64 protein-coding genes (1 of these 64 only partly in view) are annotated in these 57,671 nt (G+C 31.0%); 26 read left to right on the top strand and 38 right to left on the bottom strand.

Annotated features, from left to right (window positions below; genetic code table 11):
- Positions 1-150 precede the first annotated feature (150 nt).
- Positions 151-1,152, top strand: coding sequence for a hypothetical protein (locus D1816_RS17825; protein WP_118504600.1), 1,002 nt, complete (start codon positions 151-153; stop codon positions 1,150-1,152).
- Between the two features lie 39 nt (positions 1,153-1,191).
- On the opposite strand, the gene D1816_RS17830 is transcribed toward D1816_RS17825, so the two are convergent.
- Genes D1816_RS17830 through D1816_RS17845 form a run of 4 tightly spaced genes read right to left on the bottom strand, consistent with a single transcriptional unit; the run spans position 1,192 to position 4,319 of the window.
- Positions 1,192-1,731, bottom strand: coding sequence for a GNAT family N-acetyltransferase (locus tag D1816_RS17830; RefSeq protein ID WP_118504602.1), 540 nt, complete (start codon positions 1,729-1,731; stop codon positions 1,192-1,194).
- A gap of 8 nt (positions 1,732-1,739) precedes the next feature.
- Positions 1,740-3,536, bottom strand: coding sequence for a M61 family metallopeptidase (locus D1816_RS17835; protein ID WP_118504604.1), 1,797 nt, complete (start codon positions 3,534-3,536; stop codon positions 1,740-1,742).
- Between the two features lie 52 nt (positions 3,537-3,588).
- Positions 3,589-3,792 (bottom strand): helix-turn-helix transcriptional regulator, encoded by a 204-nt coding sequence (locus D1816_RS17840; RefSeq protein ID WP_066315736.1) that lies wholly within the window; start codon positions 3,790-3,792, stop codon positions 3,589-3,591.
- 2 nt (positions 3,793-3,794) lie between these two features.
- A complete protein-coding gene (locus D1816_RS17845; protein WP_066315738.1) occupies positions 3,795-4,319 on the bottom strand; it encodes a DUF2975 domain-containing protein in 525 nt (174 codons plus the stop codon).
- Between the two features lie 147 nt (positions 4,320-4,466).
- Between D1816_RS17845 and D1816_RS17850 the strand changes: the two genes are divergently transcribed.
- The 4 genes from D1816_RS17850 to bioA are packed head-to-tail and all read left to right on the top strand — an operon-like array spanning position 4,467 to position 8,159.
- Positions 4,467-5,621, top strand: a complete 1,155-nt coding sequence (locus D1816_RS17850; RefSeq protein ID WP_118504606.1) for a pyridoxal phosphate-dependent aminotransferase family protein — start codon at positions 4,467-4,469, stop codon at positions 5,619-5,621.
- Between the two features lie 12 nt (positions 5,622-5,633).
- Positions 5,634-6,275, top strand: a complete 642-nt coding sequence (bioD, locus tag D1816_RS17855; protein WP_118504608.1) for a dethiobiotin synthase — start codon at positions 5,634-5,636, stop codon at positions 6,273-6,275.
- Positions 6,276-6,306: 31 nt separating this feature from the next.
- Positions 6,307-6,843, top strand: a complete 537-nt coding sequence (locus D1816_RS17860) for an alpha/beta hydrolase (RefSeq protein WP_118504610.1) — start codon at positions 6,307-6,309, stop codon at positions 6,841-6,843.
- Positions 6,844-6,893: 50 nt separating this feature from the next.
- Positions 6,894-8,159 (top strand): adenosylmethionine--8-amino-7-oxononanoate transaminase, encoded by a 1,266-nt coding sequence (bioA, locus tag D1816_RS17865; protein ID WP_118504612.1) that lies wholly within the window; start codon positions 6,894-6,896, stop codon positions 8,157-8,159.
- On the opposite strand, the gene D1816_RS17870 is transcribed toward bioA, so the two are convergent.
- Together D1816_RS17870 and D1816_RS17875 are read right to left on the bottom strand one after the other, a co-directional pair.
- Positions 8,142-9,191: a hypothetical protein gene (locus tag D1816_RS17870; protein WP_118504614.1), complete on the bottom strand. Its 1,050-nt coding sequence runs from the start codon at positions 9,189-9,191 to the stop codon at positions 8,142-8,144. The genes bioA and D1816_RS17870 overlap by 18 nt on opposite strands.
- The gene (locus D1816_RS17875) at positions 9,160-9,606 is read right to left on the bottom strand and encodes a cytochrome c oxidase assembly factor Coa1 family protein (RefSeq protein ID WP_118504616.1); all 447 of its coding nucleotides are present in this window, start codon (positions 9,604-9,606) and stop codon (positions 9,160-9,162) included. The genes D1816_RS17870 and D1816_RS17875 overlap by 32 nt, the downstream gene beginning before the upstream one ends.
- Before the next feature lie 142 nt (positions 9,607-9,748).
- Between D1816_RS17875 and D1816_RS17880 the strand changes: the two genes are divergently transcribed.
- From D1816_RS17880 to D1816_RS17890, 3 genes are all read left to right on the top strand, one after another.
- Positions 9,749-10,918: a beta-ketoacyl synthase N-terminal-like domain-containing protein gene (locus tag D1816_RS17880; protein WP_118506284.1), complete on the top strand. Its 1,170-nt coding sequence runs from the start codon at positions 9,749-9,751 to the stop codon at positions 10,916-10,918.
- A gap of 103 nt (positions 10,919-11,021) precedes the next feature.
- A complete protein-coding gene (gene bioB, locus D1816_RS17885) occupies positions 11,022-12,125 on the top strand; it encodes a biotin synthase BioB (protein WP_118504618.1) in 1,104 nt (367 codons plus the stop codon).
- A 53-nt stretch (positions 12,126-12,178) separates the two neighbouring features.
- Complete coding sequence (locus D1816_RS17890; protein ID WP_118504620.1) at positions 12,179-13,063, top strand: cupin-like domain-containing protein; 885 nt, start codon at positions 12,179-12,181, stop codon at positions 13,061-13,063.
- A 597-nt stretch (positions 13,064-13,660) separates the two neighbouring features.
- On the opposite strand, the gene D1816_RS17895 is transcribed toward D1816_RS17890, so the two are convergent.
- The 10 genes from D1816_RS17895 to D1816_RS17930 form a co-directional block, all read right to left on the bottom strand.
- A complete protein-coding gene (locus D1816_RS17895; protein WP_233565344.1) occupies positions 13,661-14,131 on the bottom strand; it encodes a regulatory protein RecX in 471 nt (156 codons plus the stop codon).
- A gap of 45 nt (positions 14,132-14,176) precedes the next feature.
- Positions 14,177-14,659: a hypothetical protein gene (locus D1816_RS17900; protein ID WP_118504622.1), complete on the bottom strand. Its 483-nt coding sequence runs from the start codon at positions 14,657-14,659 to the stop codon at positions 14,177-14,179.
- A gap of 12 nt (positions 14,660-14,671) precedes the next feature.
- Positions 14,672-15,979 carry an HlyD family secretion protein gene (locus tag D1816_RS17905; RefSeq protein WP_066315763.1) on the bottom strand — a complete coding sequence of 436 codons (1,308 nt, stop codon included), beginning with the start codon at positions 15,977-15,979 and terminating at the stop codon, positions 14,672-14,674.
- Between the two features lie 16 nt (positions 15,980-15,995).
- Positions 15,996-18,257, bottom strand: coding sequence for a peptidase domain-containing ABC transporter (locus D1816_RS17910; RefSeq protein ID WP_082832491.1), 2,262 nt, complete (start codon positions 18,255-18,257; stop codon positions 15,996-15,998).
- Positions 18,258-18,290: 33 nt separating this feature from the next.
- Entirely contained in the window at positions 18,291-19,880 is a 1,590-nt protein-coding gene (locus D1816_RS17915; RefSeq protein WP_118504624.1) for a vitamin K epoxide reductase family protein, read from the bottom strand.
- 34 nt (positions 19,881-19,914) lie between these two features.
- Positions 19,915-21,117, bottom strand: a complete 1,203-nt coding sequence (locus tag D1816_RS17920) for a lanthionine synthetase LanC family protein (protein ID WP_066315769.1) — start codon at positions 21,115-21,117, stop codon at positions 19,915-19,917.
- Positions 21,118-21,446: 329 nt separating this feature from the next.
- Positions 21,447-21,614 carry a class I lanthipeptide gene (locus D1816_RS25810; protein ID WP_157766144.1) on the bottom strand — a complete coding sequence of 56 codons (168 nt, stop codon included), beginning with the start codon at positions 21,612-21,614 and terminating at the stop codon, positions 21,447-21,449.
- 209 nt (positions 21,615-21,823) lie between these two features.
- Positions 21,824-21,991 carry a class I lanthipeptide gene (locus D1816_RS25815; protein WP_157766144.1) on the bottom strand — a complete coding sequence of 56 codons (168 nt, stop codon included), beginning with the start codon at positions 21,989-21,991 and terminating at the stop codon, positions 21,824-21,826.
- A 45-nt stretch (positions 21,992-22,036) separates the two neighbouring features.
- Positions 22,037-22,933 carry a thiopeptide-type bacteriocin biosynthesis protein gene (locus D1816_RS17925; protein ID WP_118504626.1) on the bottom strand — a complete coding sequence of 299 codons (897 nt, stop codon included), beginning with the start codon at positions 22,931-22,933 and terminating at the stop codon, positions 22,037-22,039.
- A 9-nt stretch (positions 22,934-22,942) separates the two neighbouring features.
- The gene (locus D1816_RS17930; RefSeq protein WP_118504628.1) at positions 22,943-25,105 is read right to left on the bottom strand and encodes a lantibiotic dehydratase family protein; all 2,163 of its coding nucleotides are present in this window, start codon (positions 25,103-25,105) and stop codon (positions 22,943-22,945) included.
- Positions 25,106-25,517: 412 nt separating this feature from the next.
- On the opposite strand from D1816_RS17930, the gene D1816_RS17935 reads away from it, so the two are divergent.
- From D1816_RS17935 to D1816_RS17945, 3 genes are all read left to right on the top strand, one after another.
- Complete coding sequence (locus D1816_RS17935; protein WP_147405143.1) at positions 25,518-27,215, top strand: helix-turn-helix domain-containing protein; 1,698 nt, start codon at positions 25,518-25,520, stop codon at positions 27,213-27,215.
- 141 nt (positions 27,216-27,356) lie between these two features.
- A complete protein-coding gene (locus D1816_RS17940) occupies positions 27,357-27,557 on the top strand; it encodes a hypothetical protein (protein ID WP_066315777.1) in 201 nt (66 codons plus the stop codon).
- Between the two features lie 70 nt (positions 27,558-27,627).
- Positions 27,628-29,283 carry a S8 family peptidase gene (locus tag D1816_RS17945; protein ID WP_118504632.1) on the top strand — a complete coding sequence of 552 codons (1,656 nt, stop codon included), beginning with the start codon at positions 27,628-27,630 and terminating at the stop codon, positions 29,281-29,283.
- Between the two features lie 46 nt (positions 29,284-29,329).
- Here the strand turns inward: D1816_RS17945 and D1816_RS17950 are convergent, their stop codons facing one another.
- The 17 genes from D1816_RS17950 to D1816_RS18005 all read right to left on the bottom strand — a co-directional run bounded on the left by D1816_RS17950 (position 29,330) and on the right by D1816_RS18005 (position 38,057).
- Positions 29,330-29,806 (bottom strand): hypothetical protein, encoded by a 477-nt coding sequence (locus tag D1816_RS17950; protein ID WP_118504634.1) that lies wholly within the window; start codon positions 29,804-29,806, stop codon positions 29,330-29,332.
- A gap of 127 nt (positions 29,807-29,933) precedes the next feature.
- Positions 29,934-30,128, bottom strand: a complete 195-nt coding sequence (locus tag D1816_RS17955; RefSeq protein ID WP_118504636.1) for a hypothetical protein — start codon at positions 30,126-30,128, stop codon at positions 29,934-29,936.
- Positions 30,129-30,177: 49 nt separating this feature from the next.
- Entirely contained in the window at positions 30,178-30,354 is a 177-nt protein-coding gene (locus tag D1816_RS17960; protein WP_118504638.1) for a bacteriocin, read from the bottom strand.
- 93 nt (positions 30,355-30,447) lie between these two features.
- Positions 30,448-30,603, bottom strand: coding sequence for a hypothetical protein (locus D1816_RS25820; protein WP_158597812.1), 156 nt, complete (start codon positions 30,601-30,603; stop codon positions 30,448-30,450).
- 217 nt (positions 30,604-30,820) lie between these two features.
- On the bottom strand, positions 30,821-30,991 hold the full coding sequence (locus D1816_RS25825) for a hypothetical protein (protein ID WP_158597811.1): 171 nt from the start codon (positions 30,989-30,991) through the stop codon (positions 30,821-30,823).
- Between the two features lie 289 nt (positions 30,992-31,280).
- Positions 31,281-31,466, bottom strand: a complete 186-nt coding sequence (locus D1816_RS17965) for a hypothetical protein (RefSeq protein ID WP_118504640.1) — start codon at positions 31,464-31,466, stop codon at positions 31,281-31,283.
- Positions 31,467-31,485: 19 nt separating this feature from the next.
- Complete coding sequence (locus D1816_RS17970; RefSeq protein WP_118504642.1) at positions 31,486-31,671, bottom strand: hypothetical protein; 186 nt, start codon at positions 31,669-31,671, stop codon at positions 31,486-31,488.
- 30 nt (positions 31,672-31,701) lie between these two features.
- Positions 31,702-31,881 (bottom strand): hypothetical protein, encoded by a 180-nt coding sequence (locus D1816_RS17975; RefSeq protein WP_118504644.1) that lies wholly within the window; start codon positions 31,879-31,881, stop codon positions 31,702-31,704.
- A 351-nt stretch (positions 31,882-32,232) separates the two neighbouring features.
- Positions 32,233-32,418: a hypothetical protein gene (locus tag D1816_RS17980; RefSeq protein ID WP_118504646.1), complete on the bottom strand. Its 186-nt coding sequence runs from the start codon at positions 32,416-32,418 to the stop codon at positions 32,233-32,235.
- A gap of 28 nt (positions 32,419-32,446) precedes the next feature.
- On the bottom strand, positions 32,447-32,620 hold the full coding sequence (locus tag D1816_RS25830) for a hypothetical protein (RefSeq protein ID WP_158597810.1): 174 nt from the start codon (positions 32,618-32,620) through the stop codon (positions 32,447-32,449).
- Positions 32,621-33,089: 469 nt separating this feature from the next.
- Positions 33,090-33,239, bottom strand: a complete 150-nt coding sequence (locus D1816_RS25835) for a hypothetical protein (protein ID WP_158597809.1) — start codon at positions 33,237-33,239, stop codon at positions 33,090-33,092.
- 19 nt (positions 33,240-33,258) lie between these two features.
- On the bottom strand, positions 33,259-33,405 hold the full coding sequence (locus D1816_RS25840; protein WP_158597808.1) for a hypothetical protein: 147 nt from the start codon (positions 33,403-33,405) through the stop codon (positions 33,259-33,261).
- Between the two features lie 323 nt (positions 33,406-33,728).
- Positions 33,729-34,043 (bottom strand): hypothetical protein, encoded by a 315-nt coding sequence (locus D1816_RS25990; protein ID WP_199729979.1) that lies wholly within the window; start codon positions 34,041-34,043, stop codon positions 33,729-33,731.
- Between the two features lie 69 nt (positions 34,044-34,112).
- Positions 34,113-34,292, bottom strand: a complete 180-nt coding sequence (locus tag D1816_RS17990; RefSeq protein WP_066315791.1) for a hypothetical protein — start codon at positions 34,290-34,292, stop codon at positions 34,113-34,115.
- A gap of 21 nt (positions 34,293-34,313) precedes the next feature.
- On the bottom strand, positions 34,314-34,646 hold the full coding sequence (locus tag D1816_RS17995; RefSeq protein ID WP_118504648.1) for a hypothetical protein: 333 nt from the start codon (positions 34,644-34,646) through the stop codon (positions 34,314-34,316).
- Positions 34,647-34,675: 29 nt separating this feature from the next.
- Positions 34,676-36,859, bottom strand: a complete 2,184-nt coding sequence (locus tag D1816_RS18000; protein ID WP_118504650.1) for a peptidase domain-containing ABC transporter — start codon at positions 36,857-36,859, stop codon at positions 34,676-34,678.
- A 28-nt stretch (positions 36,860-36,887) separates the two neighbouring features.
- The gene (locus D1816_RS18005) at positions 36,888-38,057 is read right to left on the bottom strand and encodes an HlyD family secretion protein (protein WP_118504652.1); all 1,170 of its coding nucleotides are present in this window, start codon (positions 38,055-38,057) and stop codon (positions 36,888-36,890) included.
- Between the two features lie 569 nt (positions 38,058-38,626).
- Between D1816_RS18005 and D1816_RS18015 the strand changes: the two genes are divergently transcribed.
- From D1816_RS18015 to D1816_RS18035, 5 genes are all read left to right on the top strand, one after another.
- On the top strand, positions 38,627-40,330 hold the full coding sequence (locus D1816_RS18015) for an AraC family transcriptional regulator (protein ID WP_118504656.1): 1,704 nt from the start codon (positions 38,627-38,629) through the stop codon (positions 40,328-40,330).
- 125 nt (positions 40,331-40,455) lie between these two features.
- Complete coding sequence (locus D1816_RS18020) at positions 40,456-40,644, top strand: class I lanthipeptide (RefSeq protein ID WP_118504658.1); 189 nt, start codon at positions 40,456-40,458, stop codon at positions 40,642-40,644.
- 421 nt (positions 40,645-41,065) lie between these two features.
- Positions 41,066-42,796 carry an AraC family transcriptional regulator gene (locus tag D1816_RS18025; RefSeq protein WP_118504660.1) on the top strand — a complete coding sequence of 577 codons (1,731 nt, stop codon included), beginning with the start codon at positions 41,066-41,068 and terminating at the stop codon, positions 42,794-42,796.
- A 159-nt stretch (positions 42,797-42,955) separates the two neighbouring features.
- A complete protein-coding gene (locus tag D1816_RS18030; protein ID WP_118504662.1) occupies positions 42,956-43,138 on the top strand; it encodes a class I lanthipeptide in 183 nt (60 codons plus the stop codon).
- Positions 43,139-43,169: 31 nt separating this feature from the next.
- Complete coding sequence (locus D1816_RS18035) at positions 43,170-45,335, top strand: prolyl oligopeptidase family serine peptidase (RefSeq protein WP_118504663.1); 2,166 nt, start codon at positions 43,170-43,172, stop codon at positions 45,333-45,335.
- 74 nt (positions 45,336-45,409) lie between these two features.
- Here the strand turns inward: D1816_RS18035 and D1816_RS18040 are convergent, their stop codons facing one another.
- Complete coding sequence (locus D1816_RS18040) at positions 45,410-45,682, bottom strand: hypothetical protein (RefSeq protein WP_118504665.1); 273 nt, start codon at positions 45,680-45,682, stop codon at positions 45,410-45,412.
- Positions 45,683-46,033: 351 nt separating this feature from the next.
- On the opposite strand from D1816_RS18040, the gene D1816_RS18045 reads away from it, so the two are divergent.
- The gene (locus D1816_RS18045) at positions 46,034-47,761 is read left to right on the top strand and encodes an AraC family transcriptional regulator (protein WP_158597806.1); all 1,728 of its coding nucleotides are present in this window, start codon (positions 46,034-46,036) and stop codon (positions 47,759-47,761) included.
- Positions 47,762-47,838: 77 nt separating this feature from the next.
- Here the strand turns inward: D1816_RS18045 and D1816_RS18050 are convergent, their stop codons facing one another.
- Positions 47,839-49,377, bottom strand: coding sequence for a ribonuclease E/G (locus D1816_RS18050; RefSeq protein WP_066315807.1), 1,539 nt, complete (start codon positions 49,375-49,377; stop codon positions 47,839-47,841).
- Positions 49,378-49,662: 285 nt separating this feature from the next.
- The gene (locus D1816_RS18055; protein ID WP_024768281.1) at positions 49,663-49,953 is read right to left on the bottom strand and encodes an HU family DNA-binding protein; all 291 of its coding nucleotides are present in this window, start codon (positions 49,951-49,953) and stop codon (positions 49,663-49,665) included.
- A 129-nt stretch (positions 49,954-50,082) separates the two neighbouring features.
- Between D1816_RS18055 and mutY the strand changes: the two genes are divergently transcribed.
- The 8 genes from mutY (at position 50,083) to rpmA (ending at position 56,322) form a co-directional block, all read left to right on the top strand.
- On the top strand, positions 50,083-51,153 hold the full coding sequence (mutY, locus tag D1816_RS18060) for an A/G-specific adenine glycosylase (protein WP_118504669.1): 1,071 nt from the start codon (positions 50,083-50,085) through the stop codon (positions 51,151-51,153).
- Positions 51,154-51,421: 268 nt separating this feature from the next.
- Positions 51,422-51,880 carry a single-stranded DNA-binding protein gene (locus D1816_RS18065; protein WP_066315812.1) on the top strand — a complete coding sequence of 153 codons (459 nt, stop codon included), beginning with the start codon at positions 51,422-51,424 and terminating at the stop codon, positions 51,878-51,880.
- A gap of 24 nt (positions 51,881-51,904) precedes the next feature.
- Positions 51,905-53,236, top strand: coding sequence for a gliding motility-associated protein GldE (locus D1816_RS18070; protein ID WP_066315814.1), 1,332 nt, complete (start codon positions 51,905-51,907; stop codon positions 53,234-53,236).
- Positions 53,217-53,792 carry a gliding motility lipoprotein GldD gene (gene gldD, locus D1816_RS18075; RefSeq protein WP_066315815.1) on the top strand — a complete coding sequence of 192 codons (576 nt, stop codon included), beginning with the start codon at positions 53,217-53,219 and terminating at the stop codon, positions 53,790-53,792. Before D1816_RS18070 ends, gldD begins: the two co-directional genes overlap by 20 nt.
- A 78-nt stretch (positions 53,793-53,870) precedes the next feature.
- Positions 53,871-54,746: a DMT family transporter gene (locus D1816_RS18080; RefSeq protein WP_118504671.1), complete on the top strand. Its 876-nt coding sequence runs from the start codon at positions 53,871-53,873 to the stop codon at positions 54,744-54,746.
- A gap of 99 nt (positions 54,747-54,845) precedes the next feature.
- Positions 54,846-55,319, top strand: coding sequence for a DUF4199 domain-containing protein (locus D1816_RS18085; protein ID WP_118504673.1), 474 nt, complete (start codon positions 54,846-54,848; stop codon positions 55,317-55,319).
- Between the two features lie 157 nt (positions 55,320-55,476).
- Complete coding sequence (gene rplU, locus D1816_RS18090; protein ID WP_066315821.1) at positions 55,477-56,007, top strand: 50S ribosomal protein L21; 531 nt, start codon at positions 55,477-55,479, stop codon at positions 56,005-56,007.
- A gap of 54 nt (positions 56,008-56,061) precedes the next feature.
- A complete protein-coding gene (gene rpmA / locus D1816_RS18095) occupies positions 56,062-56,322 on the top strand; it encodes a 50S ribosomal protein L27 (RefSeq protein WP_066315824.1) in 261 nt (86 codons plus the stop codon).
- Positions 56,323-56,391: 69 nt separating this feature from the next.
- Here rpmA and D1816_RS18100 read toward each other — a convergent pair whose 3' ends face one another.
- Positions 56,392-57,006, bottom strand: coding sequence for a hypothetical protein (locus tag D1816_RS18100; RefSeq protein ID WP_118504675.1), 615 nt, complete (start codon positions 57,004-57,006; stop codon positions 56,392-56,394).
- 66 nt (positions 57,007-57,072) lie between these two features.
- On the opposite strand from D1816_RS18100, the gene D1816_RS18105 reads away from it, so the two are divergent.
- Entirely contained in the window at positions 57,073-57,411 is a 339-nt protein-coding gene (locus D1816_RS18105) for a hypothetical protein (RefSeq protein WP_066315833.1), read from the top strand.
- 68 nt (positions 57,412-57,479) lie between these two features.
- Here the strand turns inward: D1816_RS18105 and D1816_RS18110 are convergent, their stop codons facing one another.
- Positions 57,480-57,671, bottom strand: partial view of a M1 family aminopeptidase gene (locus tag D1816_RS18110; RefSeq protein WP_118504679.1) — the end only. Its footprint extends 3,387 nt past the window's final position; the window shows 192 of its 3,579 coding nt (coding positions 3,388-3,579); the start codon falls outside the window, past its right edge — the gene reads right to left on this strand; its stop codon occupies positions 57,480-57,482.

Below are 57,671 nucleotides of genomic sequence, written 5' to 3' on the forward strand. Positions count from 1 at the left end.
CCTGATGGTTCGTAAATTATAAAAGTGTAAAAAGGTGTTGTTAGTAGTAAAGATAACTTTTGATGAGAATTGCTTAATCTATAGGTAATATGTTGAGAGCTATTATAAAGTAATTTTAGAAACACAAACTAACATAAAACCTATTAAAAAATGAAAAACAAGCTAATCTTTCTTATACTAATCGGAGTGTTTTTTAGTTGTGAAAAAGGTGATGATTTTATTCAAACACAATCCCAACGTAAGACTCAGAAGAACCAAAATTTCTATAATGATCTTGCCTATCATCATGCTCTGATACATTATCAAGATGTAGATCGTACAGGTTCTCATGGATTAAACGGAAAAGCAGATTTTATTACCAGATATGACTTTGATGGAGATCTAAATGCAAAAAATAATTGGAACAATATAGCCAGCAATACCATAAAAGGTAAAGCCGTGGGTTATTATTCTATTGTAGAAACGTCAACACATTATTTTATTATCTACGCATTTTTTCACCCTAGAGATTGGACCGATATATGGTTTTTATATAGAATTGATGAACATGAAAACGACCTTGAAGGTATATTAACAATAGTAGAAAAAGACAATTCTTCTTATGGTAAGGCGTTGGGAATAGTGACTGTTTTTCATTCTGATTTTTACTCTTATAAAGCTCCCAATTCTGGAATTATAAGTGGAAATCAGGATGTAGATGGGACATTAACTTTACAAAATGATAGGGGTGTTATCCGTTTCAAGACTTCGGCAGAAGCTAAAGGACATGGTATAAAGGCTCATTCAAAACAACAACCAGGAGGCAATGATTATGTAGTGTATTATCCAAGTAAAACAATTAGCGAACACCCATCTGATATTTATGATAGAAACGTGAAGTATAAGTTGATTAATATTTTCGAAAATGATGGTATGTGGGATCAGAGGTTTAATACTAGTTTATTTAGTAACGGTAAATCTTTCAAAAAATCTTATGGTAATGGTACTGCTAATGCTCCATGGAATTGGGATGATAGAAACGACGGTGGAAACCAAGGATTACTTGCTGGTGGTTTAGCATACTATCCAGCTCATTTAATTGATGAATATTTTAATGGATTAGGTAATTTTAGTAAAGTGTATACCTATAACCCTTTTCTGGGTATTCAGTAAATAATGAAAACTAGAAAAAAGGGTCTTTTATGGCCCTTTTTATTGCCAATCCCACTGTACAATATGCCAAATTACATCATTAGAAGTATACACTAATAGGTCAGAGAAACCTACTGCATAATGGGCTTGTAAAGAACGAGTATTACTAGCAGCTACTTCAGTAATAAGTAGTTCGTATTTTTTACTTAATTCTTTTTTCATGGTTTGATATAGTCCTCTAAAAAGCCCTTGTTTTCGATAAGCCTTATCGATACAAATCTGACCCATAGTTATATAAGTGGTTGTGGGATTTAGGATTTCGTCTATTTTAGCAAACATCGGTTTTAATATTTCTATCTCATCCTGAAATTCTTTGACCATCGAAAGGGCATATCCTACTACTGTGTCACCACTTTTAGCAATGATATGGGCTTGCGTATCATTCATTTTTTTTAGAACTTCAATATCATGTTGAACAGTTACGAAACCTTCTTTTTGCTTTTCGTTTGTAGATATTGAAGCAGTTAAATTTTTACGTTGTAAAGTTATGATTTGCTGCAATTCTTCTTCACTAGTGGCGATAGTAAAGTTTATATTCATAATAGTTGTTATTTAGCGGTTAGCCATTTTTCACGGTTTTCTATAGCTTTTTTATTAGGCTTTGGTAGTAGGGCTGTTTCAATTTTTGGATCGCTGCTTAAAATAATTTCTGTTTTGATTTCTTTTTCAAATCTTTTGTACAGAATTTCTATTTTGCTACCAGGCTTATATTTTTCGAGTATTTTGGATAATTCACCTTGACTAGTGAACGATTCTTGGTTTAAGGATAAAATGATATCATTTTTATCTAATCCAGCTTTGTATATAGGAGTGCCTTGTTTAGAATAGTTAGAAATAATAGCATTATTATGTTTGTCAAATTTTATAGACGCACCTAGGTGTGATTTTTCTGAATTAGCATTTATAACGATACCAAAATCAGCAAATAGTTTTTTGTAATCAGGAATTTTGCTGTCGTCAATATATTTTTTGAAGAAGTTATTAGCAAAATCATCTCCGGCATATTCTTGTAAACTTGTTAGCAGGTTTTCTTTAGAATAAGGCACTTCTGTTTTTCCATATTTTTGCCAAATCAACTTCATATAACCATCTAGATTACGATCGTTTTTAAGTGTTCTTAATGATAGGTCTAAGGCTAAACCTAAAACGCTACCATAAGAGTAGTAAGAAATAAATGTATTTTCTCTATTCACAGGATCAACAGATGTTGCAGCATCTACAAACGGAGCTTGATAACTCATTTCTGTTGGGTTGAAATATGCTAATGCAGGTGAGTTCCACACATAATTATACGGTCCTTTTAACTCTTTTATATACTGTTCTTGACTTATAATACCAGCTCTACATAAAATTAATCCAGTATAATAACTCGTAAAGCCCTCGGCAAACCATAATTCTCCAGACATGTTTGCTTTTTCGAAATCAAAAGGCTCAAGTGTTTTTGGTCTAATGCGTTCTACGTTCCATGCATGAAAAAATTCATGTGAAACAGTGCCGATATTTTTTTTCATCCCTTCATTGGCTAAGCTATTTTGGCTGGTAAGAATTGTTGAATTTCTGTGTTCCATACCATCACCAGATACTTGGGGCATATAACAAGCAAGAAAAGTATAAGTGCCATTATCAAATTTTGGATATTCTCCAAATACTGCTTTTTCTTGTATTACGATTTTTTTTATTTTTTCAAAATAAGTGCTTACTTCTTCTTCACTTCCTAAATGATGTAAGGCTAACTTTATAGTGTATTCGGACTCATTAGAGCCAACTTTGAACTCACGTGTTGCATGATTACTAAGCTCTACAGGACTATCCATGAAGTATTGCAAATTTGGAGCAGTAAATGTATTGTTTCCGATAGCGTTTAGTTGTGTAGCGATTTTCCAATTTAAATCTTTTCTAGGCTCGAAAACTATATCGATTGGTTGATCTTTACGTTTTGGGGCATATATAAAAGTTGCAGGAATATTAAGGTGTGCATGGGTTTCGTCGATTTGAGAATAGGTGCCATCTCCTCTATCTGCAAATAAAACATATGAAATAGTGACTGTTCCATCATGTCCAGAAATGTCCCATTGGTGTGGATTTGGGCGTGTTATTTTTACAGCCTCACCCTTACTATTTGTAGCAATAACATTATATACATTCTTGGCAAACTCATGCAAAGCATATCTGCCAGGTGATGTTCTACTCATTCGTAAAGAAAAAATGTCTGTTTTTATATCAGAAAAAGTAGCTTTTATATTGGCTTCATGATGAACAGCATTTTCAAAAGAAATATGATACGTGTTTTTGGTTTGAGCAAAAGAGACTAATGAAAATAAAATAAAAGCGGTAAATAACCTCATTCTAAAAATGTTTTAAATAGACAAAATCAAATATAATTATTAAAATTATGGTCTAAGGTTTATATTCTAAAATATCAGAAGGTTGGCATTCTAGAGCTTCGCAAATGGCTTCGAGCGTAGAAAATCGTATGGCTTTGGCTTTACCTGATTTAAGGATAGAAAGATTGGCAGTAGTTATACCAATTTTTTGTGCCAATTCTTTACTTTTCATTTTTCGCTTAATAAGCATTACGTCAAGATTTACGGTTATGGGCATAATTATATGGTTAAGTCATTTTCCTCTTTTAGTGTTTTGGCTCTTTTGAATATTTCTGCAAGTAAATAAAAAGCGAGTCCGCAAGGGATTAAAAAGGTAAATTCGTTTTTAAGTTCTTTAAAAAAGTTAAAAGATGCCCCTTGTATTACAGAAAGTAAAAATTGTAAAACAAGAACATTAATAGTGTATGTAATAAAAACATTTCCAATTTTTTTGAAGTAATTAATGTTTTTTTGACTAAAGTAGTTTTCCTTTTCTATTTCTTTTAAAATAGAAACAAAATGAGTAAAACCATAAATTAGATACCCTCTCCAAAAGAAAAGAGCTGTTATTATGATGTAGTAACTCCACATGATTGCATTTTTTGATGTAAACCAATTTTCATTTTTGTTTACAGATTTTGACCAGCTTGCAAAACTTTTGAATTGCTCAAAATTAAATTCTTGGATATCATTTATTAATATAGATGTTGTAGAAATAAGGACAACATATGTGATGACTCTAAGAAGTGTTGTATTATTCTTCATATTGATAATAATTATTGTTTATCGATAATAAATATACAAAAAATTATTGTTTATCAATATTTTTTTATCGTTAAAGAATATTTTATAAATATTTTAGATAATAGTATATATGTATTTTGTACTACTAATTTATTGTATTTTAGCCCTATGGAAGGGTTGCCAAAAAAACTTCAAAAGAAACTATTTGATAGAGCGCAAAATAATGCGTTGCGCACACTTCCTGGTTCAAAAGGTTGGGTAGATTTTTCATCGAATGATTATTTAGGTTTTGCATCGTCAAAAGATATTTTCAATGAAACTCATAAGTTGTTAGAAGAAAAAAAAACCTTTAGAAACGGAGCTACAGGTTCTAGGTTACTTTCTGGAAATCATAATTTTTACATAGAAACCGAGCAAATGTTGGCAAAGGTTCATCATGCAGATGCAGCTTTGATTTTTAATTCAGGATATGATGCCAATATTGGATTTTTTTCTTCGGTACCACAACGAGGAGATATTATTTTTTATGATGAATTGATTCATGCTTCAATTCGAGATGGACTGCAGATGGGTATTGCTAAGTCTTATAAGTTTAAGCACAATGATATAGATGATTTACAAGAAAAGATAACGACACTTTCTGCCAAGTTAGAAAACGATAATGAAGTATATGTTGTTACAGAATCTGTTTTTTCTATGGATGGCGATTCTCCAGATTTAAAAAAGCTTGTATCTTTTTGTAAAAATAAAAATTATCAATTAGTTGTTGATGAGGCCCATGCCTTGGGAGTTTTTGGAAAAAATGGAATAGGATTAGTACAAGAACTTGGGTTAGAACATCAAGTTTTTGCAAGGATCAATACATTCGGAAAAGCAATGGGTTGCCATGGAGCAGTTATTTTAGGAAGTAAAGATTTAAAGAGTTATTTAATCAATTTCTCTAGAAGCTTTATATACACAACAGGGTTACCACCACATTCATTAGCGACCATACAAACTGCTTATAAAGAATTACAAGATTCTGTAGAGGCACAAAAATTAGTCGAAAACATTTCTTTCTTCAATAAAAAAATCAAAGAAACAGAGCTAGATTCAATATTTATCAAAAGTAATTCTGCTATACATTGTTGTATAATTTCAGGAAATGAGAATGTAGAAAAAGTCGCTAGGCAAATTCAAGAAAAAGGATTTGATGTAAAGCCTATTAAATCTCCTACAGTGGCAAAAGGTAAGGAGCGATTACGTTTTTGTTTGCATAGCTTTAATTCTAAAAAAGAAATAACCAAAGTTATAGAGTTGTTAGCTATTTTTGCAAAGACGTAAACCCATACGAATATGTTGAAAATAGAAAACGAAAACCCTAAAAAAATATTTGTAACTGGAATTGGTACCGATGTTGGCAAAACTATAGTTTCGGCGATTGTCACAGAGGCATTAAGTGCAGATTATTTTAAACCAATACAAGCCGGAGATTTAGACTATGCTGATGCACATAAGGTAAAAGAGTTGGTATCTAATTCAAAATCGCATTTTTTTCCAAATAGTTATGCACTAAATACCCCTATGAGTCCACATGCTGCAGCAGAAATTGATGGAGTCGAAATTAAATTAGATGAGATAGTTTTACCTCAAACAGATAATCATTTGGTAATTGAAGGAGCGGGAGGACTTTTAGTACCTATTAATCAAGAAGACACTATTTTAGATCTAATTGCATCAGAATATAAGGTTATTGTGGTTTCAAGGCATTATTTGGGGAGTATTAATCATACGTTAATGACTATTTGGATCTTAAAAGAACAAGGATTTAATGTGTCGGTTATCTTTAATGGAGATGAGCATAAAACAACCGAGGATGTTATTCGTAACATGACAGATGTGTCAGTAATTGGTAGGATTGATGATGAGCCATATTTTGATCAAAATGTAGTAAGAGAATACGCAACATTATTTAAGGAAAAATTAGAATTACTTTAATTGAATTTTTGAAATCTAAGTTGTGAAAACAATGAAACCGAAATTGTTACTCCTTTCTGATTTGTGGGGTATTGAAAATGCCGTATGGATACAAGACTACCTACAACGTTTAGAGAGCGATTTTGAGATTAAAGTTTACGATTCTTGTCGTTTAGGAGAGATTAATACTTCTAGTACATTAGAAACCAAGAGACATCAACAATTTATTGATAAAGGAATCGATAATGCAGTTCAAAAACTTTTAAAATTAGAAAAAAAGAAAATCAATATTCTGGCATTTAGTATTGGGGGTACCATTGCATGGAAAGCAGGATTACAAGGTTTAGATATTGATCATTTTTATAGTGTTTCTTCGACAAGATTGAGATATGAAGATGAAATCCCTAAGGCTAAGATTAAACTTTATTTTGGAGGAGATGATGTGTATAAGCCCAATGTAGAATGGTTCAAGAAAAATGAAATAGATAATAAAATCTATAAAAATAAAGCACATCATCTGTATTCTGAAATTGATTTTATAACTCATCTGTGTACTGAAATTATAGATGATGAAAAGAGATGTGTTTAGTACATCTTTTTAGAAAATGTATTGACAAATAATATAAGTAGTATAGCAATATGACCTTAAAAGAAAGAGATAAAAAACATTTATGGCATCCACTAACGCAGCATAAAATTCATCCAGATGCATTGCCGATTATAAAAGCAAAAGGAGCATTGTTATACGACGAAAGTGGAAAAATGTATATCGATGGGATTGCCTCTTGGTATACCGCTATGTACGGGCATTGTAATGACTATATTTTAGAGAAAGTACAGCATCAAATGCAGCAATTGGATCAGATTGTTTTTGCTGGGTTTACACATGAACCAGCTATAAAATTATCGGAAGAACTAATTAAAATCTTACCGGATAATCAAGAAAAAGTATTTTTCTCGGATAATGGTTCTACGGCTAACGAAGTAGGTATTAAAATGGCATTGCAATATCATTTTAATAAAGGAGAAAAACGAAATACTATTATTGCGTTTGAAGATGGTTTTCACGGCGATACTTTTGGAGCTATGTCTGCTTCAGGTTTATCTGTTTATAATGGTCCTTTTGAAGACTTTTTTATAGATGTAAAACGTATACCCACGCCAAATTCAGAAAATATAAATGATGTTTTAGAGCAATTAAAATTCATCATTCAAGAAAACAAGGTTGCTGCTTTTATTTATGAACCCCTAGTACAAGGCGCAAATGCTATGCATATGTTCGAAGCTCACCATTTAGATCAACTCCTAGAACTTTGTAGAGCGAACAAAATTATTACGATTGCTGATGAGGTAATGACAGGTTTTGGAAAAACAGGTAAAACCTTTGCATCCGACTATCTTGAATTTAAACCAGATATTATCTCAATGTCTAAATCTCTTACTGCTGGATTTGTACCTATGGCAGTTACTAGTTGTACACAACAGGTATATGATGCATTTTTAGACGATTCTGTAGGAAAAGCGTTTTTTCATGCACATACCTATTCTGCAAATCCAATTGCGTGTACTGTAGCTTTGGCTGGGATAGAATTATTGCAAAGTGAAGAAATGCAACATAACATTCAACGAATAATAAGTTCACATACAACGTTTGATAATACCATAAAAAACCATCCTAAAGTAAAAATTACTCGTCAAAAAGGTGTTATATATGCTTTGGAGTTAAATATTGATATGAATCGCTATGGCAAAAAACGATATGAGATGTTTAACCACTTTATGCAACAAGGTGTTTTTCTACGGCCATTAGGAAATACCATTTACATTCTTGCTCCTTATGTGATTACAAAAGAAGAGTTAGATAAGGTTTATAATGCTATTTTAGAATTATTGAATCAAATTTGATGATGTCGCGTTGATTTTATCTTCTAAAGTAGTTTTAAATTCTTCTTTAGTATCGATAAAAAATGCGATTCTTTTATAGGTTTTTTCAATTCCATAAAGACCTGTAAGTGTTTGTTCATTTTTTAAGGTAATGACCATATTATGACCTTCCAGTTCACCTAGAGGAGATAATTTTCGAGTTTTAGTATCAAATTCGATATCTTTTGATGTAATCTCTATGGTTTCTATTGAATTAATTTCTATACTCGTTTCACTTAAAATACCATAGCGTAGATGCAGTATATTATCTTCAATTACTATAGGCCTTTTTGCAATAGATTTTAAGAACCCAAAGATTTGAATACCCGAATAAATACTTAGTCCCGAAGCAATCCAAGCAGCAATAACGTTCCATTTTAAGAGAAGTATATGAATTGTATAGGTCTCAACTCCTATAATCAATATCAAAGCTAGTAGTAGTGCAATAGTGCCACTGTTTTTATGATAAGTAAATTCATTTTTCTCAATAGTTCTTTTTTTCCAAGCTATGAAACCGTAGTAAAAAACAGCTAGTTCCATAGCAACTAAAGTTGCTGCTTTACGAGGTAGTATTTCAATACACGTCTCTTTTAACGCAGTAAAAAAATCTGGTTTTAGTTGTGCATTAGCCTTATATCTTAGAATTGTTTTTCGAACCTTATAAAAAACATAACTCGCAACACTTAGCTCAACGATTGGAAATATCCAAGTTTTAGCCCAGTTTAGAGTAAATTGTTGTTCTTGAGGTATAATAAAAGAAGAAATCAGTACCCCTAGCACAAAAAATGAAACTACGGTAGTTTTGGGAATGTTTTTCTTCTTAATCAATAAAAAATAAACAAAAGGTATAGTAAATAACAAATCAATAGTTACCCCAACAGATAAGGCATCAGGATGTGCTTCGAATACTTTTGATCGCGTAATCAAAACCATCACAGCTATTAATGTTAACGGAAGCCCAAAGGTTACTAAAGAGGAAGTGTTAATTCTGGTGTTCGTCTTCGTTTTGCTCATATCCTAATAGATCTATTTGTTCATCTGTTTCAGAAATAATCACATACATATCTGAATATGTCCATTGATCATTTCGTTTATTTCCAACTACATAAAGTTTAGCTTCTCCTTTTGGGCCTTTAATAGGAACAGAAATATTCGCTATTCCTACACTATTTTTAATTGAAATTTCCCCTTGCATCATGCCATTTGTCTCGATAGGTTCGCCTAATATCTCAATCACATATTCGTCTTGTTGTACTTTGGCTAGGCCTTCTTTATAAGGGTCAGAACCGGTCATTAACTTACTGACCCCAAAAATCATAGATCCTAAAAAAACAAAAAATAAGACGATAATAGTTAAGCATCCTCCTAAAGGAACTACCCATCCCCAGTTTCTGGCAAACCAACTTTTTTGTTGTCCATGATCTTCCATATTGTATTGTTATAGTTTTGTTTATTAATATGTAGCTAAAAACTAGTTTTTGTTACGAAATTATAGGGTTATAATTATGTAAAAAACAGAATTACTATTGAACAAAACAGATCAAACCCCTACATTTGCCAAAATTTACAAATTGCAACACACAATATCCATTACAGCGATTTCTTCGATATCATCTTTAGGAATTTCGACAGAAGAGATATGGAGAAAATATAAGGAAGCTTCGCATTGTATTTCTTATAAAGATTTTAATGAAGAACAAACTGTTGTTGCCGAACTTTCTGAGCGCGCAAAACAAGTTATACAAGAACTAAGAACCGAATCTGATCACTATAAAGATTTAGACGACTCTGTACTTTTTGGAATATATGCAGCTAGAAATGCGGTACTTGAGGCTGCTTGGAAACAGGATCTTGATTTTGGTATTAATATAGGTTCTTCTCGGGGTGCAACCTCACTTTTTGAGAAATATCATCAGGAATTTCTAGTTACGGGTAAATCATCGACTTTAAGTTCTCCAACGACAACATTAGGTAACATCTCTTCGTGGATTGCTCATGATTTACAAAGTCAGGGGCCAGAAATTAGTCATTCAATCACTTGCTCAACGGCTTTACATGCCGTTTTAAATGGTGTTGCCTGGATACAATCTGGACTAGCAGATAAATTTTTGGTAGGAGGTAGTGAAGCACCATTAACACCTTTTACTATAGCACAAATGAAAGCTCTTAAGATTTATGCTGCTACCGACAAATCGAATTACCCTTGTCAAGCAATGAACTTAGATAAAAAGAGAAATTCTATGTTTTTAGGTGAAGGTGCTGCTGTAGCTTGCTTAGAAAAAGGGAATAAAGAAAATGCTTTGGCATATATAAAAGGAATTGGATATGCAACAGAACCTTTAAAGCACAATATATCAATATCAACAGCAGCAGATTGTTTTCAGAAGTCTATGAAAATGGCTTTGGGAGATATAGCTATAGATGAGGTTGATGCTATTGTATTGCATGCTCCTGGAACTGTAAAAGGGGACCTTGCAGAATATAATGCTATAAAAGCCGTTTTTGGAGATGTGTTACCTGCACTAACCACGAATAAATGGAAAATAGGGCATACTTTCGGGGCTAGTGGTATTTTAAGTTTGGAATTAGCAACATTGATGTTAAAGTATCAAGAGTTTATTCCAGTACCTTATATAGAAAATAATAATATACCAAAACAATTAAACAGAATTATGATCAATGCTGTAGGTTTTGGAGGAAATGCGGTGAGCATTTTATTGGAAGCACCTTTTAGAAATTAACAAGTTTTATGTTTTTTTGTTATTAAAAACTAAGAATTTGATATTTCTTAGTTGTGTTTTTTGATTATAAACAATTACTTTTGAAGATTCACATACCTTTTTTATGAGCGTTATAAGACACGATTGGACAAAGCAAGAGATTCTTGATATTTATAATAAACCCATGATGGATTTACTGTATGAAGCAGCAACAATTCATCGCCAATATCATGATCAAAATACAGTACAGGTATCTACACTATTATCTATAAAAACTGGTGGATGCCCAGAAGATTGCGGATATTGCCCGCAAGCTGCCAGATATCATACAGATATTGAAGGAAATGATCTTATGAGCGTACGCCAAGTAAAAGCGCAAGCGTTACGAGCAAAAGCTTCTGGAAGTTCTAGAGTTTGTATGGGAGCGGCCTGGCGTAATGTTAAAGATGGACAGGAATTCGAGGATGTATTAGAAATGGTTCGGACCATCAACAAATTGGACATGGAAGTATGTTGTACTTTAGGTATGATTACCGAAAATCAAGCACAACGATTAGCAGAAGCAGGTTTATATGCGTATAATCACAACTTAGACACTTCTGAAGAGTACTATAAAGAAGTAATTTCTACAAGAGGCTATGAAGACCGTTTAAAAACAATCGATAATGTTAGAAAAACTAATGTTACCGTTTGTAGTGGTGGTATTATTGGTATGGGAGAAGAAGTAGCAGATAGAGCAGGTATGTTAGTTGCTTTAGCAAAACTAAGCCCGCAGCCCGAATCTGTGCCTATAAACGCATTAGTAGCTGTTGAAGGAACGCCGATGGAAGAAGAAAAACCAGTGGCAATTTGGGATATGATTAGAATGGTAGCTACTACTCGAATTGTAATGCCAAATACACAAGTTAGGTTATCTGCAGGAAGAACAGAAATGACTAGAGAAGGGCAAGCAATGTGTTTCTTTGCCGGAGCAAATTCTATTTTTGCTGGGGACAAATTATTAACAACGCCAAACCCAGATGTAAATGCAGATATGGAGATGTTTAAGTTACTTGGACTTCAGCCTCAAAAACCTTTCGTAAAAAAAGCACAACCAGAAACTGTTGAAGCCGAGGATTCTAAATATGAAGCTCTTGGAGAAAAACCGAAATGGACAAGACCTGGGCATACAATAGATAGAAACGAAACAGCTAAACAAAAAGCTAAAGAAATTATAGAAGATAAGTAAAAGCATGATTTGTGTCTTTGACATCATGAAGTTTTAAAATTAGTTCGCAGAAAATGGAATTAAATTTAGAGCCAATAAAAAGGGTTAAAACAATTTCCAAAGAGGAATTTCTTAAGGAATATTTTGCTTTGCAAAAACCTGTTGTAATAGAACGCTTAACCCAAGATTGGCCTGCATATCATAAATGGAACTTAAATTACATTAATGAAGTAGCTGGCGAAAAAAAAGTGCCTTTGTATGATGACAGGCCTTTATCGTCTGAGTTTAAATTTAATGAACCACATACATACATGAAAATGAGCGAATACATTAATTTGCTCAAAACCAAACCGACTAATTATAGGATTTTTTTATATAATTTACTTAAAGAGGTTCCGAAACTTCAGAAGGATTTTAAATATCCAGATATAGGATTTAAATTCTTAAAAAAAATGCCGATGTTATTTTTTGGAGGAATTAATTCTAAGGTATTTATGCATTATGATATTGATCTAGCTAATATTATTCACTTTCATTTTAACGGAGAAAAACAATGTATATTATTTCCTCCTTCGCAGACCAAGTATCTATATAAAGTCCCTCACGCTCTGATTTCTCATCAAGGTATAGATTTTCAAAACCCTGATGTTAAAAAATGGCCAGCTTTAAAAAATGCTCAAGGTTATATTACAAATCTAAAACATGGTGAGACACTTTATATGCCAGAAGGATACTGGCATCAAATGACCTATTTAACACCTGGTTTTTCGATGAGTATAAGGTCTTATCCTAAGAAAACTATAAATTTTATAAAAGCAGTATATAATGTTTTTATCATGAGACACTTTGATAATGTTATGCGAAAAACAAGAGGAGAGAAGTGGATGAATTATAAAAATGAAAAAGCTATACTTCGTACCAATAAAAGGAATGGATACTTAATTAATGATGACCAATGAGTAACTATAATATATAAAAACAAAACTTTATATAAATTAAATAATAAGGTTTTGTTTTTTCTAATGTATTATTATTATAAAATCGGAGTAATTTTTTTAATGTTATCGTACCATTCGATAGCCTCTTCCACTGCATCTACAATATCATCAATCTAATCTCCAAATCCACCTCCTTGAGTTTGGGTAATTTCTTGAATATTTAGTTCTGTGACATTTAATTGCTTTACATTTTTCATGTTTTGTTGTTTTTAAGATTTGTAATTAGTTCTAATTAGATTGATCAAAAACACCAGCTTCTCTCATCAAGTCTTTTATCTTTTCAATTTGATATTGAATGTATTCCTCTATCCAATTTCCACCGTCAATTGATCTCATTTCTGCAGTGTTTAGTTCTTTAATGTTACACTTTTCTGTTTTTTTCATTTTTTGAAGTTTTAGATGTTATTTTCAAATTCAAACATATAGTAGAATGGTCTCAAATTATGAGAATACGATTTTAATATTGAATTAGAAATGGATTCAACTATGTTCAAAAAAAAATGAATAAGGAAGTATTATGATCTTATACAAACAAGAATATTATTAATAAAAAGTATATTAGAAAGGGATAAGTTCATTAACTTTTTCGAAGACCAGATGAGTCTCCCAACCACGGTATAAAAGATAATCAACTAACTTTTTTCGTTGTTTGTTTTTTTCTGATTCACGAATTGTATCAAACTTCTTTTCTGCGAGTTCATGAAAGGTAGTTAGGTAGTCTTTGTCTGAGATTTCTTTAAGAGCTGTTTTTATATTGTATTCAGAAATTTCACGAAATTTAAGTTCTTTAATTATACGTTGTTTACCCCATTTCTTGATTCGAAATTTTCCTCGGGCAAAACTTTGTGCAAATCGTTCTTCATTCAAGAAATTATGTTCTAGAAGGTGTAAAATGATTTTTTCTTTGGCTTCAGGAATTAAGTGCATTGTAGCCAGTTTATTCATAATATCTTTATGGCAACGTTCCTGATATGCACAATACCGCTCCATTTTGCTAGTAGCTTCTTTAACTGTTATAGATTGTTGCATTCGATTGTACATTGGCATAAAGGTACAACGCTTTTGCAACACCTTTTATAATTGATCGTCTAAAATTAGCAACTTATTGGTAATGATATCTTTTTTAGAGAGTCTTTTCTTTTTTAAAAAAGTTCTTACTTTTCTTTCTTCTGGCTTGTCTTTTATATCCGTTAGAAGATTTTTTCGAGTAAGCTTTCGCAACTCTAGTGGGGCATATTTTGTTTTGTAATAATAGGTATCAAATAATAGCCACTCGGGCATTATTTTTTTGTTTTCCTTATAAATATGAATCCAGTTGTTATGGCCAATAAATTCGCAAAAATTTCCATTAGGTAATATGGTAAAATGAAAAGGATCTATTTCATGATCACTATCAATATCAGAATTAATAATATGAATAAGATTGTCTAGATTTAATGGATTGTCGGCATAGAACAAAAGTGTTTCTAATTTATGTATGATGTCATAAGCTTCAATTTTATTCATTTCATCAAAATGCTTCACAATTTCATGAAGTATTTTCTTGTCGTTTTTCATGATTAATAAAGGTTATGAATTATACTTGAAGATATTTCTAAATTGATAGAATACTCTTTCAATTACTTTTAAGTCTTCTGTCACAATCCCTGCAGTACCTCTCATTTCTCGATTAAAGGATAATGTTTTTCCATAAGTTGTTTGCAAGTTTTCTGGTAAGTTTACTTCGATATAATAGTTGCCTTCGTTATCTGGGGATAAGGACATACTAATTACCTCGCCTCTTACCATTCCAAATTCCTGATAAGGATAATTATCTAGTTTGATTAGAACATTTTGGTTAGGTTTTATTTTTCCTGTATTAATTGCCGGAGTTGTTATCTTTCCGACTAAAAGTGATTTTGAAGGCAAAATAGTTAATACATTGTCTCCGGCTTTTACAAATTGATTTTTCCCCCAAAACTTTTGGAAACTTACTTTTCCATCGATAGATGCGATAAGTAAATAATTTTGTTCCCATTGTTTAAGGGCTCTTTTTAATTGTTTGTAAGATGAGATAACATCTTTAAGGAATTTTGTTTCGTTTTGAATTTTGCTAATATTAGATCCTTGAATTCCTCTGCGAGTATTGTTTTTGGATTCTTGGATTTGAGACATATTAATCTTTGTATTTTCATAATTACGTCTTGCCTGTAAGTATTCTAATTCTTTGTTTTCAAACTCTACTTTAGAAATTACACCTTTGGTATATAACCCTTTGGTACGTTCTAGATCTTGTTTTCTAAACTCTAATTCTTTTTTTTCTAGTTCTCTTTGAGTCTGTAATACTTGTATTCTACCATTTAATTCAGATAGCGTTTGTTGACCAGAAATAGCTTCCATAGAAAAAGGTTTTAAATTTTTATTCAAAATAAAATCAGTAAATGATTTTTCAAATAAGGCATAATCTTGTTCCAATTCTCCAAGAGATAAATGTGCTGTTTTATCTATAGGAAACTCAAAATTCTGATAGTCTAAACGCAGCGTGTCTACGATACTTTTTAGTTGTAAGAAATCTTCGAAATTTGCAGTATTTTCGATAACAGCAAGTATTTGTCCATGTTTTACATATTCTTGATCTTTAACCAAAAGCTTAAGAATTCTTCCACTATTTTTTGCTTCAATTTTTTCTACTGGGACTTCGGTTGTAATAGTGATGTTTGAAGTAACCATATCTGGATATTCTACAATGCAACTAGCTCCAACGATTAACATTAGAATGAAGAAAACCACTGTGATCCCCCAACGAGTCATCCAACTTGGGGGATTACTTAATATTTCTTGAACCTCTTCTGAGCGTAATTCTAATTCTTTAAGTTTATTTTTTTCTATATCATTCATAACGATAAATATTATTTTAACTTATAATTGTAGCTACAGAATTACCATTAAGAAACTCTGCAGGCAATGGTTTCTTGCCATTTAATTTTTCTAATTCTAATTGGTTTTTTACCAATTCATAATAGGCTCCTTTATAGTCTAAAAGTTCTTTATGTGTTCCTTTTTCAACTATTTTTCCGTTATCCATTACTAAAATTTGATCTGCATTTTTTACTGTACTTAATCGATGTGCAATGACTACTGCAGTTCGACCTTTAAAAAATGTATTTAGATTTTCCATGATCGTTTTTTCATTGTTAGCATCTAATGCACTTGTAGCCTCATCAAAAAATATAAAATCTGGATTTTTATACACAGCTCTAGCAATTAATAACCGTTGTTTTTCTCCTCCGCTGATTCCAACTCCTTCATTTCCAATTTCGGTATTGTAACTAAGAGGTAGTCTTTCTATAAAATCCTTGATATTCGCAACTTTTACTGCATGTAAAAGCTTGTCTTTATCGATGTAATCTTCTCCTAGGGCAATATTGTTTGCAATGGTATCATTAAAAATATAACCATCTTGCATAACGACGCCACAATGACCTCTCCAAGTTTTTTGTGAGATATTTTCAAAATTTTGATCCCCTATTTTGATAAGCCCTTTGTTTGGTTTGTAAAAACGCATTAAAGCTTTCATTAAAGTTGTTTTACCACTTCCAGATGCTCCAACAATTGCCGTCTTTTTATTACGCGGAATAACAAGATTCATGTCTTTGATAATTGGTTCTTCTGCACCGATGTACCTAAAAGTTAAGTTTTCTATTTTTATATCACCTTCAGTTGGAATTTCATAAACTTTAGCATCTTCTATGTTTTCTTCATTGTCCTGATCATGAACTTCTTTTAACCTTTCAAGACTTATTTTTGCATCTTGTGTTTCTTGAATGAATTGTAATAATTGTGATATAGGATTATTTAATTGACCTATTATGTATTGAATAGATAACATCATCCCCAAGGAGATTTGACCACTTAAAACCAAAGAGGCAGACGTAAAGGTGATGAGTATATTTTTGAATTGATTAATAGATGTAGAACCTATAGTCTGTGTTTGTTCTAATGTTAACCCTTGAGTTGCAACTTTAAATAACCTAATTTGTATAAACTCCCATCCCCAGCGCTTTTGTTTCTCTGCATTATGTAACTTAATTTCTTGCATCCCTTCGATAAGTTCGATGGTTTTGCTTTGCTCATCACTCATTTGTTTAAAACGCTTATAATCTAATTCCTTTCTTTTTTTAAGGAAAAACAAAATCCAGATAACCAAAAGCGTACTTCCTATTGCAAAAATTCCAAATATCTTAAGATTGTAATAGGCCAAAACTGCACTAAAAACTACGATGTTAAAAAAGGAAAACAGGGTATTTAAAGAAGAATTGGTTAGTAGTTTTTCAATTCTTTGATGGTCATTAATACGTTGCATTAAATCACCGGTCATTCTAGTGTCAAAATAAGATATTGGAAGGTTCATTAGCTTGATAAAGAAATCGGAAACTAGTGAAATATTGATCCTGGTACTTAGATGCAGTAATATCCAACCCCTTATGGCATCAATACTAATTTGACCAATGAACAACATAATTTGTGCTCCTAGGATTAGATGTATAAAGTTGATGTCTTGATTTTGAATCCCAATATCAACAATACTCTGTGTTAAAAAAGGAAATATTAATTGTAGTAAACTTCCAGCTAACAATCCAACTAGAAGTTGCATCATTAAACTTTTATATTTAAATAAATATCTAAATAAGAATGAGAATCCAGATTTACCATTGTTTACTTTATCCCAATTGGTATCATAAAATTTAGGTGTTGTATCCAGAGATAAAATAAGCCCCTCTTGGGTTTTTTCATTAGCATTGTTTCCAATCCATGCTTCTACAAACTCCTTTTTGCTATAATCGATCAACCCATAAGATGGATCTGAGATATATACTCTGTCATTTTTAATTTTATAGACTACTACAAAATGGTATTTTTTCCAGTGTACTATGCATGGTAGTGGCACATCTTCTTTAAAAGTTTCATAATCGGTTTTTATACCAATTGATTTGAAACCCATGTTTTCTGAAGCTTCGGCAAGTCCTAAAAAAGAACTTCCTGTCCTTGTTGTTTGACTTAAGTTGCGTATGGTTTCCAGAGGAATCACTTTGCCATGATGTTTGCTTATAATTCGCAAACATGTTGGACCACAATCTTTGGCTCCGGGTTGTTTATAGAAAGGAAAAGTTTTCAAATTCTTGTATTTTATGTTCTGTTTGTATATCGTTTAAACCAGTGTTAAATCAACATTATATTCCTGTTTCTCATGTAAAAAATCACTGTCGTTAATCAAATCTTGAATAAAATAATCCAGATTTTCTATGTCATAGATTAGTGGGTATTGATATCCATTAATCAGTACTACTGGGGCAAAATCTATTTGATTTTTTGCACACCATTTTTTTTGATGTATAAATGTTGTATTCGCTCTAGATTCGTTTATTTCTGAACCATATTTATCCAGCCAGTTAAAGACATCTTCGTTTTTAAACCAATCATTTAAAGCACTGGAAAAATGTTGTCTTCCTTCACTTAATTGTATAGTAATTAAACGTTGACAAAGTAATTTGTACTCCTCGTATTCATCTTCGATATCAACATTAAGAAGTATGTCTAGATGCAGTTTTTCAGGGTACTTCTTAATTAATTCTTCTAGAAAAAAATGAGCATTTTTACAGTGATCGCAGAAAGGGTCAGTTACTAGTGTAATTGTTACATCTGCAAGCGTATTTTTTGGTGCAATAGTAGTAATGGGGCTTTTGTTCAGAATAGCATTTTTGAATATTGAATAATTACGTAAAAAGCGAGTAGATTTAACCTCATGCGTTCTTAGGTAATTAAGCTTATTTAATATTTTTTTAAGGTAAGTCCAACCAAAAATCAATACGATTTGTATGCCTATAAACAACTGTATTGTATCAAAATTAAATTGAGGAGTTATGGTATTTAGAACAAAAACCATTTCAAGAACAAGCGTTGTTAGTATAGCCAGGCATATAGGACACCATTTTTTTACAATAAATTTTTGAAAATAGATAGAAGTAACAATTATCGGAAGACTCCCTAGAAGGAGTATTTTTTGATAGATAAAATATGTTGAGGTATTATTAGAGATTGAAAAAACGAAATAAGAAATGAGTTGGGATAAAAAGAAAACTAAACTTAAATCAGAAAAACTGATTTTCTCAAAAACTTTCCATTTTTTGGAATTCAAAACGGCATTGCAGTTAGCGCTTGAAGAAATTGAGCAAAATTTATTAAAAATCCTTGAGTCAATTTTAAATAGATCTTTCAGAGAAAAAATAGAAAGTGTTAATCCAACTATTGGAAATATATAGAATAAGTTTTCTATGATCGTATTGTATTTGCTAACAAGTGAGGTAAAAAAAAGAATAGATAATAAGACTAAAGCAGAAAGAGCATATTTGTTTTTTGACTTTCTAGGTTGGTTTTCTGTGGTTTTATGATCTAATAAAAGCACAATACCTTTCCAACGTTGTTTTAGGTGAGCCAAAGAAGTCTTTTTTGAATCTAGGTAATAAGTATTGTTTTTTTTCTGTATTTGGTGTAGATCTTGTTTTGCATATCGACCTTTTAAGAACGTAAGATAATGATCTGGAGTTATATCAATATCTTTAAAATCAACACTGTAAGCGTCACAATTAATTTCAAAATATGCTAAAGTATCTATTACAGATGTTATGTTCGGGTACTTAGGATGCGTTAATAACCTAAAACCAAAGGCTTCTTTATCCAAAGAAATGTTTTGTTGCTTTGAATAGCTTAGTATTGATTGTAAAAGATTATTATTTTCCATCTGTCGATTTTTAGTTTTTTAAACAATTAAGGTTTTAGAATAACATAAAGAAGTCGCTCCAATCATATTGGTTGTAGTGTAACGATAGTAATACTAATCCTGTTCCGCATAACCCATTAAGAACAGAGACTTGATCCATTGTATACGAAGAATCTTCATTTTGTCTATACCAAGGCAAGTAGATATCGCCTTGTATGTTTAATTGTTTTTCTAGATTTTCTAGCAGTTGTTTTTTCCAAAAATCAATTCGTTTGTCTAGAGTAGTATTTTTTAATTGATTATTGATTTTTTGAAAGATGTAAGTTATTCCACTAAGACCATGGCAAAATCCAGTATCAAAAAAAGAATAGTCTTCATAATGATCTAGTTTAGAATTGCTCATTCTTCTAAGCACAATACTATTTAAGAGTGTTTGAATTTCTTTTTTTAAGTCATCTCTTTTTAGAATTTTGCTGGCATATAATAATGTATTTGCAATACCTAGATCTCCGTAACACCAGCCTAAACGACTGTTCATATTTCTTAGGTGTACATCTTCAGAAAAATAGTCTGGAAATTGACTTAGAAGTTTCGTCTCATTTTTGAAGCAAATAAAGCTCTTTATAATCCCTTCAATTAAAGTATCTATATGTTCGTGTTTGTATCCTAATTCTTTTAATCTTACAAGAAATGCTAGTATGCCTGGGAGACCATGCGCCATACCCAAATTAACAAGTTCTTTGTTATCCTCGTTTTGATCGTACCAAAAGATACCTTGATCTGTTTCTTGACGATGCTCATATAGTGAATTTAAAAATTGATCAATTAATCCATTTACTTTTTCTTTATCCTGGTTTTTAGAATTTATAAAGTATAATAGTTTACCAATACTACCGTGCATTGGATCAAAGTGATTGGTTTTAAAATCAATGGATAAAGATTGTAGCAGATATTCTTCAAGCCCTTCTAGAATTTTTTCATCTTCTATAATGTTACATTTCATTAGATATTGAATCACATAAAATATTCCTTCAAATCCTTCAAAGAATCCAGAACCTAGATTTCGTTCGCCAAATACTTGAGTTAATGTTTTAAGAAGCTTTAATGCTTTTTGTTTGTAGATATCTTCATTCGTATATCGATATAATGTTGCTTCAAAAATCAAAGCCCCAAGATCATTATGAATTGTTGGGATTTCCATTTTTTCAGCTTTTTCAAAAAGAATAGATTCTATTTTTTTTATCTGTGTTTCTATCATTTTTAGTGTATTTATAAGCAACTTTTGTGATTGTCGAATTGTAGTATCATTTTTCTGAATGAAATAAGTCTTGTACTACTGTAGAAAATAATTTTATTGTTAAAAAAGAATTTCTTTGTTTAACTTTACCTCTTGAGAAGTAGTTTTTCTATTGCTTCGTATTAATACTTATTTTTTCCATGCACATATGGAATTAAATTAGGAGAGATTTTGCCAGCAATTTTTAGACCTTTTGCTGGCAAAAATCTAAACCTCCTATGAGAAGAACATTCAGGTTTGGTTATCATGGGATGTTTGTCAAAATAACGGTTACCTGTTTGTTGCTTTAATTACTCAATTGTAATTACAAGATTTGTTGGGTCCTCACAACAAGGCTTTCCTTTTCTTGTACTTCTTTTACAACTAGCAAGACAGATTTCTATTCCTCCGTTTACACTTGCCATTTCATCGTTGTCCATTTTAGAGATAGTCTCTTTGTTTAAATTTAATTTATTCATTGTTTTGATTTTTGTGAAGTAGTTTTTTTAGTACTTCGTATTAATACTCATTGTTTTTCCATGCACACATGGAATTAAATTAAGAGAGATTTTGTCAACAGTTTTTAGACCTTTTGCTGGCAAAAATCTAAACCTCTTAATTTGGAAAATACTTAGGCTTGGTTATCGATATACATACCAAAATAACGGTTACCTGTTTGTTGCTTTAATTACTCAATTGTAATTACAAGATTTGTTGGATCCTCGCAGCAAGGCTTTCCTTTTCTTGTACTTCTTTTACAACTAGCAAGACAGATTTCAATCCCTCCGTTTACACTTGCCATTTCATCGTTGTCCATTTTAGAAATGGTTTCTTTGTTTAAATTTAATTTGTTCATTGTTGAAAATTTTAAAAATTACCTACTCTTTAAAGGATTTTCGGCTTACTCCTGTGCTATTAATACTTTTTTTGGTACACTATTTTTCATTTGTGCAGCTTTGCTTCTATAATATTGATATAGATAATTATAGAGTACCCATTCGTTTAATCGTTGATTGGATTTAAAAAGGCGATTGCAATGCATATGAATGTAACTACTCAATAAATCAGGAAGATCTAATTTGGTTTTCATGCCTTTATTTTTTCTAGCAATTTGAGAAACAACCCTTTTATTTTCTTCTAGATAATTTTGAAGAACCATATCAAATTCTTCATTTGTATTTTGATCCATTATTTGATTAATATCGCTTCTATTGTTTCTAAATTTTTTAGATAGTTGCCGGTTTATATCTGTATTAGCACCCATTTCTTGATCAAAATCTTTTTTCAAGCCCTCAAAAAAATCTCTTTTTTGAATTACACTCATATTCCAGGCATCTAAAAATGTATCGATCGTTTTTATGCCCCATAACCACCTTTGATTATCATTGGTAACTCTAGAGATTAGGTATACTATTAATCTACTGTTGATAAAAAATATAGATTCGGATTCGTCTATAGTTTCATTGCCATATCTTTCTAACTCTCTTTTATAAGTATCTGTAACGACCTTTTTTATGGTCTTATCATTTATATATGGCAGTATAGCTTTATGTAGCGATTGGATCACATAGTTAAGATTTTGAGGATCTAAGACTCTAAATCTAATACGCACATGTCTCTCTGTATCTTTATAATTAATGAAGAACCATTTATCTATTACATTTTCTTCTAATAATTGGTTTGCAATAGGCGTAAGTGTTTTGGTTAAAAAGATATCCGAGATTCGTGATCCCATATATAATTTATAGTATAGCCACTCACTTCCTATAAAAAAATAACGCTGTACTTTTGGTGTCATATCCGGTTCTTATTTTTGTTTGATGAATGAAAAAAACAGCTCGTTACAAAATGCTTCTCCTTGTCTGGTTACCAATGCATTTTCTTCGTCAAATAAATACTCTGCCAAAGTAATTTGGGATCGTTTTTTTATAGTCGACAGAAATGTTTGTACACTTAAAGGATGGTCTAAGTCTATTAACAATTCATTATCATCATCTTTCAGCATTATTTTTTGCGGTAATTTCTTTTCTTTTCTCCATTCAGTTAGATCATCTAGTTGAATAATTTTTTGAATTTCTTTTTTTCCAATTGTCCATTGAGCAAGAGAAAGTATTATGTTTTTATAGCGCACTCTTGGCAAGAAATTTCTGTTTTGTGCAGCATTTCCCCAATCGAATTCTAGATTTTCACGTAGATTCTGTGTTTGGATGTCGCATAAAAAGTGATAAATAGGCAAAGCGTTGTAAGAGAAATTATGAGCAGTTGCCATACGAGGCATAATCTCTTTATTTAATTTTTTTGAGAACAATACAATTCTATCATTTTCTACAGATACCAGAATATCATTAATGGGTATTTGTTGCTCAACAGGTAATGTGCTTTTTGTTAGATAAGGAATTTCATATGCTCTAAGATGACTCCTATTAATGATATTACCGGTTCTTTTTTCTGGGAGATGAGCGATTTCGGCAAAAATCACATCTTTTTTCTCGCTTTCTTTTTTGGTAATTTTCTTTAGAAGCTGATCAATTTTTTTATCTGCTTGTGTAAATCGTCCAAGCATGTATGTGGCAGAAGCTCCTCCTACATAGGACATATTAATTAATGGATTGTCACTATCATTATTAAATACATGGGAGATAACAGTAAAAGACAATGGTAGATTATTCCAATTTTCTTTAAAGTAATCAAGATCACTTTCTGTAAGAAACATTTCTGTTGCGTCTTTATCTAACTCGATTAATTTTTTATTTAAGAACCCATCTATTCTAGTCCATCTTATTTTTTTGTGCTGGGCGGTATAGTTCTTTTTAGATATATTTAGATCATTAATTAAGGGAGATATATCATAATCATCTTCATTATTAAAGCCATAGCCTACACCAGTTTCTACATCTAAAGCAAGCGATAGAGGGACTTGTTCTTCTTCGAATATGGCGAAGAATTTATTTCTAAAATTTGTTAGCTTTTCATCTTCTCGGTATGGAACAAGCTTATTAAGAAGCTGTACTCCTTTTTGTATATCTTTTATTACTTTTTCTGAAAGTGTGTTGGAGGCTGCTGAGATAATTAAATCGGTCTGAAACAAGTATTTTTTATTATAGCTAATTTCAAATGAATCTAGTAACTCAGATAGTTTTTTGTAATACGAAAAGTTATTGGTATACTTACTATTGTCTAGTGTTTCTAAAAGCTCTTTTATTTGTTTTAATCTATTTTTTATGTCTTGATCAGGAATAGTATCCACTAATATTTCTAAGTAATTTTTTCCTGTTACAGAAGGTGAAATAGAGCTTATTAATATTTGATTGTCGATAAGTTGATGAACAAAAGCCGTCGCGTCTTCTATTGACACTTCTGGATCTACAATAAATTGTGCTAATTCCTTAATTTTTATGCCTTTTTTAGTGTGATTTAAGATGTGCTCTATGAATTCTGAATTGTCAATAGATACCGTAAAATGACGTCGATTAGCATTTTGGTACCGATATTCTATATACCTTTGTTTATTGCCGACAGGATATAAACTAGTGTTTGGATAATAGGTGAGTTCACTTCTGATTTGGGTTGTTTTTTCTAATTGTTGAACCAATGTACAGATGTAACTCATGTCAATTCTGGTAAATCTTTTGTGATGTTCAGAAGAGTTAAGTTCTATTTTGGTTTGCTCATCAATAGTGCCAACAGAGCAGCCGCTAAATAATCCAAAAGGTGTGCATCGATGGCCCATTCTAAGAAGATACTTATGTAAAGATTGAATCAATCGATCCGGATCTTTCATTTCTTTTCCGTTAAGATATTTTGTCATTTCCTGATGTAATTCTGGAGAAGCCAAGAAAATAGCTTCGGATACAATTGGAGATGCGCATAGTTCTTTGATTTTATCAACAGTAAGACCTGAGACTTCTGTAGAGGCTAAGTTGTGTGTTCTTAGAACATACTCATCGGCTGGTGTATAGATTTCTGTCATCTTCTGTTATTTTTAGTTTTTTACTAGGTTATAATTCAGTAAGTCTTTTTAAATCTAAAAAAAGGTTACTGCAGATTTTACAACTTCAAATATGATTTCTATTACTTCAAAAACATAGTGTGTGAATATGGATATCATTTTATTTGAAATTTAATGTTGAAAGTTTGTCGTCTGTTTTTCATTTTGACTTGAGCAAATATATGTTCGATAAAACCTTAAAAACAAGGCTAGTAACCTATGATTCATGAATAACCAGCAGACTATTTATGAATTAACAGTAAGAATAAAATTTGTTAAAGGGTATAAAATGAAGGGTTTATAAAACAATTGGTCACATTACTATTAAAAAAAGAAAAATGTTATATTTATCCTTCGCCATATGAGCGAATATTACTCTTAAACTTTAGTAAAATTGGAAAATCTATATTCTTTTTTTAGATATTATCATGTTAGAATACTCTACAAAAGAGTGGTTGTTTTTTTGATTCTTATAAATACGATCAATGTTTTTTCTCAAGAAAAAATAGATTCTTTGCAAAACAAGACATACATAGAATTGGCAGATGCTTTTTTTAATGAGGATGACAATAAGGATACGATTGCAGCAACTAGTTATGCAACATATTTTCTTGATAAAGCAAAAAAAGAAGACTTCCTAGAAAGAATAGCTCAAGGGTTTAATTTATTAGCACATATTCATAAAGGCCAGGATAAATTAAATTATTTAGATAGTATTATACAGTATACCAAAGATGCAAATTTAAAAGAATACCCTCTAGAAGCATATATTCATAAGACAGGATATTATTATGCAAAACGAGATTTAAAAAAGGCATTAGATAATTGTATACAAGCCAACCTATATGCGGATAGAAGTGATAATGAAAATCAGAAAATCAGAACTAAATTTAGGATAGGTTTGATTAAAACCCGATTGGGATATTATGAAGAAACTTTAGAAATATTTAAAGATTGCGCAGATGGTTATTTAAAGGAATCTTCGGATAATAGTTATTTAACATCGTTATATGCTATAGCCGATACGTATAGGCATTTGAAATTATTAGATTCTGCATCTTTTTACAATGAAAAAGGAATTAAGACAGCATTGTCAAAAGGTTATGAAGAACGATATTACTATTTCTTGTTAAATGAAGGTGCGAATCAATATGATAAAAATAATTATCAAAAGTCTATAGATTATATAGATAGAGCTATTCCATATCTTCAAAAAATTAACGATAAACCCAATGTTGCAATGGGATATCATTTTTTAGGAAAAGTATATAAGCAATTAAATGATAATGAAAAATCTGAACTCTATTTAAAAAAAGTAGATACAATCTATCAAGAGACTTCTGATATTCATCCAGAGTTAAGAAGTGGATACGAAATCTTGATTGATATCTATAGAAAAAATGGTGATACAGAACAACAATTGTTGTATATCGAAAAATTACTAAAAATAGATAGTCTTTTAAAAAGTAACTATGAATATTTAACAAAGAAGCTTACAAAAGAATATGACACTCCGAAATTAATTAATGAAAGAGATATTATTATTAAAAAATTAGAGAATAAAAATATTTATTGGAGCATCTCTTTATTAATAACTCTTGCCGCTTTTGGAGTTGTTTTGGTATATAACTACAAAAGACAACAAATTAATAAAAAGAAATTTGAAGAATATTTAAGTTCACAAAAAAGAATAGACAAACCAATTGAAGTCAAAAGCGATGAACTACTGATATCTCAAGATATTCAAGATCATATTAATCGAGGGTTAGAAAAATTTGAAAAGAATAAAGGATATTTAAATGATTCTATTTCCTTAAATAGTTTAGCAAAGCAACTACATACCAACACTAATTATTTATCTAAAATGGTAAATCATTATCAAGAAAAAAGTTTTGGAAGCTATATTAACGAACTTAGATTAGAGCATACTATTGAGCGACTAAAAACGGATCTAGTTTTTAGAAAATATTCGATCAAAGCAATTTCCGAAGAGGTCGGTTTTAAAAGTCCAGAGTCTTTTTCGAAAGCATTTTATAAAAAAACACAGTTAAAACCTTCTACTTTTATAAAACAGCTCAAAAAAGAAGGGTAATTATAAAGCATTGTAAATCAGTTTTTTACATTAAAATAAAACTGCTTATTCATAAATGTAGACTGGTACTCAATTAAATGAGTACTAATTACAATCGGTTTCTTATACATTTGTTTCATCACAAATTAAAACTTTCGCAAAATGAAAAATCGACTTAAAAAGAAACTGAATTTCGAAAAATTGACAATTGCAAAATTAAATAATATAGATAGAATTAGAGGTGGTTATGGTGATGGAGATACGGTAGATCCACCTATCGAACCAACTAAGTCTACGGATCCTTTTAATCCTAGATGTAGATCTAAAGGAGCTTGTGTCATAGGAATTATAAATATTGCTTAGAAACAATTGATTATAGATATGTAAAAGGTGATGAGAGATTTAACTCATCATCTTTTTTAAATTTCCTTAAATGAAGTATAAACTTATTTATCCCTTACTTATATGCCTTCTCGGTTGTTGTTCTAAACAACGACCAAATTATTTAGTTTTTGATACTATTACAGTATTTCAAAAGAAAAATAATAAACTTTCCGAAGACGATTTAAAAGATTGGCAGTATAAAGATATTATAACCGATACAATACCGGGGATAAGCTTAGAAAAAACATACACAAAAATATTAAATACTAAAAAAGGAGATGAAATTATTGTTGCAGTGTTGGATTCTAGGTTTGACATAGACCATGAAGATCTAAAAAACCAAATTTGGATAAATCCTGATGAGATTCCAGATAATAATATAGATGATGATAAAAATGGATATATAGATGATGTTTATGGCTGGAATTTTCTGGGTAATGATCAAGGAAAAAGTATAATTTATGCAAATTATGAATTTGTAAGAGTATTAAGGAGGTATAAAGAATTACATGATCAAATTCAGGAAGATACTTTCTCACAAGAATATAAAGAATATCATCAAGCATTAAAAACCTATGAAAGAGAACGTAAAAAAGCACAGTTGTTCTTGGACTATGCAATAGACGTTAATAATAAATATGTAGAGGCAAAAGCTAAAATAAAAAAATATATACCTGATGGAAATTATACTTTAGAAAACCTCAAAAAGGTAGATACTATTGATAATGATTTAGGTAAATATGTAAAAAGTATTTATGATATCATAGATTATGGGTATTCTGAATCAGATATAGAAGTACTGTTAAGAAATAGAGGTATTAAAGTTCATCAACAACTTAATCTTGACTATAAAGAAAGAGCTATTCTTAATGATGATTCAAATAACCTTTCCGATACAAATTATGGAAATAATAGAATCTCAGATAACATAGATAAACTACCCCATGGAACTATTGTATCTGGTGTTATTGCTGCTACTAGAGATAATAACATTGGAATTCAAGGTATTTCTAATCATATAAAAATTATGCCAATAAGTGTATCTCCTATAGGAGATCCGCATGATAAAGATATTGCTTTAGGAATACGATATGCAGTAGATAATGGAGCAAGAATAATTAATATGAGTTTTGGAAAGCAATTTTCATTACATAAAAAATGGATTTTAGAAGCTATTAAATATGCAGCAGAAAAAGACGTTTTGATTGTTTCTTCCTCAGGAAACGGCGCATTAGATTTAGAAGAAATAAATCATAACTATTATCCAAATGATCATAATTATGGGAAGGAAGTTGCTAATAACTTTATTATGGTAGGTGCTATTACGAATCAAGTAGATCATACATTGCTAGCGTCTTATTCTAATTATGGTAAAAAGGATATTGATTTATTTGCCCCAGGAAGTGAAATTTATACAACTTTACCTAAAAATAAATATAAAACAGATAGTGGTACATCTATGGCATCAGCTATTGTTTCTGGCGTAGCTGCTTTAGTACGATCTTATTATCCTAAACTGTCGGCAAACCAAATCAAAGAAATCTTAATGAAATCGGGAACATCTTATGCTATTAAGGTGAAGATTTCATCAAAAGATGGGAAGTCAGAAAAGATGATTCCTTTCTCAGAACTTTCAAAATCTGGTAAGGTTATTAATGCATATAATGCATTATTGTTAGCCGATAGAATATCTAATCCTAAATAGTTTTAAGAGTTTGGTTTAGGTTAGATAAGGTCTAGTCTATAATAGACTAAACTTCTAAAACCAGTAATTTGTTTGTAATCACATTTTTTTTACAAAGACTACACTTTTTTAAAAAAGTTCTCACATTGCCTTCTTCAGGCTTATCCTTTATATCGTCTAAGAGATTTTTTCTAGTTAGTTTTCTGAGCTCAAGAGGAGCATATTTTGTTTTATAATAATAGGTGTCAAAAATTGACCACTCTGGCAGTAACCTTTTATTTTCTTTATAAATATGGAGCCAACTATTGTAGCCCATAAATTCACAAAAATTTCCATTAGGTAGTATCGTAAAATGAAAAGGATCAATCTCATGACCATCCTCAATATCAGAATCGATAATAGTTTTTAGATTTTTAACACGTATTGGATTATCAGCATAGAACAAAAGTGTTTCTAACTTATGGGTTAGATCATATGCCGTTATCTTATCTAATCCATCAAAATGTTCTATGATTTTATATAAAATCTCTTTGTCTTTTTTCATGCTATTGTAGTATTTAGGATATTTTAATGGTTATGATTTAATTGTTTCTAGTCTTATAAATTAAATTTCCCCATGTTCTGACTAGATCATGGGGAAATTAGAACTCACTAAACTCACATAATTAGCCTTATAAACTAATATTTTGCATGCCAGCACCAGTATTTACCCAATCAAATGGTTTATAGTCAAGGTCTGACACATATATATCGAATGGATTTAATCCATGAAAAATGGTTAATATAGAAGGTACGTTTCCTCCTAAAGTTTTTGAAGTCTCTTGGATCTTCATTTCAGTAACACTAAAAGCGTTTAAATTATCCATGTTCTTTGATTTTAAGAACCTGCCTTTTTACGGGCAGGTTGCTATTTTTTTAAATGTGAAAAGGGAACTGATGGTCTTGATCTCTTGGATCTCCAAAAGGTATCGGGTCTTCTTTCGGATCAATTATAATGATTGGCCCTCCAAATGGTTTTGGACAAGGATCAAATTGACATCCACCGTTAATACTATTTAATTCGTTGTTTGATAATGTTTGTAAATTTTTCATGTTTTTTGATTTTTGAACCTGTCTGTCTAGAGACAGGTTGATGAATAAAATGATTAATTAATGTTGATTGATGAATTGTAATGGTATGATTTATTATCTGTTGATAATGAATCTAATGTTGTTTAAAGCATCGAAAAGTTCTTGTAATTCTGGACAGATATAATCTTCTGTCATTGTTGAACCCCCATTGATAGTTGTAAGTTCTTGTGAGGATAAAGACGTGTACTGGTTTTTTATTTGATATTTCATAACGCTGTATTTTTTAATTAATTAATGATGTTCTTTAATAGTACAATGATAGAGCGTAGTTGTCTCATCTTGTGAGACTGTATTTTTTTTATAGAAGAACAATATAGTTGTAACTGTAAAGGGCTATATATCATGTTTTAAAACATAAAAGGTTGATTATGTGATCAACCTTTTATTAGTGTACTTTCGGTACTTTGAGTAATCTTTATTTTAAAGATTAAAAATCTCCAAGAATATGTACAACTTTATCTATTAATTGCCCTACGGGTGAAGGAGAATCATGAAATATAATATGTAATGTCATTAGTACAGAATCATCTATGCAACCTCCGTTAGTGTTTTCGATTTCGTTTTGAGTTAAATCTCTGAATGATTGTAAATTTTCCATGTCTTTTTATTTTAATATTATTAATTCTATTGATTAATAAAAGAGTATGTACTCTCCTTTATTGTTATACAATGTTAAGAGGAGTTGGTCTCATTTTTTGAGATTGCTAGTTTTTACTTAATAAAATAGGTGTGATTAAATGATGTTTAGAGTAATTAATATTCTCATATTTGTGTTTTGCACAACCCTCGTTTAGGTAAAAACAAATACAACCGCAAACTATTTGTTTACAAAGGTTTGCGGTTGTGTTTTAATCTAAACATAGAAAACCCATGTCTAGTCAACATCTTTAGTTTGTTAGAATATCCCAAGCTGCAATTGCTACAAGCGCAGGTGCAACCGCTAAAAATCTAAGTGTTTTCCCAATTCTATTTCCTACTTCATAAGATCCTTCTGCAGGATCACCACCTCCATTAACGGATACTAACTCATAACTCTCTAAATTACTTACTGAATAAAATTCTAAATTTTTCATGTTATTTATTTTAAATTTATTAGTGATTTGTATCGTAACAAACTGCAGGTTCATTTCCAAATAACCCGTCCCATACGCCGTGAGCGAAACTACCTATTGTCGCAAGCCCATCTTCAAGTGCCTCTCTAATAGGGCCCCCACCATCAATTAATAATGCATCTTCTGTTGTTAACTCTAGTACTTGAAATTCTGATAAATTTTTCATTTTGTTTATTTTTTTAAATATTAATTATTCTTATTGAGGATTGTTCCATCCGTCTGCAATATGTTCAGAGGCATAATCCAAAGCTTCAAAAGCTGCTTTTGCAATTTTGTAAACTCTATAAGCAGCACAAGCCTGAGCAATGCCTCCTTTGGTATATATAGTTTCATTGTTCCGAAGCTCTATAACACCATAATTGTTTAAATTTTTCATATTTTTTGATTTAAATATTGATACGAAGCATCTAATTACACTTATTTCTTTGGCATAGGAGTAAAAAATCTCCTTATAACCTCAAATTATGATATTGAAAACAATATTTGTACTATTCGAAATATTCTGGTTATAAGATTTCATCTTCTTCTATTCTTAAAGCTTTATTTATTTAGGGTTTTGCCACCCTTCTAAAATTTCTTTAAAAGCAATAAATAATACAGTCAAAATAAAAAAAATCAATATCCATTTTAAAACAGAAAAACTGTTTACATCATTTTTCATAATAAGTGTTTCTATTTTGTCTACGTCTAGGCTATAAAATTTTAACCTAAATCTAAAACAGTTAATTTAATTTGTTAGAATATCCCAAGCTGCAATTGCTACAAGCGCAGGTGCAACTGCTAAAAATCTAAGTGTTTTCCCAATTCTATTTCCTACTTCATAAGATCCTTCTGCAGGATCACCACCTCCATTAACAGATATTAGCTCATAACTCTCTAAATTACTTACTGAATAAAATTCTGAATTTTTCATATTTTTTAATTTTAAATATTAATAATAATTATTTAGGATTGTTCCAACCATCCGCGATATGATCAAAAGCATAATCCAAATCGTTAAATACTTCTTTAACAGCTTTCCATGCTTTTAGCCAATCCGTTCCTTCTCCTCCAACAATATCCATTTTGTCTTTAGTTGACAATTCAGACACTTTTAATAAATCTAAATTTTTCATTTTTTACGATTTAATGATTAATGATTATTTTATTGTTTACTTAATCTATTCCGTCAAATTGATTAGTAAACAGATCCTTGTTGTTGCAACAACTATGAAAAGTATTGTTGTTTCCCTTTCATAGTACAATGATACGCTCAGGGTGTCTCATCTTTTGAGATTGTATTTTTTTTAGAAGTTTTTTCGAAAAATTTATTTTTGAACATACTATCTTGTCTAATGTTTGATATCAAAAGGCATTGAAAATAGATGTTTTTAAGATGATTAAAAGTTTAAAATATAATGTAAATAAAAAAGAGATTCAAAAGGCGAATCTCTTTTTTAAATAGAATTATGATTGAAATATTGAAATTTATTAAATAAGCCTTACCTAACTTAAAACTAGTATTGCGATATGTATAATACCATTCTAGAATTTGTTACTCCAAAGGCTATTATGATTTCTTTTAAAATTCAATCTTGGTAGTTCTTAATTTTGTGCGTTGTGATTTCCGATACAACTGCCTTGCTCTTCTTGTTTTGGTCGATCCAAAATAAGATCAATTAATGGTTGTATCAAATCTAGTATTCCTGTTCCGCCATTTGTTTCAACTAGTTCTTTTTCGTTAAGATTTTTCATGATTTATCTCTTTTTAGAATTAATGATTATTTGAATTTCTATAATTTTCTTTTTCTTCTTTGGGTACCCCGAAAAAGTAATCTGCTAGAGGTTGTAACCAGGTAGGAATAGGGAAAGGTGATCCTCCATTGGTTTCTAATAACTCTTTGTTACTTAGATTTTTCATTTTTTACGATTTAATGATTAATGATTTCTAACGAGAAGCGCCTTCTAAACGTTTCTATAGTACAAGAATATGGTAAGCGTGTCTCTTAAGATGAGATTTGAGATAATAGTATATCAAAAAACCCAGAAAAGTATTTCCTGGGTCTTTATTCAAAAGAATTTTTCATGTTGAAATCTAATTTTATAATAATTGATGCTTATAGTTGCGTAAAACAAGATTGAAAATCAACAGTTAATTATATAGCCGATTTTTTAGTTTATCTATATCAAAGAATAAAATTATTTCTTTTAGTATGGTTGATCATTATTTAATTCTTTTGTTTGTTATGATATTTTCGCCAAATAGTATAGTCTTTCAAAAGCACTTCCTCCATTTACAGATTTAATCTCGGTAGCATCGAGTTCTTTTGTGTAAAAGCCAAACTTAAACCCTACGCTTTCTTCATACACAAAACTTTGTATGGTGAAGTCGTACGTAATAGGAGCTTCTAACTCTTTCATGATATCGATCATTCTATAGGTTTGTGCTCTAGAAATGCCTAATCTAGACGCTAATTCTACAGGTGTTCCCGTAGCATGCATACGAATAAGACGATCTATTCTCTCTATAAGTTCGATTTGTTTGATGATGATGTTCATAAGTGTTCGTTTTTAATACATAAGATAATAACTAAGAATTTTGATTGATTTTATGATGTGTTTTATAGATTATATCCAATCCATCATGTCGTCATTGTCAATATAAATCTCGTAATCTTCAGAATAGGATATAACGTCAGAGATAACATCTTTGAGTTCGGGATCACGTATTTCTTGTAGTAAGAATTCGTTTTCGATTTCGCCTTGTGTTAGGTCATTTTCTTTTGTTTTTGGATCATAGTTTTTCATAATTTTTATGTTTAAATGTGATTATACTATTCTTAAGCTCGGATATTTAAAATCTACAGAAGCTATTATACTTTGCGTGCCATTTGAAGATACCTCTAGTACTTCTTCTCCATAAAGTTGTCGCGTATAAAAACCATATCTAAAATTTGTCGATTTCTCAAAAACATAACTCTGCAGTTTAATATCAAATACAATAGATGCGTTTAGTTGTTTCATGGCAATTATTATTTGAAACAAAGATGTCTTTGAAATTTCTAATTTTTCGGCCAATTGATCAGGAGTTCCTGTTTCTCCTAATCGTATGAATTGATCTAATTGTTCTATGACTTCAATTTGACGTTCTATTTTTCTCATGGCCTAAGGTTTTGGTTTTAAAAATTTAGTTAAGCAACAGCATTGATATTGGGTATTTGATCTAGTACTGGCATTTGTTTTTGCCATAATTCATAATATTTTTCTTGTCTAGCGTATAGCACTTCGTGATTTCCTTCTTCTACTACTTTACCTTTTTCTAGCACTACAATTTTATCGGCGTTTATGACGGTACTTAATCGATGTGCAATAATGATGATTGTTTTATCATGATCACGCAGACTTTGTACGGCTTTTTGGATGTAGTTTTCTGAAGTACTATCCAGTGATGAAGTTGCTTCATCCAAGACCAAAACTTCGGGATTTTTGTACAAAGCTCTAGCAATTGCGATACGTTGTTTTTGCCCACCAGATAAGGTAGCGCCATTTTCTCCTAGATAGGTAGCAAAACTATTGGGTAACCCCTCTATAAATTCAAGAATACCTATAGCTTTACATATTGCCATAATACGATCTACATTGGGCGCAAATTCACCAACCGCGATATTATCCATTACATTCCCGGCAAAAAGATCTATTTTTTGTGGTACTACACTAACCAAATCCCTTAAACTGCTATTATCTATATGTTTTAGATCCTGTTCTCCTATAGAAATCTGTCCTTTTTGTATCGGATAGATATTTTGAAGTAAAGACATCAAGGTCGATTTACCTGATCCACTTTCTCCAATAATAGCAGTGATTTTACCTTTAGGGATTTGTAAATTAAAATCTTTAAACACTTCTACCCTTGAACCGTATCTAAAGTCTACATTAGAAAAGCTGATATTACCGATACTTTCTTTTGTTAGTTTTATTTTTTGCTCATTATCTTCACGTTCAAGATCCATGATTTCAAACAAACGATCTGCTGCAATTAATGCATTTTGAATTTGTTTGTTAGCACTAATCAAGCTAGCAACAGGACTCGTAAAATAACCGATGATTGCATAAAATGCCATAAGTTCTCCTGCTGTAATTTCTTTTTGAATAACAAAAAAAGAACCACTCCATAATAAGATAATAGTAAATAGTTGCGCAATTGTGCCTGTACTTGCTCCAGAAAAAACACTATTTAATGCAGATTTGTATCCGGTTTTTAATAAACCTATAAAACGTGTTTCAGTTTTAATATTAGCATAATCTTCAAGACCAAATCGTTTTATGGTTCCTACAGCATTTAAGGATTCTACCAATTGACTTTCAAGATCAGCAGATTTTTCCATAATACCTCGCTCGGTACGTTTATTTAGTTTATTGGTAACTGCATAAATGATCGCATATATTGGAATAATGGCAAGCATGATAAGCGCAAGTTTCCAATAATAAGTAAACATGAGACCAAATGAAAATACCAGAATCATTACATTAACTGTTAGATTTAAGGCTACACCATTAATAAAAGTTCTGATTTTTACAGCGTCCCCAATTCTTGATACGATTTCTCCAACTCGCATGGTGTCAAAGAATTGTTGAGGTAGTTTAAGTAAGTGTTTGTAATACCCTAGAATTAATCGAGAATCGATCTGTTGTCCTGTTTTGATCAAAAAAACATCTTTGTAAGCACCTACAATTAATTTTAAAACTAATAATGAGATCATGACAATACCTAATAGGTTTAGTAGTTTTGTACTGGTCCCCATAAAGACATGATCTGTTAGTTTTTGGATGTATATTGAAGTCGAAAAGCCCAATAAAGTATAAATAATAGCGCCAATAAAAGCCTGTAGCAGTACGCTTTTATGCGGTTTCAGTAAGAACCAGAATCGTTTTAATACAGAGACTTTTTCATTACCTGTTGTAAAATCTTCTTTTGGTAATAACAATACCAGTATACCTGTCCATTCTTTTGTAAATTCTTCATGTGTTTTTTTATGAAACCTGCCATCTCCCGGGTCCATGATTTTGACGTATTCCCCAGTAACTTCATAAATCACGACATAATGATGTAATTTTTCGTTTACAATCACATGGGCGATGGCAGGTAGAGGAATTTTAGATAAACTATCTAACTCCCCACGTACTCCTTTGGCTTCAAACCCGAGCTTATCGGCAGCCTCAATTAATCCTAATACATTAGTTCCTTTTTTATCGGTACTTGCAAATTGTCTGATACGAGCAATAGGCAATTGTAATTTGTAATGTGCAGATATCGATGCCAAACAAGCAGCACCGCAATCTGTAATATCGTGTTGTTTTATTTTTGTTTTTGCCATGGTATTTACAGTTTAATGATGAGTGTTACTAATTTTGAATAGATGCAATTGTTGGACTGGATGGATTTAACCAATCATCAACTTTGTCATAGAGTAATTCAAATAGCGTACGCTCGGTAAGTTGAAATCGAGCACTAAGGGTCATTCCTTTATTAAAATTTCCTTTAAAACCATTTTTGAGTTCTAGATGTTTTTGATCTACAGCGCAACGCACTTTAAAAACAGGTTGCTCATTAATGATATCAACATCTTTACTAATTTCTAGAATTTCTCCTGTGGCCAATCCCCATTGGTTATAGTTAAAAGCATCAATCTGGAAATTAACGGCTTTATCTTTACTAATTAATCCAATATCAGATGGATATATATAACACTCTGCAATTAATCCGGTATCAGGGGATATTTCTGCAAGTTTTACACCTCCGGGGATTAGACTTCCTGGTTCAATACCTAATACATTTTTTAGTACGCCGTTAATTGGTGCAGTGATTACAAGTTCTTTTTGATTTTGTTGTAATTGAGATACGTTACTTTCTAAATCGCGAATAACATTTTGATACTCTGTTAATGTGGCTTGCCAATTGTTTCGTTGTTGTTTTCTGTATTGTTGCAATGTACTAGCCGCCAGTTGATGTTCAAAAGCACTATTTTCGTAATCTACTTTGGCAACTACTCCTTTTTTGTACAATTTTTCGTTACGTAACTCATCAACTTTCGTTTTCTCGAATCTGGTTTGTAATTCTTGTATTTTTTGAGTGAAGTACAAAAACTCTTTTTGGTAACGGGCAGATTGTATATTGCTAAAGTTTGGTTTGCTGGTATTAATTAAATATTCACAATCGCTAATAAATTTTTTAGTTTCTACAATTTGTGTAGTAGCCCTTTTAATATTGTCCTTTACAACTGTAGTATTAGTCATCATTAAGGTATCCCCTTTTTTGACCTTTTGATTATCAACCATATTTGCATATACTACTTTACCAGATTGTAATGGTGTGATGGCGATTCTTTCTTTACTAGGTTTAAGCATTCCCCTGGCGGTTGTATAGATATCGACCTTAATAAATGGGAGTAAAACCAAGACAATGATAAACGCAAATAGTATGGTACTATAGATAATTTTACTTTTATTACTATGTTCAAATTGGTGAACTTCTACCGTGTTTTCAATAATCTCTTTTGGAAATAACTGTTTCATAATACAAGTATTAAGCGTTAAAAATTAGTGAGTAGATGCTCATACAGTGATTCATTAAGAAAGCTGTAATCGATGTAATGATGTTGACTAATAGATGTATCATAAAATGTGATTTTAGTGAGGTGAGAATAGTTGATGCTATTCGTTTTTTGATTTGATCAAATATAGCCTCGATAAAAGCGGTAAAACAAGTGAAGTTCATCTGCATTCCCGAATAACGACCCGTTATTCTCAGAATCCAGACTAGGATTGAATATGTTTATATTGATGATTATCAAAATGTTAAACTGTATTCGTGGTAAAATGAGCTAAATATTGAAAATAGAAATGTTACTAGGCTATCAATGAAGTAGTTTTTGTGATTTTTATATATTTAGGATTGAATAATATCTGTTTTTTGAGAATGAAAAGATACATTCTAACACTATGAACATGATAATAGAAGCGTAGCCCTGCAATAATAATGTATATACTATTGCCTTTAAGAAAACGTTAAGATTAAAGCTTTACTTTTGTAAAATAGTAATGTATTGTTTTAATATAAGCGTAAAAAAGAAGATTACTGTAACATGAGTAGAATATTACAACTAGTAACTATCATTATCTTTTCGCAAACCGTTTTAGGGTTTTCTCAGGAAAAAAAGTTTACCATTCCTGATTCATTAAAAACAAAAACCTTTGATGAACTTGAAGCATCACTCAACCAAAACTTTGCTGACTCGATTAAGTTTTCTGTTTATTCAAATACACTGTTGGTTAAATCCAAACAGGAAGAAAATTTCCTAGCATTAGCTAAAGCATATAGAGCTTTTTCTTTTAATAATATGAATAATATCTCGGTTAGAATACAATATTTAGATAGTTCTATAGCCGTAAGTAAGCATATAAACGATATAAAATATCCTGCTATTTCATATTCTAATAGAGCAGATGCACATAGTGAAAATGGTGATTATACTAAAGCTTTAGATGATTATTTACAGGCACTTAACTATTCTAAACAAGCTAATAACATACGTTTTTATTATATAACAAAACATAATATAGGCGAATTAAAAAAGGATATTGGTGAATATGAAGCGGCGGCCTTAATGTTTAAAGAAATATTAATATATGAAGATGATAATGGTATTAATACCAGAGGACATTTGTCTACGGTATTATCACTATCAGAAGTGTACATAAAGTTGAAAAAAAATGATTCTGCAACTTTTTATAATAAAAAAGGGGTTATAGAATCCATAAAAAGTAGTCCAGATATTTATCATTTGTTTGTTATGAATGAGGGTATAAACTTGACTCACAAGGAAAAGTATCAAGCTTCATTAGACAGCCTTAACAAAGGGATATCTTTTTTAGAAGAATATAAATATGGCAATACTTTTTTAGTCGATGGTTACTTATGTTTAAGTGAGATTTATAAGCAAAGAGGTAATGACCAGATGTCTCTCGAAGCATTGCTTAAAATAGACAAAAAGTATGAGGATGAGGGTTTTGTTTCAGTAGGAATTAGGCAAGGATACGAATCATTAATAGAGTATTATAAATCATTAGATGACACAAATAAACAGTTATATTATATCAATAAGTTATTTGCTGTAGACAGTGTTTTAGATGCTAAGTATAAAAACTTGAGTAAAAAAATAGTTCAAGAATACGATAGACCAAAACTTTTAGAAGAAAAACAAAACTTGATAAGTATTTTAAAAGAAAGAGAAAAAAAAACGGATATTACACTTGTTCTTGTAATTATATTAACAATCATCCTTATTGTTTTTGTGCTATTCTTTTACATTAAAAATATAAAACATAAAAAAAGATATAGTGAATTAATGAATAATGAAGCTCAGAAGAGTTCATTAAAAGTGGAAAAAGATAATAGTCTTAAGACTACTCCCGAAGCCATTGGGATTTCAGAAAGTATTGTTAATGCTGTTTTAGAAGAATTAGAAAAGTTTGAAAGTAATAATGAATTTTTATCCCCAAATATTACTACCAGTAACTTGGCCAAAAAACTAAGGACAAATTCTAAATACTTGTCTAAGGTTATAAATTCGTATAAGAAAAAGAGTTTTAGTGTGTATATAAATGAATTGCGAATAGATTATGTAATTGATAAACTGAAAAGTGATCGTAAATTTAGATTATATACAATTAAGGCAATTTCAAGAGAAATTGGCTTTAATACTACCGAGGCTTTTTCTAAGTCTTTCTATAAAAAAACGGGTATTTATCCTTCATTCTTCATAAAACAGCTTGAAAAACAAAAATAACTAAGATTTTGATATAAAGTAGGTTACAGGTCTGTTTTCTTAGAAAACAGACCTGTAGTTACTTTTTGTTTAGGAATTTTTTAAGACTAATATATATATTTGCTAAGAACTCAAACAAAAAATTCATGAAAAATAAAAAAGGAAAAAGGAAATTAGTTTTAGGAAAAATTAAGGTCGCTCAGCTAAATGATGAGTCATTAAAGGAAATCAATGGAGGTACTTCACACTGTGGTTTTCAATCTCGTGATGCAAAGATATGCAAAAGATCTAAGTGGTGGATTTGTGATCCTATACAGGTTGATAACATTGCGTAATAGAAAATAAAGAATAGATTTTATTAAAACCACCAGGTATATCTGGTGGTTTTTTTGTAGTTAACAGTTGCATTATAGTATATCAAAGCCATCATGTATCTAAAGCCAAGTATAATACTAAAAAGAAAATAGTATCTTTACCACCATTACCCTAGTGATACAGTAGATTTAAATAATTGCCTCTTGAAAACGAATACATTAGATGCTTTTTTTTGGTTTTTTTTGAAAGTAAAACCATATACAACGACTGATCTTAGACGACATGTTGTAACCATATATAAACAAGGTATAATTGTTGTGTTACTTTACCATGTATCAAATACTATTATATTTCAGAAAATCTCAAGGTTTTTAGAACAGTTGTTTAGTAAAACCTTTTGTGTTTTTTGTTATATAATAAGACAAAAGTAAGCCATCGACCATGAGAAAAGTAGCTCAGCTATTGATTAGCATTCTTTTATTACAAACTATTTCTGGACTTGCTCAGGAAAAGTCTTTTATTATTCCTGATTCTTTAAGGGCTTTAAGTTATGAGGCGCTTAGTACTAAATTTTATAAAGTACTAAGAACCAATGATGAACATGCTAGTTTATATGCTAAAGCGTATTTACAAAAAGGGAAAGATGAGAAAAAACCTATTGAAACCGCTATTGGATATAGTTTTATTGGATATACTTTTAATGAAAAAACACATTTAAAAGAGCAATTAATATTTTTGGATAGTGCAATCAATGTATGTAAAGGGTTGAATCATCAAAGATACCCTTTGTTCTTTTACATTGCTAAAGGGGCTTCTTATGAAGACAATGGAAATTTTAAAAAAGCATTAGATAACTTTTTGTATGCAGTTGAATTGGCGAAAAATGTTAAGAATAGACATTTAGAAGTAGTATCTAATCATAATATAGCCTTGGTAAAAAGGAAACTTGGGAAATATAAAGAAGCGAAATCTATTTTACAAAAATGTTTAGATTATGAAGAAGCCAGATTGTTGGATAAGGATCAAGACCCTTCTCCGTATTTACTAACATTATCCGAATTAGTAAATATTTACAGGTTGAATAGCCAGATTGATTCTGCATATGCACTTAATAATAAAGGGCTTAAAATGTCTAAAGGAACTCTAAGTGAGAGTCTTTTTGAATTAAATGAAGGAATATTGCAGTATTATAGAAGAGAATACAGAAAAGCAATTGATAAAATAGAAACATCCATACCTAATAAGGAAAAATTATCATATTTCTATGAAGATTATAACTTAATAAATGCATTGCTTTATTTAGGAAAATCACATGAAGAAATCTCTGATAAGGAAAAAGCAACTTACTATTTTAAGAAAATTGATTCTATAGCAGAAACTATTAATTATATAGTTCCCGAAACAAAATCCGCATATTTAGGTTTGATTAATCATTATAAATCCTTGGGTAACAAAAATCAACAATTATTTTATATTAATAGGTTATTATACTCTGATAGTATTTTAAATAATAATTATAGATATCTTAGTGATAAACTCAATAAAGATTATGATACCCCAGAGCTTTTACGGGCAAAAGAAGCATTGATTGCGGATCTTGAAGAAAAGCACAATAGTTCTTCATTAAGTGTAATTGTTCTTTCTATAATTTTGGGTATTGGTGGTATTTTTTTGGTTGTATTTTATCGAAAACAAAAACGATATCAACAACGTTTTGAAGAGTTGATCAATGCACAAGATAAAGAAGTAGAATCTGAAAAGACTTTGGTCCCGAAAGAAACTTCAAAGGCTATAGGAATTTCTGAAGATATTGTGAACTCAATCCTAAAAAGCCTCGATGAGTTTGAACATACACAAGGTTATATTGAGGCTAATATTACTACTTCTTCATTAGCGAGTCAATTTAAAACGAACTCTAAGTATTTATCTAAAGTCATTAATACCTATAAACAAAAAAGTTTTATACACTATACCAATGACCTGCGTATCGAGTTTATTATTGATAAGCTGAAAAATGAAAATAAATATAGATTATATACAATAAAGGCTTTGGCATCTGAAGCTGGTTTTAATACTACAGAAGCTTTTTCTAAGTCCTTCTATAAAAAAACAGGTATTTATCCATCCTACTTTATTAAGCAGCTCGAAAAAAAAGAGGAAAGCCAGAAATAGTAATGAAATAAGGGAGTTGGCAAAGTCTGAATTCAGGAATGCTGACCCTGTATTCAGGAATACAGACACCAAGGCTATCTTAAATATAAGGTTTTTTAACTTTTTCTTATATATTCGCTTTATCACAAACGTATAAACTCACATAAATAAAAAGTAAACATGAAAAAGCTTAGTTTAAACAAAATTACAGTTGCAAAATTATCAGATAAACAATTATCAAATGTACAAGGAGGTAGTAATAATGAAGGAGATGGAGGGACAAGAAGTTTGACTGGTAATCCTGTACTTTGTAATCATAGCGGTAGTGGAGATTTAATAGTTAAAATTCAAAATGCTTACTAATAAAATTCATTCAGCCTTTCAATTCTAACCTATGTTAAAAAGAATTTTTTTCATCTTGTCTTTAGCTTCCTGTTCATCTCAGGTAAATAAACCACCTTTGGCAGAAAGTATTAAGACTGTTGATCTGTATCACGGCAAAGAGTTAGAGGATCCATATAGAAATCTGGAGAATCTAGAAGATTCTTTGGTTGTCGATTGGTTGAAGAAGCAAGGTGATTTTGCTTTTGAAACTCTAAATAAAATACAAGGAAAACAGCGATTAATAGATTTACAGAAGGGGTATGGTAAAGAAAAATCGTATTTTATCCGCAGCGTCAAAAATACTTCAAACGGAAAGTACTTTTATCTTAAAACTATTGCTGGAGACGATATAGCAAAATTATACTTTCGAACTAGTATTGATGGCAAAGAGGTTTTGTTATTTGATCCTGTACAATTTGAATTGGGATCGGACAGTACATATATTATTAATTATATTAAACCGGATTGGGAAGGAGAAAAAATAGCCGTTAGTTTATCTAAACAAGGAGATGAAATTTCGAAGGTTATCACCATAGATGTCTTTAGTAAAAAAGTGCTGTCAGGGATAGTGAAAAATTGTAATCCAAATTTTGGAGGAATACAATGGTTGCCAGATAATTCAGGTTTTATATACCAATTTTTCCCTAAAGTCGACCCTAAGGATCCGAGTTATGGTTTACATACTAAAGCTATCTTGTATAGTATCGGAGAAAATGCAGATGAATTGCATGAAGTCTTTTCTAAATCGAACAATCCAAATTTAAAACTTAAGGATGAAGATTTTCCTATAGTTCAAGTTTATACCGATTCAGATCAGTATGTTTTTGGTAAGGTAAGTGGAGCTTCTTCGTTTAAAGACATGTATTATAAAAAACATGAAGATTTACTCTTGAACCAATCAGAATGGAAACTTCTATATCGAGAATCTGATATGGTTAATAAAATTATATTAGATGATCAGGATTTGATCTTTTTGTCTGCTAAAAATGCTTCTAACTTTCAAATTTGTAAGACATCTATATTGCAACCTAATTTTAAATCGCCTCAAGTTTTAGTGTCAGAGGATAAAGATGCTGTGGTTTCGGATGTAGAAATAACAAAAGATGGAATTTTTTATGTTTGCGTTAAAAATGGAGTAGAAGCAAAATTGTATCATTATAGAAATGGTGTAAGTAAAGAATTGAAATTACCGATTCCTTCAGGGAATATCCAAATAAGCTCTAAAGGTTCTAAGTATGATTATTTAAAGATAACATGTACTGGATGGACTAAAAGTCCGACATCATACCTATATAACTTTAAAACTAATAAATACAAACAGACTAATCTTAATTTGACTATTGAATACCCTGCTTTTGAGAATTTAGAAGTGAAAGAAGTTGAAGTGCCTTCGCATGATGGAGTTTTGATCCCGTTATCTATAATTTATAAAAAAGGGATTAAAAAAAATGGGAAAAACCCAACGCTTTTTTTTAGTTATGGTTCTTATGGTGGAGCTTTGAACCCATTCTTTGATTCAAGTTTTTTAACATGGGTTACAGAAGGAGGGGTATTGGCTATTGCACACGTACGTGGAGGCGGAGAAAAAGGTGAAGCGTGGCATAAGGCTGGTTTTAAAACAACCAAACCTAATACTTGGAAGGATATGATTGCTTGTACAGAACACATGATCCAAAAAGGATATACCAAACCAGAAAAATCTGCAATATGGGGCACAAGCGCAGGTGGTATTATGGCAGGTAGAGCAATAACAGAGCGTCCAGATCTATATGCAGCGGCGGTTTTATATTCACCTTCATTAAATTTAGTGCGATCTGAGATTCAACCTAATGGGCTAAATAGTGTTAAGGAATTTGGAACAGTTAAAATTAAAGAGGAATTTGAAGCCTTATTAGAAATGGACTCCTACCATCACATAAAAGAAAATACAAGTTATCCAGCTACTTTGATTGCTGCTGGGGTAAAAGATGGTAGAGTTGTGGTTTGGGATCCTGCTAAATTTGCAGCTAGATTACAAGCATCTAATAGCTCTGATAACCCCATATTATTTGCTGTTGATTTTGAATCTGGTCATGGAGGCATGAATAATGGAGCATTAAAGGTTTATGAACAATTTGCAAATACTTTATCTTTTGCATTTTGGCAAACTGGACACCCTGATTATCAACCAGAGTAAAATTAGTATAATATTATAATTAAAACTTCATAGGTTTATCCAAGCTATGGAGTTTATTTTTTAACGGGGTTGAGTTACCATACAAAAGAATTCAGTTCGTTACTGTTTATTTCCTTCTCATAAAACCCACAAGCAAAATTTACTTCTTCTTGATAGATAAAACTTTGTAAAGTCATATCATAGACTATGGGAGCATTTAAAGCTTTCATGGTGTTTAATATTCGGTATAATTTGGTTTTTGAGACTCCTAATCGATCTGCAAATACTTCTGGTGATCCAGTGGCTTGTAACCGAATTAATTGATCGATTCGGTCTATAATTTGAATGTGTTTGATAATACTACTCATTTTTAATTCCCTGTATTTTATTAAATAATCACGATTGTATATGCAAAGTATGCGATCGTTTACATAACATTTTTTGTGGGGTAAGTTGCATGACAATATGATTTTTGATCTAGCCAAATGTAAGGTCATGATGTACTTAAAAACAAGCAAAGTATATCGGTTTTGATAAAATCAGAGCCTTTGTGATTGATGTAATAAATTGATAATCAAATTAAAAAAAACTATTGGTTGTTTTTAGAGTTAGGAGTTTCTACAGCTTAAAAAGTTAGTTTAAGGTGATGTATTTAGATTAATAAATTGGGTATGTACCACATTATTTTGATATTTTTGAACGACTCAGAAAAACTACCTATGCACGCTCGCCAACTTATCCTGTTTCTTTTTTTATGCTCTTGTTTAGGATATGGGCAATCCTTTAAAATTCCAGATTCTTTAGCAAGTTTAAGTTATGAAGAAATTCAATTAAGATTTTATAATGGATTCGAAAAGAAGGATTCATTATTTATGAAATTATATGCTCAATCATACCTTAAAGAAGCTAAAAAAGAAAGAATTCTTCTCAAAATTGTTAAGGCGTATAATTTAGTAGTTTCAGCATACTATAGAACAGGAGAAGATAGAAAGATGCTTGTTTATTTAGATAGCGCTATAACTGCTTCTAAACTAATGAAACATAGACGTTACCCAGCTTTACTTTATATTCATAAAGCTAATGCATATGGACGGTTAGGTGATTTTGATAATTTACTCAAGAGTTATTTAGAAGGACTAAAATGGTGTGAAAAAAGAGGAAATAAACACTTAGAATTTATAATAAAACATAATATTGGAACGATTAAAAGAAGTATGAGAAAATATAATGAATCAAAATCAATGTTTAAAGAATGTCTTTTTTATAGAAGTAATAAAAAGGTTATGTCTAGAGTCGACTCTTTAAATTATATTTCCTCATTATATCAATTGATAAAAGTTTATATTGAAACCAAACAAATAGATTCTGCAAATATTTTGAATAATAGTGGTTATGAATTTGCAAGAGGAGAAAGAGATAAGCTACTTTTTTTTAAACTAAACGAAGCCATACTTAACTATTATAATGAGGAGTATAAAAAGGTAATAGAAGGTACGAATAGAATACTATCTAGACTACACAAACCAGAAAATAAAATTTTTTTTAAGAAAATTTACGTCTTAGATATATATTTTCATCAAGCAAAATCTTATGAAGCATTAGGAGATATGAAAAATGCGATCCAATATTACCTTAAAATAGATTCAATTGCTGAAACAAAAAGACATCCTATTACGGACATTGTAGTACATGATTCATATAGAGGTTTAATTGAATATTACAAATCTCGAAATGAAAAGGATCAACAACTGCTTTATATCAATAAATTGATATACTCTGATAGTGTATTTAATCGTTCTTATAGATATGAAAATGATAGGTTGTCTAAAGAATACGACATTCCTAATTTGTTACAAGAAAAACAACAACTTATTGCATCCTTAAAAGGAGAAAAGAAAGAAAGTTCTAATCAAGTGATCTTAGTTTCCTTGTTTTTGGCACTAAGTCTTGGGGGTACTGGGTACTACTATTATAAACAACAGCGCTATAAACAACGATTTAAACAATTGGTCGCAGCCAATACCGGACAAGAAAGTACAAAGAAAAAATCTCCTAAAAATACTATAGGTATAGATGCCATAAGCAAAGAAACTTTAGAAAGTTTGTTAGCGCATTTGCAAAAATTTGAGGAGAACCAAGGCTATTTAGTTCCTAAAATTAATGCTAAAGACCTTGCAAAACAATTTGGATCAAACTCTAGTTATTTATCTGTGGTAGTGAATACGTATAAGCAAAAAAGTTTAAGCCAGTATATTAGTGATTTACGTATCGATTATGCGGTTAAAAAACTACAAGAAGACCCAAAATTTAGAAAATATACGATCAAAGCCATTGCACAAGAAGTAGGGTTTAATACGGCAGAGGCTTTTGCCAAAGCTTTTTATAAGAAAACAGGGATTTATCCGTCGTATTTTATAAAAAAACTAGGATTTCATGATAATGCTTAGATAAAAGTATTTGTCAAATCGTTTAGAACGAAATTAAAAACAAAAAACCCGGCACTTTTACAAGGCCGGGTTTTATATTACTTTATCACTTCACCATCTTTATCGTGAAAGTGATATTCTAAATACGTGTAAGCGTCTCTAGGTACAATCTTAACCCATCGTTTGTGGTCTAAAAACCATTTTGATCGGGTGGATGGAAATCCTTTTGTTAAAAAAGCTGCAATAAAAGGGTGCGCACTCAGCGTTATCTTTTTATGTTCTTTTTTAATTAATTTTTCTAATTCGACCTTTATTTTCTCTACCAAAACGATAGGCGCCTCAACTTCGCCGCTTGTTCCGTTAGGATTTTCCTCACGGGTTTTGATATTCATTTCTGGTCGTACACGCTGTCGCGTGATTTGGATCAAGCCAAATTTACTTGGCGGTAAAATTTTATGCTTCGCCCTGTCGTCTTTCATCTCTTCTCTTAAATGATTAAAGAGGGTTCTACGGTTATCGGCATTATTCATATCGATAAAATCGACTACGATAATACCGCCCATATCTCTTAGACGTAGTTGGCGGGCTACTTCAGCTGCACTAATTAAATTTACTTCTAGTGCAGTATCTTCTTGATTTTTGGCTTTGTTAGAACGGTTACCACTATTTACGTCGATTACATGCATAGCTTCTGTATGCTCGATCACTAAATAGGCTCCCTTACTCATTGATACCGTTTTACCAAAACTCGTTTTGATTTGCCTTTCAATACCATGTTTTTCAAAAATAGGCACTTTAGGACTATGAAGTTTTACAATTGACTCCTTTTTGGGTGCAATTTCTTGCAGATACTCTTTGATTCTGTTGCAGAGTTCTTCATCGTCTACAACAATAGATGTAAAGGTGTCATTAAACACATCTCTTAAAATAGAGGATGCTCTGTTCATTTCACCTAATACTTTTGATGGATGGTGTGCTTTGTACATTTTTTTGCACATTGCAGTCCAGCGGTCCACCAAATTTTGCAAATCTTTATCTAGTTCTGCTACTTTTTTGCCTTCAGCTACTGTACGTACAATAATTCCGAAACCTTTAGGTCGGATACTCTTTACGAGTCTTTTTAAACGTTCTTTCTCTTCTGTAGATTCTATTTTTTGCGAAATAGATACCCTATTAGAAAACGGAACGAGAACAATATATCTTCCGGCAATCGAAAGCTCAGAGCTTATTCGAGGGCCTTTAGTAGATATAGGTTCTTTTACTATCTGTACTAGTAGTGATTGATTTGATTTTAACACATTGGTGATTACACCGTGTTTATCAATGTCATTCTCAAAAGGAAAATCCTTAAGAGAATAATTTTTTAATTTACCTGTGCTTACACGTTTAATGAATTTAAGTAAAGAAGATACTTGAGGGCCCAGATCGTGATAATGCAAAAAAGCATCTTTTTCATAGCCTACATTAACAAATGCAGCATTTAAACCTGGGACAGATTTACGAATTTTGGCAATAAAAATATCACCAACCGCAAAATTACTGTCGTCTTCTTCCTTATGTAATTCAATTAGTTTTCCATCTTTTAATAAGGCAAAATCTGTAGAGGAACCAGATCTAATGATCAATTCGTTGTTCACTCGTTTTTAGATTTTTATCCACCCCATAATCGCGGGACAGATGGATTAAACAAAATTTTCTCACAGGAATTTAATAATTCCGTAGAAATAAACCAGAGTAATCGATTAAGAAAACCTGCTTTACTTCGATTTCAAAGAACTAAAATTTTTAACCAAAAAAAGTAGTTAGAAACTACTTTTTCTTATGACGGTTGGCTCTTCTTCTTTTTTTACGCTTATGCGTAGCCACCTTGTGTCTTTTACGTTTTTTACCACTTGGCATAGTTGTATACTGTTTATTTATTATTATTTAACTTCTACATTTGTTTTAACACCTTCTACAAAAACTTTAGCAGGCTTAAATGCTGGTATGTTGTGAGCTGGTATTTTGATTGTAGTATTTTTAGAAATATTACGACCAGTTTTTTCTGCTCTTGTTTTGATGATAAAGCTACCAAATCCTCTAAGATAAACGTTATCTCCGCTTTCTAAAGAACTTTTTACTTCTTCCATGAATGTTTCAACTGTTGCTTGAACATCTCCTTTTTCTATTCCTAGCTTTTCTGAAATTTTTGCTACGATATCTGCTTTAGTCATTATTTACCTATTTAGGGGTTTTTAAATTTTCAAGGGGGCAAATATATGAATTTAAAATCCAAAATATCAATACTTAAGATGAAATTATCATCTTTAATCGTTTAATTTTGCAAAACTTATAATTTTACTATGAAATTTTCTAAAAAACTCATAACGTGGTACTTACAAAACAAAAGATCCATGCCATGGAGAAAAACTACCGATCCTTATCGAATTTGGCTTAGTGAAATTATATTACAACAGACTCGAGTTGCGCAAGGATTACCATATTATTTGTCGTTTACTGAAACTTTTCCAACTGTTTTTGATCTTGCAAATGCAAACGAAGAACAGGTATTAAAATTATGGCAAGGATTAGGCTATTACTCTAGAGCTAGAAACCTGCATGCAACGGCAAAATATGTGGCCAATGATCTCAATGGTGTTTTTCCGGATACATATATTGGTCTTTTAAAATTAAAAGGAGTTGGAGACTATACAGCAAGTGCCATTGCATCTATATGCTATAAAGAAGCAGTGCCTGTGGTAGATGGAAATGTATATAGAGTGTTATCAAGATATTTTGGAATAGAAACACCTATTAATAGTACCGAAGGGGTTAAGGAATTTAAAAAACTTGCCATAAGCTTAATGGATCATGATGAGCCTGCTGATTATAATCAGGCAATTATGGAGTTTGGAGCCTTGCAATGTAAACCTAAAAACCCCTATTGTATTGTATGTCCTCTTAATGATAGTTGTGAGAGTCTGAAAAATGGAAAAGTCACCGTACTCCCTGTTAAGCTCAAAAAGCTTAAAATAAAAAAAAGATACTTTAATTATATAGTACTCCTTATTAATAATAGCCAAACCATTATTCAACAGCGAGTAGGTAATGGTATCTGGAAAGGATTGTATGAATTTCCTTTAATAGAAAATGAAACTATAGATATAACAAAAATAACATCAGATACAACTATTAAAAATATAATAGAAGACAAGAATTATGAGATTGTACTTTATAATGAGGATCCAATTATACATAAGCTATCTCATCAGCATTTATACACAAAGTTTTATATTATTAGATTAGATGCTATTGGAGTGATCAGTAAAAATCAAAAGCTCATTGATTATAAGGATATAAAAACATATCCTGTTCCTATATTACTGGGTAATTTTATAGATTCTTTTTTTAAAGAAACTGTGGTTCCAGAATAAAAGAAGAAAAAATGTATTTGATTTAAGAGTTATAGTATATGATTAGAGGATGTTAACGCAGACTTAAAACATTGACTAACTCAACTAGTATGATGTTGTGTTTGTCGATTTTTTATTACATTTACTAGATAACGTAATTATTTTATGAGTACTTAAGAATAAGAAGCATTCTTATAGCGTTATTTGTAAAGGTTTATTATTTCTTTGTAATCTGTAAACCGTGAATTTGTAGCGATACTAAATTCATTAAACACAAACCATAATTATAATGTCAGGAACACTAAATAAAGTAATGCTAATTGGGCATACAGGAGATGAGGTAAAGATGCATTGGTTTGAAGGCGGAAATTGTATCGGAAGATTTCCACTGGCAACTAATGATTCTTATGTGAATAAGAGCACAAATGAGAGAGTCGTTACAACCGAGTGGCATAATATTGTAGTGCGCAATAAGGCAGCCGAAATTTGCGAAAAATACCTTAATAAAGGAGATAAAATTTATATTGAAGGACGGCTTAAAACTAGAAAATGGCAGGACGACCAGGGTAAAGACAGGTATAGTACAGAGATACAATGTACAGATTTTACGTTTCTAACACCCAAAAATGAAAGTCAAGTCTCTGGACAACAAACTCAGAGTACACCACAGATGAATACACCTTCGGTACAGACGCAGGAAACTTCATCTACTTCACCAGATACAGAAGATGACGATCTTCCGTTCTGATATGTATAACTAAACAAGCATAAATTGGACCCTGATCCCGAACCTATATTTATTTCATTACTAGCTTTTGATATCATGCAACCCATTAATTTGGTTGTATTATTTATATTACTGTTCTTTTCTGCCTTAATATCAGGTAGTGAAGTAGCATTGTTTTCTTTAACTCCAACAGATCTTAAGGATGAGGAGAATACTTCTAAGAATTTAAGTATTGTATCAAGATTATTAGATAACCCTAAAAAACTATTGGCTACAATATTAGTTGCTAATAATTTTATCAATATCGCTATTGTATTACTTTTTACAAGCTTAGGCGAAACGTATTTTAATGGTATAACTACAAAATATTGGGGTTGGTTAGATGTTAGGTTTGTTCTAGAAGTAGTTATCGTTACGTTTTTAATCTTGCTTTTTGGTGAAATTTTACCAAAAATTTATGCCAGTAGAAATAGTGTGAAATTTGCCAAATTTATGGCAAGACCTTTGGGTATTTTGGATTGGGTATTTACGCCTATTAGTCTTCCAATGCGAAGTGTAACAGTAGGAATCCATAATCGATTAGGGAAACAAAAATCAAATATTAGCGTAGATCAGTTGTCACAAGCTTTAGAGTTAACATCAGATACTGATACTACAGTCGAAGAGAAAAAAATACTAGAAGGCATCGTTTCTTTTGGAAATACTGACGCTAAGCAGGTTATGAGACCGCGTTTGGATATCTTTGCACTAAATAATGAATCGGTTTATAAGGAAATTCTACCAGAAATAATAGAGAATGGATACTCCAGAATACCAGTTTATGAGGAGAGTATCGATAAAGTTATAGGTATTTTATATGTAAAAGATTTACTACCGCATATTAATAAAACAAAATTTGATTGGACAAATTTGCTTAGAGAACCCTATTTTGTGCCAGAAAACAAAAAACTAGATGATTTACTAAATGATTTTAAGAAAAAAAGAAATCATTTGGCTATAGTAGTAGATGAATACGGCGGTACAAGTGGTTTAATTTCATTAGAGGATATTATAGAAGAGATTGTTGGTGAAATTAGTGATGAGTTTGATGATGAAGATCTAATATTTTCAAAATTAGATGATCAGAACTATGTTTTCGAAGGAAGAACAGCATTAAAAGATTTTTATAAAGTATTGAAACTAGAAGACAATAGTCTTTTTGAAGATAAAAAAGGTGATGCAGAAACTATTGCAGGACTTTTGCTAGAGATGTCAGGGAGTTTTCCTAAAAGAGGAGATACCCTTAACTTAGGTGCATATACCTTTAAAGTAGAGTCATTAGATAATAAGAGAATAAAACAGGTGAAACTAACAATTAATGAAGAATACCATAGTTAGATGTTCGATATTGGGGAGTATACTTTTATTGATATGCTCATGTGCGGGAGAAGTAATTCCAAAGCCAAAAGGAATGCTAAGATTAAGCTATCCAGAACCAAAGTATATAGAAGTTACATCTCCATGTCCTTATACTTTTGAGAAGAATGAATTTTCTGAACTTAAAAGAGCTCGAAGAAATAGAAAATGTTGGTATAATCTGGAGTATAAAAAACTAAAGGCAACAATGTACCTCTCTTATTATAGGGTAGATAATAACTTAGATTCCTTATTAAGAGATGCCCAGAACTTAACGCAAGAACATGTAGTTAAAGCAGATGGTATTATTCAAGGGCCATTTGTAGATGAAAAAAATAAAGTATTCGGTATGTTTTATGAGGTATCCGGAGATGCAGCTTCCCAATCTCAATTTTACCTAACCGATAGCACGCGTCATTTTCTAGTAGGTTCTATATATTTTGAAGTAAAACCTAATTATGATTCGATCTTACCGGCTGCCGATTATTTACGAAATGATATGAGGCATCTTATGGAAACTTTAAGGTGGGTCGAATAGCTAAACCTTAGTTAATTTTCTTTCAAAACGAATCTATTTGTTTATAATTTTATCATTTTTGCAGCTTAATTTCGGGAAATGCAAAATAGTAAACTAAAATGGTTGTATCTCGTAATACTATCCTTAGTTTGGGGAAGCTCTTTTATACTTATTAAAAAATCTCTTGTTGGTCTTACTCCAATGCAATTAGGGGCGCTAAGGACGCTATTTGCAGCAATTTTCTTATTTTTAATTGGTTTTAGAAGTTTAAAAACTATTTCAGCTTCAGACTGGAAATGGGTAACGATATCAGCATTTGCAGGAACCTTTATTCCAGCATTTTTGTTTGCCTTTGCAGAAACTGAAATAGATAGTGGCATTGCTTCCATTCTAAACTCTACAACACCTTTAGTTACTCTAATTTTAGGAGTGCTAGTGTTTTCAGTTCAATTTAACAAAAATCAATTAATAGGAATTTTAGTCGGCTTTGTGGGCTGTTTGGCATTAATATTTGAAGGTGCGTCGGTCAACCCAAATCAAAATTATTGGTATGCTTTGTTGGTGCTGTGTGCAGCAGTATGTTATGCTATTAATGTAAATATTATTAAGAAATACATGCAACATATATCGCCAATGGCTATTGCTAATGGAAATTTTATAGTGTTGGTTATACCTGCTCTTATCATTCTTGGTTTTTCTGGTTTTTTTAGCGCTGATGTGATTGTTGATCCTAAGGTGCAAACCAGTCTTATGTTTGTGGCGATACTTGCGGTTGTTGGAACAGGTATTGCTAAAGTATTGTTTAATAAGTTGATACAGATAAGTACGCCTGTGTTTGCAACTTCGGTAACCTATACTATACCCATTATAGCACTATTGTGGGGAGTATTAGATCATGAGAAATTTACAATATATCAGGTATTTGCAGCTGGAATTATTATTCTAGGAGTTTATATAACTAACAAGAGTAAATAGTCGTCTATTGTACTGTTAGACAATAAATTAACAACCTTTTAAGGTTGAAAGAGGCTCAATCTTCATATATTTAAGATACAATCTTAAAGAAATTAAGCTATGAAAAAGTCTACTATTCCAGTTAAATACGGAGTTCTAATTGCTCTAGGACTTATTATCTATTTTTTGATTCTTGCTTTAATAGGAGTGCAAACTAATCCAGTTTTTAGTTTGGGGAATGGTTTTATTGTTGCCTATGGTTTATACATTGCCATGAAAAAATATAAAAAAGAAAAAAGTAGCGATTTTGATTATCAAAAAGGGTTTATGGCTGGTCTTTTTACAGGATTTAATGCTACACTTATTTTTACTATTTTCTTTGCTATCTACGTTACTAATATAAATACGAGTTTCTTGCCAGAAATGTTAGCTAATTGGAGTTCTCATTATCATGTCGGAGTAGGTATAGTAGTCTTTATTGCTGCTATAATGGGCTTTGCTACCACATTTGTTCTTACACTATCTTTTATGCAGTTATTTAAAGAAAGTTGGAACCCTAAAAGAAGTCATAACTCAAGACCAGTTGAGATATAATGATACGAGATCTTAAAACTAATTAAATCATATGAAAATTAAGGGTTTAATTAGTACGAAATATTTGTGATTTAATTAATTAGGAGTATATTTGCACCCGCCTATTACGAAATAGGTGTAGTTCTTTTATTTAAAATAATTAATTAAACGTTACGCTATGTACGCAATTGTAGAGATAGCAGGGCAGCAATTTAAAGTTGCAAAAGACCAAAAAGTATTTGTACATCGTTTAGCAGGAGAAGAAGGAGATAAAGTTTCTTTCGATAAAGTTCTTCTTGCAGCCGATGGAGATAATGTTACTTTAGGCGCCCCAGCTATAGATGGAGCTCAAGTAGGAGCAAAAATCACAAGACACCTAAAAGGTGATAAAGTTATTGTTTTCAAGAAAAAGAGACGTAAAGGATACCGTGTTAAAAATGGTCATCGTCAATCTCTTACTGAAATTGTTATTGAAAGCATTGTAACTTCAGGTGCTAAGAAAGCAGCACCAAAAAAAGCTGAACCAAAGGCAAAAGCTGAAAAAGAAGTAAAAGCAGCTGCGCCAAAAGCAAAAGCTGAACCAAAAGCAAATACTGAAGATTTAAGCACTAAAACAGTTGCTGAATTGAAAGAATTGGCAAAAGCTAAAGGAATTTCAGGAATTTCTTCAATGAAGAAAGCTGAGTTGATTGAAGCTTTAAAAGGATAATAAAGAGAGAACAGGTAATACTGTTTAATAGTAATAATATAAAACCGAAAGAAAATGGCTCATAAAAAAGGAGTTGGTAGTTCGAAAAACGGTAGAGAATCAGAATCGAAACGCTTAGGTGTGAAGATTTTTGGTGGTCAAGCTGCTGTAGCTGGTAACATCATTGTAAGACAAAGAGGTACAGCTCATAAGCCAGGCGAAAATGTATACGCTGGTAAAGATCATACACTACACGCAAAGGTAGATGGTATGGTAAAATTTACTAAAAAGAAAGATAATAAGTCTTATGTTTCAATAGTTCCTTTTGAAGCGTAACTAAGGATCTTTCCTTTATAACAAAAAACCCTTCTTTTTAAAAGAAGGGTTTTTTGTTTTTATGCTTTTTTAATCTATATCCAGATTACAAATGTCTTCTTTATCTTGTAGTGCTAATAATTTCTTGTAAGAAGAAAGGATATTTTCTATCATAGTTTTATTACAATCTATATTTTTATTTTTGATAGTACTGGATAGCTCGATTTCGGGATTAGTTGCACGATCAATTGATTTTTCTTCAAAGGTTTTGTATAAACATTTTATAGGGGTTTCATCAACAAGATAAACACGCTTTTCTTCATATGTCCATACCTCGTTTGCGTATTCTTGTTCTTTGGGTGCACATTCATAATCCCAGTTCCATGAAGCATGATCAGAAAAATAAAAAATTAGTACATTGTCCCAGATATAGTAGTGATAATTATAATTGTTATGTCCTTGATTATAAGTATGATTAATGTAGACCAAAACATCATCGGTATAATAAAAACCTATCTGTATGTTTTTGCTATTATTGTCTTCACAATTACTTTGTAAAATAGTTTGTGTAAGCTCCTTTTTTTCAAGTAAATCTGTGATAATAGTGTATTTTTCTTTAATAGTTTTAATGCTTCCCTTTGTTTGCGAAAATCCTTTAAAAATACCTAAAAAAAGAATAGAAAATAATGTTATGATTAGTTTCATTTTGTAAGGAGTATTAAACTAATTGTCTAAATTTACTATACCAAAATCATAAATCGAATAAAAACTATGAAAAATTCAATGATCCATACGTTGTGGTGTACACTATTTGTGTTGTTTGTAACTTTTGAAATGGTGGCGCAAGATATCCCCAAGTATGATTATCTAGAGGTTATCGTTATTCAAAAGGCAAATAATAGCGGTAGAGTAAAGCGAATAAAAGTAGAAGAACAGCAGTCTCTTGAAGGAAAATCAATTACAGTAAAACAATTAGAAGATATAGAAAACACCTCGGACTTATTAAATTTTATGAATACTGCCAATTGGGAATTTGTAGATAGACAATCGATAGTTTCAGAAGAAAATGATCCTGTTTGGATGAGTTATATTTTCAAGAAAGCCAAATAAACAATTAAGCCCTAAGTGTTTTCAACTTAGGGCTATGTTGTGTTTAGGATATAAAATTTGAATACAAGTTATTCTTCATTTATATTTTTAATGTTATCGTCGTAAACTCGGTCTATTAATAGTTTTTTAGGATCAATAGCAGCTTTAATAGGTTGATCATCTATTTCAAATACAAAATTGGTTTCGTTTTTATTGATTTTCACCCTTTTTTCATAGACTAATTTTTCTTCATCAGTATCCGTAAAAACACCTATGTCTAT

The sequence above is a fragment of the Aquimarina sp. AD10 genome (assembly GCF_003443715.1).
Lineage (GTDB): Bacteria > Bacteroidota > Bacteroidia > Flavobacteriales > Flavobacteriaceae > Aquimarina > Aquimarina aggregata.

Excerpts from the sequence above, each read along its gene's own strand:
- D1816_RS17825 (WP_118504600.1), top strand. The coding sequence starts at position 151 with ATGAAAAACAAGCTAATCTTTCTTATACTAATCGGAGTGTTTTTTAGT.
- D1816_RS17830 (WP_118504602.1), bottom strand. The coding sequence starts at position 1,731 with ATGAATATAAACTTTACTATCGCCACTAGTGAAGAAGAATTGCAGCAA.
- D1816_RS17835 (WP_118504604.1), bottom strand. The coding sequence starts at position 3,536 with ATGAGGTTATTTACCGCTTTTATTTTATTTTCATTAGTCTCTTTTGCT.
- D1816_RS17840 (WP_066315736.1), bottom strand. The coding sequence starts at position 3,792 with ATGCCCATAACCGTAAATCTTGACGTAATGCTTATTAAGCGAAAAATG.
- D1816_RS17845 (WP_066315738.1), bottom strand. The coding sequence starts at position 4,319 with ATGAAGAATAATACAACACTTCTTAGAGTCATCACATATGTTGTCCTT.
- D1816_RS17850 (WP_118504606.1), top strand. The coding sequence starts at position 4,467 with ATGGAAGGGTTGCCAAAAAAACTTCAAAAGAAACTATTTGATAGAGCG.
- bioD (WP_118504608.1), top strand. The coding sequence starts at position 5,634 with ATGTTGAAAATAGAAAACGAAAACCCTAAAAAAATATTTGTAACTGGA.
- D1816_RS17860 (WP_118504610.1), top strand. The coding sequence starts at position 6,307 with ATGAAACCGAAATTGTTACTCCTTTCTGATTTGTGGGGTATTGAAAAT.
- bioA (WP_118504612.1), top strand. The coding sequence starts at position 6,894 with ATGACCTTAAAAGAAAGAGATAAAAAACATTTATGGCATCCACTAACG.
- D1816_RS17870 (WP_118504614.1), bottom strand. The coding sequence starts at position 9,191 with ATGAGCAAAACGAAGACGAACACCAGAATTAACACTTCCTCTTTAGTA.
- D1816_RS17875 (WP_118504616.1), bottom strand. The coding sequence starts at position 9,606 with ATGGAAGATCATGGACAACAAAAAAGTTGGTTTGCCAGAAACTGGGGA.
- bioB (WP_118504618.1), top strand. The coding sequence starts at position 11,022 with ATGAGCGTTATAAGACACGATTGGACAAAGCAAGAGATTCTTGATATT.
- D1816_RS17890 (WP_118504620.1), top strand. The coding sequence starts at position 12,179 with ATGGAATTAAATTTAGAGCCAATAAAAAGGGTTAAAACAATTTCCAAA.
- D1816_RS17895 (WP_233565344.1), bottom strand. The coding sequence starts at position 14,131 with ATGCAACAATCTATAACAGTTAAAGAAGCTACTAGCAAAATGGAGCGG.
- D1816_RS17900 (WP_118504622.1), bottom strand. The coding sequence starts at position 14,659 with ATGAAAAACGACAAGAAAATACTTCATGAAATTGTGAAGCATTTTGAT.
- D1816_RS17905 (WP_066315763.1), bottom strand. The coding sequence starts at position 15,979 with ATGAATGATATAGAAAAAAATAAACTTAAAGAATTAGAATTACGCTCA.
- D1816_RS17915 (WP_118504624.1), bottom strand. The coding sequence starts at position 19,880 with ATGGAAAATAATAATCTTTTACAATCAATACTAAGCTATTCAAAGCAA.
- D1816_RS17920 (WP_066315769.1), bottom strand. The coding sequence starts at position 21,117 with ATGATAGAAACACAGATAAAAAAAATAGAATCTATTCTTTTTGAAAAA.
- D1816_RS25810 (WP_157766144.1), bottom strand. The coding sequence starts at position 21,614 with ATGAATAAATTAAATTTAAACAAAGAGACTATCTCTAAAATGGACAAC.
- D1816_RS25815 (WP_157766144.1), bottom strand. The coding sequence starts at position 21,991 with ATGAACAAATTAAATTTAAACAAAGAAACCATTTCTAAAATGGACAAC.
- D1816_RS17925 (WP_118504626.1), bottom strand. The coding sequence starts at position 22,933 with ATGACACCAAAAGTACAGCGTTATTTTTTTATAGGAAGTGAGTGGCTA.
- D1816_RS17930 (WP_118504628.1), bottom strand. The coding sequence starts at position 25,105 with ATGACAGAAATCTATACACCAGCCGATGAGTATGTTCTAAGAACACAC.
- D1816_RS17940 (WP_066315777.1), top strand. The coding sequence starts at position 27,357 with ATGAAAAATCGACTTAAAAAGAAACTGAATTTCGAAAAATTGACAATT.
- D1816_RS17945 (WP_118504632.1), top strand. The coding sequence starts at position 27,628 with ATGAAGTATAAACTTATTTATCCCTTACTTATATGCCTTCTCGGTTGT.
- D1816_RS17950 (WP_118504634.1), bottom strand. The coding sequence starts at position 29,806 with ATGAAAAAAGACAAAGAGATTTTATATAAAATCATAGAACATTTTGAT.
- D1816_RS17955 (WP_118504636.1), bottom strand. The coding sequence starts at position 30,128 with ATGGATAATTTAAACGCTTTTAGTGTTACTGAAATGAAGATCCAAGAG.
- D1816_RS17960 (WP_118504638.1), bottom strand. The coding sequence starts at position 30,354 with ATGAAAAATTTACAAACATTATCAAACAACGAATTAAATAGTATTAAC.
- D1816_RS25820 (WP_158597812.1), bottom strand. The coding sequence starts at position 30,603 with ATGAAATATCAAATAAAAAACCAGTACACGTCTTTATCCTCACAAGAA.
- D1816_RS25825 (WP_158597811.1), bottom strand. The coding sequence starts at position 30,991 with ATGGAAAATTTACAATCATTCAGAGATTTAACTCAAAACGAAATCGAA.
- D1816_RS17965 (WP_118504640.1), bottom strand. The coding sequence starts at position 31,466 with ATGAAAAATTTAGAATTTTATTCAGTAAGTAATTTAGAGAGTTATGAG.
- D1816_RS17970 (WP_118504642.1), bottom strand. The coding sequence starts at position 31,671 with ATGAAAAATTTATCAGAATTTCAAGTACTAGAGTTAACAACAGAAGAT.
- D1816_RS17975 (WP_118504644.1), bottom strand. The coding sequence starts at position 31,881 with ATGAAAAATTTAAACAATTATGGTGTTATAGAGCTTCGGAACAATGAA.
- D1816_RS17980 (WP_118504646.1), bottom strand. The coding sequence starts at position 32,418 with ATGAAAAATTCAGAATTTTATTCAGTAAGTAATTTAGAGAGTTATGAG.
- D1816_RS25830 (WP_158597810.1), bottom strand. The coding sequence starts at position 32,620 with ATGAAAAATTTAGATTTATTAAAAGTGTCTGAATTGTCAACTAAAGAC.
- D1816_RS25835 (WP_158597809.1), bottom strand. The coding sequence starts at position 33,239 with ATGAAAAATCTTAACGAAAAAGAACTAGTTGAAACAAATGGCGGAACA.
- D1816_RS25840 (WP_158597808.1), bottom strand. The coding sequence starts at position 33,405 with ATGAAAAATCTAAGTAACAAAGAGTTATTAGAAACCAATGGAGGATCA.
- D1816_RS25990 (WP_199729979.1), bottom strand. The coding sequence starts at position 34,043 with ATGAACATCATCATCAAACAAATCGAACTTATAGAGAGAATAGATCGT.
- D1816_RS17990 (WP_066315791.1), bottom strand. The coding sequence starts at position 34,292 with ATGAAAAACTATGATCCAAAAACAAAAGAAAATGACCTAACACAAGGC.
- D1816_RS17995 (WP_118504648.1), bottom strand. The coding sequence starts at position 34,646 with ATGAGAAAAATAGAACGTCAAATTGAAGTCATAGAACAATTAGATCAA.
- D1816_RS18000 (WP_118504650.1), bottom strand. The coding sequence starts at position 36,859 with ATGGCAAAAACAAAAATAAAACAACACGATATTACAGATTGCGGTGCT.
- D1816_RS18005 (WP_118504652.1), bottom strand. The coding sequence starts at position 38,057 with ATGAAACAGTTATTTCCAAAAGAGATTATTGAAAACACGGTAGAAGTT.
- D1816_RS18015 (WP_118504656.1), top strand. The coding sequence starts at position 38,627 with ATGAGTAGAATATTACAACTAGTAACTATCATTATCTTTTCGCAAACC.
- D1816_RS18020 (WP_118504658.1), top strand. The coding sequence starts at position 40,456 with ATGAAAAATAAAAAAGGAAAAAGGAAATTAGTTTTAGGAAAAATTAAG.
- D1816_RS18025 (WP_118504660.1), top strand. The coding sequence starts at position 41,066 with ATGAGAAAAGTAGCTCAGCTATTGATTAGCATTCTTTTATTACAAACT.
- D1816_RS18030 (WP_118504662.1), top strand. The coding sequence starts at position 42,956 with ATGAAAAAGCTTAGTTTAAACAAAATTACAGTTGCAAAATTATCAGAT.
- D1816_RS18035 (WP_118504663.1), top strand. The coding sequence starts at position 43,170 with ATGTTAAAAAGAATTTTTTTCATCTTGTCTTTAGCTTCCTGTTCATCT.
- D1816_RS18040 (WP_118504665.1), bottom strand. The coding sequence starts at position 45,682 with ATGAGTAGTATTATCAAACACATTCAAATTATAGACCGAATCGATCAA.
- D1816_RS18045 (WP_158597806.1), top strand. The coding sequence starts at position 46,034 with ATGCACGCTCGCCAACTTATCCTGTTTCTTTTTTTATGCTCTTGTTTA.
- D1816_RS18055 (WP_024768281.1), bottom strand. The coding sequence starts at position 49,953 with ATGACTAAAGCAGATATCGTAGCAAAAATTTCAGAAAAGCTAGGAATA.
- mutY (WP_118504669.1), top strand. The coding sequence starts at position 50,083 with ATGAAATTTTCTAAAAAACTCATAACGTGGTACTTACAAAACAAAAGA.
- D1816_RS18065 (WP_066315812.1), top strand. The coding sequence starts at position 51,422 with ATGTCAGGAACACTAAATAAAGTAATGCTAATTGGGCATACAGGAGAT.
- gldD (WP_066315815.1), top strand. The coding sequence starts at position 53,217 with ATGAAGAATACCATAGTTAGATGTTCGATATTGGGGAGTATACTTTTA.
- D1816_RS18080 (WP_118504671.1), top strand. The coding sequence starts at position 53,871 with ATGCAAAATAGTAAACTAAAATGGTTGTATCTCGTAATACTATCCTTA.
- D1816_RS18085 (WP_118504673.1), top strand. The coding sequence starts at position 54,846 with ATGAAAAAGTCTACTATTCCAGTTAAATACGGAGTTCTAATTGCTCTA.
- rplU (WP_066315821.1), top strand. The coding sequence starts at position 55,477 with ATGTACGCAATTGTAGAGATAGCAGGGCAGCAATTTAAAGTTGCAAAA.
- rpmA (WP_066315824.1), top strand. The coding sequence starts at position 56,062 with ATGGCTCATAAAAAAGGAGTTGGTAGTTCGAAAAACGGTAGAGAATCA.
- D1816_RS18100 (WP_118504675.1), bottom strand. The coding sequence starts at position 57,006 with ATGAAACTAATCATAACATTATTTTCTATTCTTTTTTTAGGTATTTTT.
- D1816_RS18105 (WP_066315833.1), top strand. The coding sequence starts at position 57,073 with ATGAAAAATTCAATGATCCATACGTTGTGGTGTACACTATTTGTGTTG.